Annotated in this window: 46 protein-coding genes (1 of these 46 only partly in view); 18 read left to right on the forward strand and 28 right to left on the reverse strand. The window is 66.3% G+C overall.

The window, feature by feature from the left end:
- The 11 genes from MKK58_RS20000 to MKK58_RS20050 form a co-directional block, all read right to left on the reverse strand.
- Positions 1–535, reverse strand: partial view of a TniQ family protein gene (locus MKK58_RS20000; protein WP_243914154.1) — the 5' end (the start) only. It extends 1,868 nt beyond the left edge of the window; only the first 535 of its 2,403 coding nucleotides appear in the window; its start codon is at positions 533–535; its stop codon lies beyond the left edge, outside the window.
- Positions 536–540: 5 nt separating this feature from the next.
- Entirely contained in the window at positions 541–1,509 is a 969-nt protein-coding gene (locus MKK58_RS20005) for a TniB family NTP-binding protein (protein WP_243914156.1), read from the reverse strand.
- Between the two features lie 85 nt (positions 1,510–1,594).
- Positions 1,595–3,889: a Mu transposase C-terminal domain-containing protein gene (locus MKK58_RS20010; RefSeq protein WP_243914158.1), complete on the reverse strand. Its 2,295-nt coding sequence runs from the start codon at positions 3,887–3,889 to the stop codon at positions 1,595–1,597.
- Complete coding sequence (locus MKK58_RS20015) at positions 3,886–4,563, reverse strand: hypothetical protein (protein WP_243914160.1); 678 nt, start codon at positions 4,561–4,563, stop codon at positions 3,886–3,888. The genes MKK58_RS20010 and MKK58_RS20015 overlap by 4 nt, the downstream gene beginning before the upstream one ends.
- A 683-nt stretch (positions 4,564–5,246) precedes the next feature.
- Positions 5,247–5,492 carry a hypothetical protein gene (locus MKK58_RS20020; RefSeq protein WP_243914162.1) on the reverse strand — a complete coding sequence of 82 codons (246 nt, stop codon included), beginning with the start codon at positions 5,490–5,492 and terminating at the stop codon, positions 5,247–5,249.
- A complete protein-coding gene (locus MKK58_RS20025; RefSeq protein WP_243914164.1) occupies positions 5,485–7,527 on the reverse strand; it encodes an AAA family ATPase in 2,043 nt (680 codons plus the stop codon). Before MKK58_RS20025 ends, MKK58_RS20020 begins: the two co-directional genes overlap by 8 nt.
- 179 nt (positions 7,528–7,706) lie before the next feature.
- Positions 7,707–8,045 carry a hypothetical protein gene (locus MKK58_RS20030; protein WP_243914166.1) on the reverse strand — a complete coding sequence of 113 codons (339 nt, stop codon included), beginning with the start codon at positions 8,043–8,045 and terminating at the stop codon, positions 7,707–7,709.
- 411 nt (positions 8,046–8,456) lie between these two features.
- Entirely contained in the window at positions 8,457–9,398 is a 942-nt protein-coding gene (locus MKK58_RS20035) for a hypothetical protein (RefSeq protein WP_243914168.1), read from the reverse strand.
- Between the two features lie 88 nt (positions 9,399–9,486).
- Positions 9,487–11,733 carry a ThiF family adenylyltransferase gene (locus tag MKK58_RS20040; protein WP_243914170.1) on the reverse strand — a complete coding sequence of 749 codons (2,247 nt, stop codon included), beginning with the start codon at positions 11,731–11,733 and terminating at the stop codon, positions 9,487–9,489.
- 5 nt (positions 11,734–11,738) lie between these two features.
- Positions 11,739–12,866, reverse strand: a complete 1,128-nt coding sequence (locus tag MKK58_RS20045; protein ID WP_043382553.1) for a hypothetical protein — start codon at positions 12,864–12,866, stop codon at positions 11,739–11,741.
- A 43-nt stretch (positions 12,867–12,909) separates the two neighbouring features.
- A complete protein-coding gene (locus MKK58_RS20050; protein WP_243914172.1) occupies positions 12,910–14,175 on the reverse strand; it encodes a patatin-like phospholipase family protein in 1,266 nt (421 codons plus the stop codon).
- Positions 14,176–14,323: 148 nt separating this feature from the next.
- Between MKK58_RS20050 and MKK58_RS20055 the strand changes: the two genes are divergently transcribed.
- From MKK58_RS20055 to MKK58_RS20075, 5 genes are all read left to right on the forward strand, one after another.
- Entirely contained in the window at positions 14,324–14,632 is a 309-nt protein-coding gene (locus tag MKK58_RS20055) for a helix-turn-helix domain-containing protein (protein WP_043382550.1), read from the forward strand.
- Positions 14,633–14,777: 145 nt separating this feature from the next.
- Positions 14,778–15,617 (forward strand): ImmA/IrrE family metallo-endopeptidase, encoded by an 840-nt coding sequence (locus tag MKK58_RS20060; RefSeq protein ID WP_243914179.1) that lies wholly within the window; start codon positions 14,778–14,780, stop codon positions 15,615–15,617.
- Between the two features lie 146 nt (positions 15,618–15,763).
- Positions 15,764–16,864: a DNA-binding protein gene (locus MKK58_RS20065; RefSeq protein ID WP_243914181.1), complete on the forward strand. Its 1,101-nt coding sequence runs from the start codon at positions 15,764–15,766 to the stop codon at positions 16,862–16,864.
- 327 nt (positions 16,865–17,191) lie between these two features.
- A complete protein-coding gene (locus MKK58_RS20070; RefSeq protein ID WP_243914182.1) occupies positions 17,192–17,416 on the forward strand; it encodes a hypothetical protein in 225 nt (74 codons plus the stop codon).
- Positions 17,417–17,552: 136 nt separating this feature from the next.
- Entirely contained in the window at positions 17,553–17,801 is a 249-nt protein-coding gene (locus tag MKK58_RS20075) for a hypothetical protein (protein WP_243914183.1), read from the forward strand.
- Positions 17,802–17,816: 15 nt separating this feature from the next.
- On the opposite strand, the gene MKK58_RS20080 is transcribed toward MKK58_RS20075, so the two are convergent.
- The 6 genes from MKK58_RS20080 to MKK58_RS20105 form a co-directional block, all read right to left on the reverse strand.
- Positions 17,817–18,512 carry a VIT family protein gene (locus MKK58_RS20080; protein ID WP_243914189.1) on the reverse strand — a complete coding sequence of 232 codons (696 nt, stop codon included), beginning with the start codon at positions 18,510–18,512 and terminating at the stop codon, positions 17,817–17,819.
- Positions 18,513–18,517: 5 nt separating this feature from the next.
- On the reverse strand, positions 18,518–19,072 hold the full coding sequence (locus tag MKK58_RS20085; RefSeq protein ID WP_243914190.1) for a cytochrome b: 555 nt from the start codon (positions 19,070–19,072) through the stop codon (positions 18,518–18,520).
- A gap of 64 nt (positions 19,073–19,136) precedes the next feature.
- Positions 19,137–19,469: a hypothetical protein gene (locus MKK58_RS20090; protein ID WP_243914191.1), complete on the reverse strand. Its 333-nt coding sequence runs from the start codon at positions 19,467–19,469 to the stop codon at positions 19,137–19,139.
- Positions 19,470–19,509: 40 nt separating this feature from the next.
- The gene (locus MKK58_RS20095) at positions 19,510–19,713 is read right to left on the reverse strand and encodes a DUF2934 domain-containing protein (RefSeq protein ID WP_243914192.1); all 204 of its coding nucleotides are present in this window, start codon (positions 19,711–19,713) and stop codon (positions 19,510–19,512) included.
- Positions 19,714–19,758: 45 nt separating this feature from the next.
- The gene (locus tag MKK58_RS20100) at positions 19,759–20,142 is read right to left on the reverse strand and encodes a hypothetical protein (protein WP_243914193.1); all 384 of its coding nucleotides are present in this window, start codon (positions 20,140–20,142) and stop codon (positions 19,759–19,761) included.
- 66 nt (positions 20,143–20,208) lie between these two features.
- Entirely contained in the window at positions 20,209–20,859 is a 651-nt protein-coding gene (locus MKK58_RS20105; RefSeq protein ID WP_243914194.1) for a BON domain-containing protein, read from the reverse strand.
- Positions 20,860–21,087: 228 nt separating this feature from the next.
- Between MKK58_RS20105 and MKK58_RS20110 the strand changes: the two genes are divergently transcribed.
- From MKK58_RS20110 to MKK58_RS20120, 3 genes are all read left to right on the forward strand, one after another.
- Positions 21,088–21,495 carry a hypothetical protein gene (locus MKK58_RS20110; RefSeq protein ID WP_243914196.1) on the forward strand — a complete coding sequence of 136 codons (408 nt, stop codon included), beginning with the start codon at positions 21,088–21,090 and terminating at the stop codon, positions 21,493–21,495.
- 201 nt (positions 21,496–21,696) lie between these two features.
- Positions 21,697–23,172 (forward strand): FAD-dependent oxidoreductase, encoded by a 1,476-nt coding sequence (locus MKK58_RS20115; protein ID WP_243914198.1) that lies wholly within the window; start codon positions 21,697–21,699, stop codon positions 23,170–23,172.
- Complete coding sequence (locus MKK58_RS20120; RefSeq protein WP_243914200.1) at positions 23,169–24,110, forward strand: NAD(P)/FAD-dependent oxidoreductase; 942 nt, start codon at positions 23,169–23,171, stop codon at positions 24,108–24,110. Before MKK58_RS20115 ends, MKK58_RS20120 begins: the two co-directional genes overlap by 4 nt.
- Before the next feature lie 213 nt (positions 24,111–24,323).
- On the opposite strand, the gene MKK58_RS20125 is transcribed toward MKK58_RS20120, so the two are convergent.
- Both MKK58_RS20125 and MKK58_RS20130 read right to left on the reverse strand, forming a co-directional pair.
- A complete protein-coding gene (locus MKK58_RS20125) occupies positions 24,324–25,313 on the reverse strand; it encodes a zinc-dependent alcohol dehydrogenase family protein (protein WP_243914201.1) in 990 nt (329 codons plus the stop codon).
- 33 nt (positions 25,314–25,346) lie between these two features.
- Positions 25,347–25,976: an NADPH-dependent F420 reductase gene (locus tag MKK58_RS20130; RefSeq protein ID WP_243914203.1), complete on the reverse strand. Its 630-nt coding sequence runs from the start codon at positions 25,974–25,976 to the stop codon at positions 25,347–25,349.
- 131 nt (positions 25,977–26,107) lie between these two features.
- Here MKK58_RS20130 and MKK58_RS20135 point away from each other — a divergent pair, with 131 nt between their 5' ends.
- Positions 26,108–27,004, forward strand: coding sequence for a LysR family transcriptional regulator (locus MKK58_RS20135; protein ID WP_313899296.1), 897 nt, complete (start codon positions 26,108–26,110; stop codon positions 27,002–27,004).
- Positions 27,005–27,125: 121 nt separating this feature from the next.
- On the opposite strand, the gene MKK58_RS20140 is transcribed toward MKK58_RS20135, so the two are convergent.
- Positions 27,126–28,730 (reverse strand): oleate hydratase, encoded by a 1,605-nt coding sequence (locus tag MKK58_RS20140; protein ID WP_243914207.1) that lies wholly within the window; start codon positions 28,728–28,730, stop codon positions 27,126–27,128.
- Between the two features lie 165 nt (positions 28,731–28,895).
- Here MKK58_RS20140 and MKK58_RS20145 point away from each other — a divergent pair, with 165 nt between their 5' ends.
- From MKK58_RS20145 to MKK58_RS20165, 5 genes are all read left to right on the forward strand, one after another.
- Positions 28,896–29,237: a hypothetical protein gene (locus MKK58_RS20145; protein WP_243914208.1), complete on the forward strand. Its 342-nt coding sequence runs from the start codon at positions 28,896–28,898 to the stop codon at positions 29,235–29,237.
- Between the two features lie 314 nt (positions 29,238–29,551).
- Positions 29,552–31,438: a molecular chaperone DnaK gene (dnaK, locus tag MKK58_RS20150; RefSeq protein WP_243914216.1), complete on the forward strand. Its 1,887-nt coding sequence runs from the start codon at positions 29,552–29,554 to the stop codon at positions 31,436–31,438.
- A gap of 29 nt (positions 31,439–31,467) precedes the next feature.
- The gene (locus MKK58_RS20155) at positions 31,468–32,001 is read left to right on the forward strand and encodes a nucleotide exchange factor GrpE (RefSeq protein WP_243914218.1); all 534 of its coding nucleotides are present in this window, start codon (positions 31,468–31,470) and stop codon (positions 31,999–32,001) included.
- Positions 32,002–32,049: 48 nt separating this feature from the next.
- Positions 32,050–32,955, forward strand: coding sequence for a DnaJ C-terminal domain-containing protein (locus tag MKK58_RS20160; protein ID WP_243914222.1), 906 nt, complete (start codon positions 32,050–32,052; stop codon positions 32,953–32,955).
- A 5-nt stretch (positions 32,956–32,960) separates the two neighbouring features.
- A complete protein-coding gene (locus MKK58_RS20165) occupies positions 32,961–33,296 on the forward strand; it encodes a chaperone modulator CbpM (protein WP_279578480.1) in 336 nt (111 codons plus the stop codon).
- Here the strand turns inward: MKK58_RS20165 and MKK58_RS20170 are convergent.
- Positions 33,277–33,801 (reverse strand): hypothetical protein, encoded by a 525-nt coding sequence (locus tag MKK58_RS20170; RefSeq protein ID WP_243914227.1) that lies wholly within the window; start codon positions 33,799–33,801, stop codon positions 33,277–33,279. The genes MKK58_RS20165 and MKK58_RS20170 overlap by 20 nt on opposite strands.
- A gap of 331 nt (positions 33,802–34,132) precedes the next feature.
- Between MKK58_RS20170 and MKK58_RS20175 the strand changes: the two genes are divergently transcribed.
- From MKK58_RS20175 to MKK58_RS20185, 3 genes are all read left to right on the forward strand, one after another.
- A complete protein-coding gene (locus MKK58_RS20175) occupies positions 34,133–35,503 on the forward strand; it encodes an MFS transporter (RefSeq protein WP_243914230.1) in 1,371 nt (456 codons plus the stop codon).
- A gap of 69 nt (positions 35,504–35,572) precedes the next feature.
- Positions 35,573–36,559, forward strand: a complete 987-nt coding sequence (locus tag MKK58_RS20180) for a 2-hydroxyacid dehydrogenase (RefSeq protein ID WP_243914231.1) — start codon at positions 35,573–35,575, stop codon at positions 36,557–36,559.
- Positions 36,560–36,597: 38 nt separating this feature from the next.
- Positions 36,598–36,972 carry a hypothetical protein gene (locus MKK58_RS20185; RefSeq protein WP_243914233.1) on the forward strand — a complete coding sequence of 125 codons (375 nt, stop codon included), beginning with the start codon at positions 36,598–36,600 and terminating at the stop codon, positions 36,970–36,972.
- A gap of 259 nt (positions 36,973–37,231) precedes the next feature.
- On the opposite strand, the gene MKK58_RS20190 is transcribed toward MKK58_RS20185, so the two are convergent.
- The 4 genes from MKK58_RS20190 to MKK58_RS20205 form a co-directional block, all read right to left on the reverse strand.
- Entirely contained in the window at positions 37,232–37,897 is a 666-nt protein-coding gene (locus tag MKK58_RS20190) for an HD domain-containing protein (RefSeq protein WP_243914234.1), read from the reverse strand.
- 42 nt (positions 37,898–37,939) lie between these two features.
- Positions 37,940–38,377 carry a DsrE family protein gene (locus MKK58_RS20195; RefSeq protein WP_243914238.1) on the reverse strand — a complete coding sequence of 146 codons (438 nt, stop codon included), beginning with the start codon at positions 38,375–38,377 and terminating at the stop codon, positions 37,940–37,942.
- A gap of 139 nt (positions 38,378–38,516) precedes the next feature.
- The gene (locus MKK58_RS20200; protein WP_243914240.1) at positions 38,517–39,464 is read right to left on the reverse strand and encodes an MBL fold metallo-hydrolase; all 948 of its coding nucleotides are present in this window, start codon (positions 39,462–39,464) and stop codon (positions 38,517–38,519) included.
- Between the two features lie 156 nt (positions 39,465–39,620).
- Entirely contained in the window at positions 39,621–40,448 is an 828-nt protein-coding gene (locus MKK58_RS20205; protein WP_243914242.1) for an alpha/beta fold hydrolase, read from the reverse strand.
- 320 nt (positions 40,449–40,768) lie between these two features.
- Here MKK58_RS20205 and MKK58_RS20210 point away from each other — a divergent pair, with 320 nt between their 5' ends.
- Complete coding sequence (locus MKK58_RS20210) at positions 40,769–41,710, forward strand: GlxA family transcriptional regulator (protein ID WP_243914243.1); 942 nt, start codon at positions 40,769–40,771, stop codon at positions 41,708–41,710.
- A 246-nt stretch (positions 41,711–41,956) separates the two neighbouring features.
- Here MKK58_RS20210 and MKK58_RS20215 read toward each other — a convergent pair whose 3' ends face one another.
- The 3 genes from MKK58_RS20215 to MKK58_RS20225 form a co-directional block, all read right to left on the reverse strand.
- The gene (locus MKK58_RS20215) at positions 41,957–42,403 is read right to left on the reverse strand and encodes a GlcG/HbpS family heme-binding protein (protein WP_243914244.1); all 447 of its coding nucleotides are present in this window, start codon (positions 42,401–42,403) and stop codon (positions 41,957–41,959) included.
- Entirely contained in the window at positions 42,403–43,113 is a 711-nt protein-coding gene (locus MKK58_RS20220) for a hypothetical protein (RefSeq protein ID WP_243914245.1), read from the reverse strand. Before MKK58_RS20220 ends, MKK58_RS20215 begins: the two co-directional genes overlap by 1 nt.
- 66 nt (positions 43,114–43,179) lie before the next feature.
- Positions 43,180–43,827, reverse strand: coding sequence for a BON domain-containing protein (locus MKK58_RS20225; RefSeq protein ID WP_243914252.1), 648 nt, complete (start codon positions 43,825–43,827; stop codon positions 43,180–43,182).
- Between the last annotated feature and the right edge of the window lie 61 nt (positions 43,828–43,888).

The raw sequence follows: 43,888 nt of genomic DNA on the forward strand, positions 1-43,888 counted from the left end.
TGCCGACCACGTAGGCGTCCAGGGCGAGGGCCTCGGCCTTCGCATCGACGCATTCGACCGCCGCGAGGACATGCCCCGCGGAACAGGACAGCAGCCGGCCGTGACGCCATTGCAGGGACCTGCGTGCGCAACCGCACGACGATGCGAGCTCGATGCCGTGGTCGGGGCAGGTGGTCACCGGCAGGACGTCCCACCAGACGCGATGATACGCGCTTTCGGTCAGGCAGGTCGGGCACCACCGTCGTCTCTGCGAGGTGACATGCTCCGCGGACAGGGTCTGGCCCATCAGCGTGACGACCGTCGAGCGCACGCGCGGGGTCGCCCGCTCCACCGCATCCGGATCGGCCTTGCAGATCCGGGCGACCTCGACGGGGTCCCACCGCGAGGCGGCCCTCTCCTTGGCTCCCATGACGCGGTCGATGGACTTGCCGATGCGGCGGCTGCCGTTGTGCTCCAGCGCTCGTACCAGGAGCGCGTACGCCGGCTCGTCGCCGTGGTGCCCGGCCTTGCCGGGAAGCGGTGGGACCGAAGGCATCGGGTTTACCGCTTCGAGAAGCTGTCGCGGTCCTGCCGATTACCCTTGCGCAGGCCGGTCATCTCGGTCTCCGCATCCGGGGGCATCTCGCTCAGGGTCGGCTTCCTGACGCGCCTGCGGGAGCGGCCGAACGGATTGACGAGTTTCCCGTCGCCGCGGCGCCTGAACTCGACCGCATCGGCGAACACGACGTCCGTAAGCTCCGTGTCCCCCTCGTCGTAGGCGATGGCGGTCGCACGGAAGAGAAGCTTCATCAGGTTGTTGATGTTGCCCTTGGTGGCCTTGTGCAGGTTGCGGGCCCTGACCTCGTCCGTGAGCGCCGGCGAAGCCGGGATGGTCAGCGCGTCCTCGATGGTTTCGAGCACGCCGATCCATTCCTCGCGGTCGTCCTCGTCGTCCCAGCCGAAGCACGTCAGGAGGAAATCGCCATCGGTGCGTCGGTTGATCTGCTTGTACACGCTATGCAGGCCGACTAGCTTATTGGTGCCTGCAAAGACGAACTGACAGGTGCCGCCGTTGATCAGGCCCTTGAGCTGACGTACCGCCTTCTTGGTGAAATACTCGGACCGATCCTCGATCACGTGGGTGAACTCGTCGAGGATGGCCAGGTGGACATGCTGCAACCGCAGCTGGGTCTCGACCGCCCGCTTCCTGTCCTCGGCATCCCCGACGCAGAGATGTTCGGCCCCCAGTGCGATCAGGAAGGCGTCGAACAGATGGGTCTCCTTCGGGTTCGCAGGAACCTCGACCAGCACGACCGGGCGCCTGCTGCCCTGGGACGTCTCGAAGGGACCCGCGCGCTTGGCTGCGAACATCCTCAGCACAGTGCTCTTGCCGACGCCGGGCTCGCCGTAGAGGAGCCCCACGCTCGACTCGCGGCCCGTGCCGTGTTCGCTATAGATATCGTTGAGCCAAGTCATCGCCTTGTCGTAGCGGTCGTGGTCGACGACCGCCTTGCCGATCTTGAGAAGCATCGACTTCTTCTCCGGGTCCGCGTTGGCCAGCGTCTCGGCGATGTCGTCCGGGTACAGGCCGTCCTTGCCGACGAGGGACTTGGCATCAATCATCGTAGATCACCTTCATCTTGCGACGGGCGCCGGGCGTCCGCGACGGGGCGGGCTTCGGCGGGACGGGGGTCGAGGCGGCTTCGGCCGGAGGGGCCGTTTCCGGCTGCTTGGACGACGCCGCAGGCTTCGCCTTCGGGCGGGGCGTGCGGGGCTTGGCCTTCGGCTTGGGCTTGCGGTCCGGCCCGTCCCTGAAGGTGTCGACGAGGCTCTCGTCGGTGCGTGCCTGACGGTCGTCCTCCGGGTCGTGGACGGCCTCGTCAGAAAGATCGAGAGGCCCGGCGCTCTGCTCGGCGTCCTCGAACCGGCGCGACATCAGGTCGAGGACCTCGCGTCCGATGCCAAGGAAATGGGCGACCTTGGTCAGCCTGCCGCCCCCCTTCCGGACCTTGAGCATGGACTCGCCGAGCTTGAACAACTCGGCCTTCGCCATCGTCAGCGCACCCATGCGGATGATGCCTTCGGGGCTCCGGTCCTTGGCCCGGCGCTGGATGACCTTGTGCTGGTGTAGGCTGAGGTCCCTGACGTAGTCGGGCCGGGTGCACGGCACGCGCAGGGTGAAACCCTTCGCGTGGTCGATCAGCAGGACATGCTCGATGTTCTGGGGGTCGTAGCGGATCTCGACCCTGGGGTCCTTCTCGAAGCCCGCCCGGTACCTAGCGAGGTCGCTGCTGTTGTAGCGCAACCCGAACAGCCGGATGCCACGGCGTTCCGCCTTGCGCTCCTCGTAGGCGCCGACGAGCTCGACCAGGTCATCGTGGGCACGGACCCGGCGCGGCGGATCCATCTCGGCGGACCTCGTCCAGAGGTCGATGCGCCGCTCGCCGCTCCACTCGTCCACCCCCTGATGGTGTACGTCGACGATGGCCTTCGTCACGAACAGGCGCAGTTGGCTGAGCGAGATCACCGCGTCGTCCTCGGGCTTGTAGTCGCGTGCCCGGTCGTCGCCGTACCGGAGCACCTTGCCGGGGAACATGTCGAGGAAGCATTCCTGGACCGTGCCCCAGAAGCGCTCGATCCGCCCCTTCTTCCAGGACTGCGACGGCGGGATGTAGTCGACGTGGCATCCCAGGGCCCTGGCCGAGTGGATGAACGACGACGAATGGAACGCCTGGTCGTTGTCGACGAAGAATCTGAAGGGGACGCCGTTCAGCGGGTAGGCGTTGCGGATCAGCGGCTCGCCGTCCTCGTCCTTCCCGAAGGCCGACATGTCCTTGAAGCCGATGACATGCTTGAGGGCCCGCGCCGTCGACACGTAGGACGGAGGGTCGAAGCCGATGTCGAAGCCGGCGATGCATCCGGAATAGCAGTCGATGACCGCCATCAGGTAAGGCGTCCCCAAAGGCATCTTGGTCTTCTCGTCGACCACGAACAGCCGCAGGTACTTGAAGTCCGCCTCCACCCGCTGGAAGGCGCGCTCGACGACGGGGCCGGCCCCGACGGGGAACATCTCCTGACGCGCCGCGTCCGGTCCCTTCCGCCTCGCGGTGCGGACGACCCGCGAGATCCGCCGGCACTCCGCCCGGAACGCCTTGATCGACGGGAACGGGGACCGCTTGGCCGGGTCCTCGTTCCGCGCCATCTCGGCGACCACGGCACGCGCCTTCTCCGTACCGCCCAGCGCCTTCACGATGAGGGCGTTGCACGCCTTGAGGGCGGTGGTCGCGTTCGGCCGATGCCGACGCAGGTAATCGCTCTCGATGGCCTCCCGCATCGCCCTGATCTGGTACGCCGCCAGCTTGCGGTCGCGGTTGCCGCGCTTGGCGGTGTTGGGGCACAGCGCCCTCGGGTCGCGACCGGCACGCGCCCAGATCCGCCACCAGCGATAGACGGAACTCCAATCGTGCGGGCCGGCGTCGCCGCGTTCCGACGCGATCCGGTCGCAGACCGGCTGCAGGGACACCTGCGAACGCGAGAAGTCCCGACCGAGGTCGTCGAGGGCACGGCAGTAGCGCAGGCGGCGCACGATCTCCCGCTTCTCCGGCATCGAGAAGGCCCGAAGCGACCGCCTCAGGTTCTCCCTGACGCCGATGGGCAGGCCGAACTCGTCATGCGAGACGAAGGTCAGCTTCCCGGCCGCATGCCACGCCTTGATGTCCTTCGAGGCGATGGGATGCTCGACCTGGGGCACGCCGGGTTCGCTGAACACGTAGCCCATCGGCTTGCGGCAGCGGCTCTCGACGACGAGGAACTTGCCGAGCAGCTCCACGGCGTCCCCGCGGCGCAGGTAGACGTCGTCGTTGTCGTCCGCGGCGGCGTCGCGGGGCGGGGCGAGCAGATCCATCGTCATGACCTTCCAAGAAGAGGGGTGTTGCCGTCGAAGCGACGGGAAGGCCGAAACGAGATCTCGCCCCGTGCCACGAGGTTGAGGACCGCAGCATAGGCGCGCGGATACTGAAGCACGCCCTTCGCGACCAGGCCGTTAAGGGTCAGGCTTAAGCCTTCGTCGACGGCTTGGCGTACCTGTTCGAGGTCGTGGTCCGACACCAGCCCCTCACCCGCCTGCGTCAGCACGAGCTCGGCGTTCGTCAGCCTCGACTCGGCGTGCACCTGCCGTTCCGTGAAGACGAGGAACCGACGTCCCTCCTTGCGGCACTCCCGGGCGATCCGCCGGTACTTCAGACGCTCCTGCCGAAGCTCGACGCTCGAAAGCACCTCCACGTCGACCCGACGGGTGACGCCCGGCAGGTCCGTCGCCAGGACGAGCTCGTAGCGGGGGCGGTATTCCTCCCAGTCACCGCCGTTCCAGAACCAGACCGGCTCGGCGTGCTGGCGGATGTCCCGAACGGAGGGATGCACGGCGGCCAGGGTGAGGAACTCGAAGGCCAGCGTGCCCCGATAGGCCAGCGAGGTCTCCGTCCGCCAATAGTTGAACCAGCCGTGGTGGGCGAGGCGGCTGTTGCGGTCGTTGGAACCGCGCTTGTTGGTACGCACGACAAGCGGCGCGCGGGTGACGGTGGCCATGGACGGCCTCCCACGGTCTTGCACCCGCCGGCACGCGGCTCGTCGGGTGGGGGACTCGGTTGGGCGGGCCGGCGTCGCACGGTTCGCGCGATTGCCCGGCAGGGCCGAACGGGGCCGTCAGGGCCACGGAAGGTGCGTGGCGTCCGGCGCGTTCGGCGCCGGATATCGCGAGGCGGTTGCTGGTCATGGCGGGGCTCTCCTGCGGAAGCGGGCATGGCTTCGCCGTACGGGGCCGACGGCTCCGGTGGCGCGATGATGGTGGTGTGGCCGGGGACGGCGATGCGGGCGCGCAGGGCGCGAACGCCCATCCGCCAACGCATCGGGGGATCGGACGCGACCAGCCAAGGAAGGCTCGGCCTGGGCGACCTAACGCCGGGGTATGTTCCGTAGGGTCATGGTAGCCTCCCGATCCGGCCGGTCGCCGGGTGCCTGGTCCGTGGTGGGCCGGCTCGTGGAAGGCTTAGGTCGGCCAGGGCACCCGGCCGAAGGTCGCGAAGACCTCAGGCTATCGAGCCAGGCTGACTGCGGGCCCGCACGATGGCGGCCGAGGTTTTCGCGAACATATCCATGCAGCGACATTGCCACGGATCGCCGGGACACGCACTTCGATTCCGTTGGGTGAGTCAGCGGAACATGACCGGCGCCCAACCCGAGGATCCTGTTTCGGGACGTGCGCATCCGGTTCAGTTCCCTCGGCCTTCCGGCTGGCGGAACCGCGCCGGAGGGAATGCAACGACGCTCCCCTCGGCCTGGCGCCGGTGACGGGCTTCCAGGGCGGCCTCCTCCGCGACCTGCATCCCCAGGTCGATCTCCACCATGATCGAGCCGACGAGGTCGTCGAAGGTCTGCGGATCGAGATCCAGGGCGCGCCTCGCGCGCATCAGGCCGAGCATGACCTGGGCGATGCGCTCGTCGGTATCCTCAGGCATGGGGGCCTCCCGTGCCGGCCTTGCAAGCCCCCTTGGCGGCGGCCGGCGGCGAGCCCTCGATCATTGCTCGGACCTCGTCGCCGCCGAGCACGCGGCATTCGACCAGGCGATGCGCAATCCGGTCGATGAGGCCGGTGTTGCGGCTGACCAAGTCGCGGCTGATTTCGTACAAACGCGAGAGGTCGTCCTCGCAGATACGCCTGAAAACAGGATCTGTCCTGATGAGCGAAACCGCCGTTGCTTGGTCTCCTCTGTAAAGTAGACTTGATCCAAGCCCCCAAGTCGCATGCTTTCCTGCGACGAGGGCTGTGGCATAGGCGAGGTCCGAGCCCGAGCCGCCAGCCGAACCGGAGGTGACTGTGTCCCAGAGATGATCGGCGGCCCGGCCGGCCAGAACGCTGACGATCAGGTCGTCGAGCTTGTCCGCCGACATCTTCGACGTATCCCCCAGGCGACTTGTCGTGCGGCCGGCGAAGCTGCCCTGCGCGATGATGGACACCATCGTCACGTCCGCCAAATTCTTGATCGTCAGTACGGCTGCGTGACTTGCCTCGTGCCTTGCAACCGCTAAAAGCTCGGCCGGAGAGCGGGTCTCGGGGGGCACGAGCCGCCCGATGAGGTCCGAGATCGCCATCGGACGCTTGGCCGCCATGGCGACCATGCGGGCGCCGGAAGCCCATCCGGCGATGTCGGCCCCCGTGGCTCCCGCACCGATGGCCGCGAGCGGTGCCAAGTCCTCGCCGGCCAGGTCCCCGCCGAGGTGCTGACGCAGGATGCCCTCGATTGCGGCCTCGTCCGGCAAGTCGATCCGCACGATGCGGTCGAGGCGACCAGGGCGGGTCAAGGCCGCATCGAGTCGGTCAGGGTAGTTAGTCGCGCCGATGATGATTAGCTTTGATGCAGGGCTCGAAACCGCGCCATCTAGTGTCATCAAAACGTGATTGACGACTGTAATCCAGTAATCACGATGTCGACTATCGCATTGATCTCGGCAAGGTAGACTATCAAGCTCGTCGATCAATAGTACGCCGCCATTTTGCGATGCCTCCAAGAATACCTCGTCGACCTTTCGGCAGATGTCGTTGAGATATCCATTGGTCTGCGCGAACCAAGAGGAGACACTGGTCACCGTTAGGTTGACGCCCAAGGACTTGGCAACACTTCGAGCATAGGTCGTCTTGCCTGTACCGGGCGGACCTGCCAGCACGATATTCTTGCCTTCGATTGATGCCCACGACCTTTCGCCACGCCGATAAGCCTCGACGGCGTCGATCAGCGCCAGGCCGTGCGTCTGGGCGGCGCCGTAGCCGACCGTGTCCCTCAACAGAGGAACAGCCTTGAGGTCGGGGGCGGATGCCCTCTTCGAGGCAGACGCCGCGCTGAGCCGTCGAACGCAATCGCGCGGCCTGCTGCCCCTGCGGATGCAGGCCGCGATCTCGTTGAAGCCCAAGCCCCGGATGAGGTCGGCGGGCAAAGGCCCCGGACGGCGCCCGGTGACGAGCCGGATGGTTGCCCGGAGAGCCTTCGGGGTCGGCGGCTTCAGTTCGATGCGGAGGTCGGCAGCCGCGACGAGGGCCGCAGGTAGGTAGCGGTCAGGGGCTGTCGTTACGCCGACAACGCTACGTCCTGCCCCCAAAGCCGATGCAACACTGTCTCCTCCAACAGAGGCGTTATCGCTAATCTTCTTCGATCCATCTCGCTTGATGACCTCCGTCCAGGCTCTCAAAGACGTCAGTGCGTGGGCGATGGGACCGATCCAGTCCGGCCCGGGAACGGTCACGACCAGCGCGAGGCTTGGGGGTGCCTGGATGCGGGCGATGACCTTCGTCGGCAACATTGCGTGCAACATGCTGATCGCGAGAACGGTGGAGACGCTCGCCGATCCCAACACCTCCTCCGGCGTGGGCGGCTTACCTTGATGATCGGTGGGCTCGCCGTACACGGGATAGCCGTCGTCGTACGCGTCCTTGAATTCCTGGCCCGTCATGCGGGTGAGGCGCTTCAGGGCCTGGGCGGGGGTCTTGTTCTTGCGCATGGTGGCAGCCTCCATCGAAGGGCCGCCGCGCGCATCCATGCGCGCCGGTCAGGCCCCGGGGGGTGTCTCGGATGGGGTGGGGGAAGTGCCGGCCACGGACAGGCGGCGGCCTGGCAGGAGGCGCGCTATGTATTTCGGGCGATGATGGAAGGGCATGGTCCGCTCCTGGGGATTCTAATTCAGTGGGCTTCGGGATCGCCCGGGTCCCACCCGTCGAAATCGACACGGCGGGCGCCCGCGGAGACCTTGATGCCGGGTCGGGACGGGGCCGTCCGCTCCTTCAGCCTCTCGGCCTGTCGCTCCGCCTCGACGAGCACGGCCTTGCCGAGGGCGACCAGGACGGCTGTGACGATCCGGGCATGCGCCTGGGGCGGGAAGGTCTCGGCGGCCTGGGCCAGCCGGCGGAAGATCTCGCCGATGTGGCGCGACGTATCCTGGGTGTCCGGCGGGGGCGCCGTGAAGGAGGATCGGCCGGACGCTCCGATGGCGTCGGCGTGGTCGGTGATGACGTCGGTCATGGCGGCCTCGCGGGCCGCCGGACGCAATCGCGTCGGTCAGGCCCCTGGGATGGTCCGGGAAACAGGCACGGTCCTGCCGGTGGGCAGGCGGCGGCGTTTCGCTATGGTGTTGCGGAAGGGCACGACTGATTGGGTCCTGGGCATCGCTGCCTGTGAACGGATGGCGAACAGGTGCAGCTGGAATGCGCGCCAGTCAACAGGCCTGCGTATTTCCTGGCCTCGGTCGCGTAACTGTTTTCGCGGTGCCGGTGGATCGCTGTGGAAGATACCCCCAAGTCCAGGGGATTGCATCGAGCGAAACCGGATCGTTTTTAGAGCCGGCAACGAACCTCCCGGCAGGCATCACCATATGCCTTCAGGGAACGGAAAGGCCCATGCCTCGCCTTCGATGACATGCCTGGCTCTTGAGCCTCAACGCGGGAACCGTCGAGGCGGGACGTAGAGCTGCCGAAGGCTGTCGTCGTTCATCGCGAGAAGGCGATTTTTCTTGGAGGCGAAATCGTAGACCGAGGATGCCTGCGTCGATGATGTGCGAAGGTTGATCGCACGGTAGATGCCCGGGCGGTCCGGCAGCGACTTCACGATGACATCGCCGGTCTTCGTCGTCATGAGGCGGACGTTCTCTTTGTAAAGAAGTTCTCGTATCGCCATCGGCGGATGGCTGTACATGTTGGCGAAATCCGACGAGCACACCGCGAGCGTCGGTTCGAGGTGCCGCAGCAGCTTCTTGGTGGTGAATCCGTTGTCCGCGCCATGATGCGCGAGGATCATGACGTCCGTTTCGCGGCGGAGCGTACGCAGCCTCCTGAGGCGCGCGCCGATGAACGTGGACTCGACGTCGCCGAGGCTTAGGACGTTGAAATCGCCGCGCCGGAAGTGCTTCACCGTGGAATTGTCGTTGTCGCATACCGCGCTGAGATGCACCGGGTTGTGGTATGTGTCCTGGAACGCGAGGTCGCGCGCATAATCGAGGTTGGCGATGAATGCCGGCGTGATCTGTCGAACGGATGCGCCGCGATTGGAGAACCGCATCTCGTGACGATAGGCCTCGATGATATCGAGGCACGTGTCGCCGTTGACGGTATGCGGAACGTATCCCGGGCAGTCGATCCGAGACGGTCTCACAAGGCCCAATAGTGACTCAAGCTCCGAGCCAGCGCAGTGGTCTGCGTCCCAGCTCGTCACATGAAGGTCGTCCGCGTGGGTGACCCCGCAGATCTCCATCTCGGCGAGCAAGGTCTTCCGGTTGATCGCGTTCAGGCGACCTTCGATGACGGTAAAGCGCCCGTTGGCGAAGTACGAGAAGGAGGACCCCTTCGTACCCAATTGATAAGCCCTGAAACGCGTCACCATTCGGAACCCCGTTAATCCGGTTTGCGCTGGATGGGCGAGGTTCGGTTCGACCCCTCGCTGGATCGGCGGCTGGCGCTGCTCCTGCCGCTCATCCGACCTTCTCGGCCAGCACCACGTTCAGCCCGTCGTCGCCGAGGATCAGCGACAGCCCGGGCAAGCTGTCCAAGGCGGTGTCGATGGCCGTGTGGCAGAGTTGGACGATATCGGTGGGACTCGGGTCCACGGGATGTCGGGAGGGGTGCGAATGCCACTCCCCGACGTACCGGACCATGTCCATGACCCTGGCCATCTTGCCGGTGACGTGGTCGGAGAGGCCCTCGATGCCCCTTTCGAACGCGGCCGGCGTCCCTCTGCTGTCGGGCGGAGGGGGCAAGGGTTCGACGATATGGATCTTCCGCGCCGAGCCATCGACCACGCCGATGACGGAGCCGCCGGTCTCGGCAGGTAGGGCGCCCTCCCGCATGGCGACCATCGCGGATCGCGCCTCGGCGTCGATGGTGATCTCCCATCCCGCTAGGCTGTGGCGCTCGATGGGGGCGACGACCGGCGCCGTGACGGACACGCCCCCATCCGCGGCGAGGGTCCAGATGCCGATTGAGGGGCCGGGGGCATCCAGGGCCCGCGCGAGGCCCATGGCGGCTAGCGACGACAGAAGGGCGACGCGGGCTTCCGGGACGCGGTTCGTCACCGCCCGACACGCCCCCGTGTAAGCGAACCTCTCGCCCGTGGCCGTCAGGTGGCGCTCCAGCGCGGGGATCAGCAGCACGGATCGATAATATTGGGCCTCAAGGTCGCGCAGCGTGGTCGAGCGATCCTCGGGCTCTACGAGGACCACCGCGGCTTCGGCGGAGGGGTTGAAGAAGATGCTTGCACGACGGCCGGGCACGTCGAGGTCGGAGAGATGTCGGCTCGCCGCGACCGAGGCCGAGGCGTCGATGACGACCGCAGCCTGCGCGAGCGCATCGCCGAGGTCGTCGGCGTGGGGCCCGGGACGGAGAACGTTGCAGCCGATGACCTTCGTGACCGGGCCGGCTGCCGTGGGCTGGAAGACGGCGTTCAGGTGATGCCCGAGCGCGGCCGCCTTCACTTGCCCGACCTGCATGGCCCCCAGCGTGTGACGTGCCAGGTTGTGGGGCAGCAGCCGGTCGTCGTCGACGATGCACCACTCGTATCGTCCCTCCCGGATGAGGCTTTCGGCGACGTGGGAGCCGATGGCGCCTGCCCCGACCATGACCACCTTCCGCGCGTCCGCCGTTTGCCGGCCTCCCAAGGTGGCGGCCAATCCCGCGTCGAACGCGCGATGGACCTGCGCCATCTCCACGACGCATCCGGTCAATTGCATGCCGTCTACGTCGCGTGACGGGATCGCACGGACGAATCCGGATGCCGCGTTCGCATCCTGGTCCGGGAGCAGGACGCCGAGGGCGACCCCGACCTCGCCGACCGTCTTCTGCGTGATGAAGACCCGGAGGTCGATCAGCCCCGGAAGGTCGCCGTTCGGAGCGACGACCGGCATTGCGACGATCAGGGCCAGCGCCCCGTTGAGGCGCGCCCGGTCCTTCGCCTCCGACCCGGCCCAACGCCTCACACGTTCCTGAAGGTCGGGGATGATCGCGACGCCGCGGTCCGAAAGCACCGCAGCGAGCGCTGCCAGATCGCGCGGGGCCCGCCGCATTCGGGTCATCCGCTCCGGGGGCACGGTGTAGGCCACCGGGATGATGCGGCTCGCGTCCGCGCTCCTCGGCATGGAATCGACAGGCAGGACCATGAGGACGTCGGGATCGTCATCGCTGGTTCTGAAACCGACGAGCTCCACGTCGTCCGTCCCGGACAGGACGGAGGTTGGCACGACGATCTTAAGGGGAGATAGCCCGAAGAAGGGGTCCACGGGCTGATGGGGGTCGTGCAATTCGCCTCGGGCGGCTCGCCGGAACCAGAGGTGGACGCGCTGAAGCAGTTCCGCCGGGGACCAAGTCAGGCGCGCCTCGTCCCAGGGACGGTCGTCGATGCACATGGCGGAGGGAAAGCCCTCCGGCACAAGCTGTTGATGCTCCGTGTCCGGAAAGTCCTCCCGAAGCATCACCACGAAGGGCATGGCCTCGTCGGCGCCAAGGGCGATGCCGATCCTCTCGATCCTTTCGATGGGTACGACGGGCCGCTGCGGCACCCCCGTCCTGATATCGACGAGAAGCATCTCCGGACCGGCGGGATGTCGGCGAGCCTCGACCACGGTGGCGATGTCCGGGGCCGTGCGCATGTAGGCGTCGATGGCCCTCGCCTGCCTCGTAACCAAGTCGTCGATGGGGATGACGGCCCACTCGTCGATCCAGGCCATGGCGCTCAACCCTGGCGGGCGGGCTTGGAGGTGGCGGCCGTCGCGACGGTCGGGGCCGCAAGCACCAAGCCGATGCCGTAGCGGTCGATCTCGAAGCGCAGGGGCTTCGGTGGGTTTGCGGTCTGGTCCATGGTCACCATGAACGTCCCGAGCTTGTCGCCGACGACGCGGCGATGGTGGTTGGCCGCCTGGCGGTGGGGCGGCTGCGTGGACTTGTCCTCAAGCGATCCGGGGAGCGGGATGGGCTTGCTCGGCGACACGATGGTGCAGCGGTTCTGCCCCTGGGTCTCGAAGAGCCATTTCACCTCGGGGACCGCCACGGTCTCGGTCAAACCGCGATCCGGCCCCAGGGACAGGTACGAGCAATGGTGGAACAGCTTCAGCAGGTCCCAACGCAGGCGGTCGTCGTTTCCGTAGCCGCGTGTGATGTTCACGATCTCGGCCAGCACCGTATGGTCGACGTCCGAGCCGAACAGCGCATACGATTCCTCCCCACCGTCCACGAAGACGGCTTGGAAGACGATGCTGTCGCCGTTGCGGTCGTGGACCACGGTCTCGTCCTGTCGCCACGCGAAGGGGCTGTGGACGAAGAATTCCACGGCCTCCGGCCCGTCCTTGGCGAAGCCGGGCACGAGCTTGCCCGCGTCGACGAACAGGTGCTTGCGGCTTTCGAAGTCCATGCCCTCCGCTTCCATCCACGACTTGAGGCGGTCGGCGCGGGAGAAGATGCGAATGCCCTTCTTCTCGCGGAGGCGATGGCGCGCCTCCTGTCGAATGAGGCGGGCATCGCCGTCGAGATTGGTTTCCGTCAGCGCGCAGGCCGGCACCCAGAGCTCGTCGATCTCGACGCGGTCCTCCCCCTGGTACGCGGTCGAGTGCCGGAGCCAGAAGAACTCGCCCATGCGCTGGCAGTGGTCGTCGTCGAGGTGCGTGAAGCAGACAACGTCGAAGTGGTTCCGCCCCGCCTTGCGGAGGACCGCCCTCAACTCCTTGGCGAGATCGCAGCGCTTCTCGTAGGGATCGTCGGGATTGTGCTGGTTGCCGAAGTCGATGAGGAGCAACTGCTTGTTCGCGAGCTCAAGCAGGGTGCTGTCGGCGTTTCCGAGCGGATAGAAGGTCGCGTAGGCGGTCATCTCGAAGTCTCCTCGTTCCCTTGGGTTCAGGCTTGCATTTCGTCTACGGGCGCCACTGAAGCGTCCTTGGGAACAGGGCGGCCGAATGCGTCGTGAGGACAGTGTCGGCCACCTCGAAGCCGTGCCGTGCGATGCGTTCGAACGCGGCCGGCGTCATGGCCTTGAGGTCCGTGGGATGGCCGAGAGCCGCGCGGACTTCGGCGTCGTTCAGGAAAGCGTCGTATTCCCGCTCGTCGCGCGAGCGTCCTTCCTTGATGTCGACGTCCCGGATCGACACGCCCATCTTGAAGAGGGCGCCGGTGACGACCTTGGCGTCGACGTCCCTCATGAACATCCTGGACCTTAGGGCCCGGATCTGGTCGCTCGCGATGTCGAAGAGGCGGGGTCCGGCAAGGCGTCCTCGAAAGATGGCGAGCGGGGAGGCCGATCCGTACGCCGGGACGGGACCGGAAGCGTCGCTGCAGATGACGAACGCCGCCGGGTCCGGCGCTATTCCGGGCTTGTAGATCGCTTCCAGTCCCAGGTTCTCGTAGACGCCCCCATCCCAAAGCCCGATCCTGTCCACGTCGGGTTGGGTCCGCTTGAGCGGCTTGCGCGTGGCGGGATCGGTCTGGAACCAACCCTCCTTGGGCAGGTCGACCCAGAGGGCGCCCAGGACGTAGGGAACGGCTGCCGATGCTGCGGCCGCATCCGCCAATCGGATGTCGGGGGCGTAATGGCGCCCGAACACCCAGTCCCCCATTTCCCTCGCGGAGAACCTCCAGCACTTGCCGCTGTGGAGGGACGTCGTGTTGATGAGCCAGGCGGGCTTCTCCGGCAGGTCCCGCACGCGGCCGGTGACGCCCCAGCGTTCGGCCAGGAGATCCGCGAGCACGCTGGCCCGGTGCGTCAGTATCCTTCGGTTGAAACGGAATAGACCGCGCCATCCGATTGCCCTGACCGTGAAGAGGTCGACGGTCGTCAGGAGGTTGCGGAGGGCCGGGTATGTGCGTTCGAGGTAGGCTGCGGAGCCGGGCCACGCATGGTCGTTGAACGACATGAGGGCCGAAACGAGCAGGCTTCCGCCGGATACGGTCGAAACGTGCGTGACCCTTTCCAGAAGGCCCTCCTCGGCCAGTCGTTTCAGCACCCCCGCATGGAAGGCCGCGGCGCGTATGCCTCCGCCGGAGAGCGCCAAGCGAATCGGCAGCCCGGAAGGTTCGCCAGCCGGCGTCGCGGCAGCGACGGTGGTGGTCGGGGGTTCCGTTCCGTGCTCCCGGGACGTCGGGTCGGCTTCGCAGCCAGGCTTTGGGGAGTTCTCCGGCTGCATCGCGTGCTCCGGCTACGCCACCGTGGTAGCGAACCATAAAGTATGTCTACACCGAACATGCGCGTCGTTGTAGCGCTTTGCAAGGCCCTGGTGTTAGTCTACGCCGAACTTTCTGGTTCGACCGGTGCGTGAGGGGAGACAGGCCGCGGTGGCGACGTTCGGCGAGAAGATCAAGGAGCTGAGGAAGAAGGCGGGTCTGACGCTCGACCAGCTCGCCGAGATGACCGGCTCCAGCAAGTCGTACGTCTGGGAGGTGGAGAACAAGAATCCCCCTAGGCCCTCGGCCGAGAAGATCGACCGGATCGCGAAGGCGCTCGGCGTGACCGCCGATTACCTGATGGACGCCCAGGCCGACTTGGCGACCGCGGAGGACGAGGCGTTCTTCCGGAAGTACAGGGGCCTCGATCCGGACGTGAAGGATCAGATCCGCCGGATTACCGAGACCTTCCGGAAATAGGCATCGTCTGACGTCGAAAGGCGTAGGCTGGCGTTGCCCTGGCCTCGCTTGGCTGCGAGCCTGGACCTGTGAGCGATTCAGGTTCCGGTCGATGCCAGACACATCCGAGATGACACCGATTAAGTGGGCCAACCGGCTCACCCGGATGCTCGACGCGGTGAAGGGGTCCGACCGTTACCCGGTCGACGTCGAGGAACTGATCCTCGAATATTCCCGGGTCATCTCGCCGGACGACCCGGTGCTTGAGATCGTCAGCCGGCCCCTGAGGGGGTTCGAGGGCGCGCTGGTTCCGGTGCGCGAGGCCCCTTGCGGATGGCTCGTCGTCAGCAACTCGTCGGCCTCGCCTGGCAGGCGCCGGTTCACGGTCGCGCACGAGGTCGCCCATTACATCCTTCACCGTGACCGCATTCCCCCGCAGGGCATCTACTGCAAGGAGGAAGACGTCAGCCGCCGGGCCGGCAAGGACATCGAGAAGGAGGCGGACACGTTCGCCGCGGCGCTCCTCATGCCCCTCCATGACCTGCGGCGGCAGATCGATCCGAAGGCAAAGCCGACCCTGGCGGACCTCAGCGCGCTGGCCGAGCGTTACGGCGTATCGCTTACGGCGGTGACGCTGAGGTGGCTCGAAATCACCGAACGCCGGTCGCTCATGGTCGTCTCCACGGAGGGATATGCCCTCTGGGCGAGGTCGAGCGAGCCGGCGTTCAAGTCCGGTCGCTTCATCAGGACGTCAGGCACCCCGCACGAGATCCCCGCGGGCGCCGGTGCGTCGCAGCCCGATCTGGCGGAAGCCTGCCGGGCTGGTATCGCCCACCCCTCGGGCATCTGGTTCGACGAGGAAGTCGAGGAATTCACGGTTCATGCGACGGCGTTCGACCAGGCCCTCACGATACTGCATCTCGGCGAGGGACGGGCGCGCTGGGAGGTGGTGGAGGAACGTGTACCGGACGTGGTCGACAGGTTCGAGAAGGGCGGTCGTTCCTGAACACCGCATCGGGCGCCGCCGCGTTGTGTCCCCTGGTGTCGCCTGAGCGGTAACGAGTTGATCCGCCCGCTACGACCGACGCGTTCGGTGAGAGCTTCTTCACGCCCTGGGGCCATGCTGTGCCGAACGGTTTCGGGGCGGCGGTCATGGTGGACAGGGCAGAGGTCTTTCGCGTCGCGGACAAGCTGCGGGCGCTGAGGGGCGACAAGAAGGTCCGGGTCTCGGTGCGGCGGGTGCGCGACGCGCTCGAACGGAAGGGGTCGTTCAGCGACGTCGGGCCGGAGCTCCTGCGGTGGAAGGCGGCCCGCAACTACCAGCCCGTCATCGAGCTGATGGAACTGCCGGACGCCCTGCAGCGGCGCCTGGGCGACTTCGGCAAGGCGTTGCTGGACGAGGTGCAGGCGCACGAGAGCCGCATCCGGGACGGCGAGCGCAGGAACTTCGAGGTCGAGCGGGAAGCCTACGGCTACATGCTCGACGAGGCCGGGATGACGGTCGACGTGCTGGAGGCGCGGGTGGCGGCGTTGACCGCCGAGGTCGAGCGCCTGCGGAGGGATGGCGCCACCGAGGCGGATGCCGGGCGGACCCCCGAGGAGGTCGCCGAGGAGCACCGCCGCCGGAACGTCTGGGAACGCGGCGCGTCCCTGCGGGCGCTGATGGCACGCAAGATGGACGAGAAGGTCGTCCCCGGCGCCCAGGAGGCGTTCTGGCAGGATGTCGAGCGCGAGGTGCTGGCGCTGTTGCGCAAGCGTGGCCCGATGCCCGCGGGCGACCTGCTGACGAACCTGTCGGGGAACCTGCTGAACCGCGGCGCGGACGTCGAGATGCCGCTGTCGGTGGGCTGGCTGCGGTTCCGCCTGCGGGCCCTGGCGGTCGAGGGCGGATCGCTGGTCGAGAAGGGCGGCCGCTTCGTTCCCGCGGAGAAGGGCATCGAGGTCATGCCGGAGGCGGTCGCCCCGTGGTTGGTTGACGAGGCCCCCCCGACGACGGACGGCGACGCGGTGATGCGTGACGTGCGCGATGTCCTCGCACGTCACGGGCCGATGAGACCCTCCGAGATCGTCCCGCTCCTGCCGGCGGGGACGACGGCGCTTGCCAGGCAATTCTGGTCGGATGGCTTGGATCGCTTCGCGAAGAAGATGTCCGAACGGGTGGGTCCCAAGACCTACTTCCACCCGCTCGGCGACGGTCGCTACGCGGCGGGTCCCGAGCCCGAGGGGGAGCAGGTCAAGCGACTCCGAAGGTAACGGATTGCGGGTAGCGGTACCCGCAATCCGGTACGAATTTTTCGATCTCGATCCTGCATCGGCCCGTCCCCTCGTATTTCCAGGGTGCGGACGCAGGACGTCGTACGCCTCGGAACGTCGGCGATGGCAGGCGTGCGAAATGCCGAGCGCCCCCTTCCGCCATGCGGCTGGGGGCGGGTCAGGGCACGGCTTCAGGGACGGCTGTCGGAGCCAGCCCCTGTGCATTCCCATACACAACGGCTAAGGTTGCGCATCACCGGCTGGCGACCCTTGGCGCCGGTGACTGAGAGAGTCGTGCGCTCCCGCCTCCATCCGGAGAGCGATGCGATGCCCGGCAGCCGTCAAGCGCGTGAAGCCCATCTCGGCGAGCCGCCTCCCACGGCCTACCGCGTGATCCTGTTGAGGAAGGATGGGGCCGTTATCGGTGCGGTCCCCCTTTCTGCACGGGACGACGACTTCGCCATCGCGCAGGCGAAGTCTTTGGTCGACGGCCACGCCGTGGAGCTATGGGATGGGCTGCGGTTCATCGAGCATTTCGATCCGGTCGATTGAGCCCCATATCTTCGGCATCGATGTCATGCGTCCGGTTCCGAAGGGATGTTTCGGGCGGACGGCCACCGACAACCGGAACGACCGCGTCGCGGGTCGCAGGGGTGAACCATCATGCCCCGCGGGAGGAGATGCCTGCATGAACCCGATCCGTCATCCGCCGGCCGAGGTTCGGGAACCGCCGATGCGGACCGGGCTGCCGATGCGCCATGGCGGCGCCTGCGTCGGACTTCCGGCAAATGACAATCGACCTTGCGCGACACGGCCAACGGCGGGCAGCCTCGACCTGGCCCTCATCGTCGCCGGGCGACTTGTCCTCGGTGCAAGCTGCATCGGCATCATCGCGGCAGGGGCCTGCCTGTTGGGCATCGACCAGCAGATGCCTTGATCCCTGAGCCGACGCTCAGACGGCCTTGCCGACGAGGTGGCCGATGCCTGCGGTCACCGCCATCGCCGCCGCCCCCCAGAATGCCACCCGCGCGGTCGCACGTGGAATGGCCGCACCGCCAACCTTTGCCCCGAGCGCCCCGAGGACGGCCAGGAACAGGAGCGAGGCGGCGGACACCGAATAGACGACGAGGCCTGTCGGCGAGACCGCGGCCACAAGGAGCGGCAGGGCCGCCCCGGCGGAGAAAGTCGCGGCCGACGTCAGGGCCGCCTGGATCGGACGCGCGGTGGTGAACTCCGAGATGCCGAGCTCGTCGCGGGCGTGGGCACCCAGCGCGTCCTTGGTCATGAGTTGGTCCGCGACCCTCAGCGCGAGGTCGCGGTCGAGGCCGCGCGCGACGTAGATCCCCGCAAGTTCCTCCCGCTCCGCGGCCGGGTCGTCTTCGAGTTCGCGCTTCTCACGCGCGAGGTCGGCCTGCTCGGTGTCGGACTGGGAACTGACCGAGACGTACTCGCCCGCCGCCATTGACATCGCCCCGGCCACCAGGCCTGCGGTGCCTGCGACCAGGATCTCCCCGGAGGCGGCGGAGGACGCAGCGACGCCCACGATGAGGCTCGCCGTGGAGACGAGCCCGTCATTGGCGCCGAGTACGGCGGCCCTCAGCCAGCCGATGCGGTCGATGAGGTGGTTTTCCCTATGGGCGGGGCGCATCGGCGTCAGGGTCTCTCGATGGGGGTGGCGCCGGCGCGTCCGGGAAGCATCCGGGGGAGGATCGCATCGTGCCAAAGGTAGTGATGGAACAGGGCCGCGGAGGCATGGAAGAGGGCGACCGCCATCAGGATGTTCGCCGCGATCCCGTGCCAATGCGTAAGCGGACGGCGCCATTCCGGGTCACCGACCTGCGGCAGGGCAATCGGTCCGACGAGGGTGACGCCTCGCACGAAGGCGTTGGCGATCCCGAGCCCGGCGATCACGAAGAGCAGCAGGTAGAGCGCGGCGTGGGTCGCCTTGGCGACGACGTGCCAGGGACCGGGGTCCTCGACGGGAAGCTTCCGGCCCCACGTGTTCCGCCAGATCAGCGCCGCGACGATGACCCCGAGGAAGACGAAGCCCAGGACGAAGTGGGCCGACCAGATTCCCGAACGCAGCGCCCCCTTCGGCACGACGTCCTCCAGAAAGGTGCCGACCAGCCACAGGCTCAGGACGAGCCCGGCCGTGAGCCAGTGCAGGGTGATGGTGGTGCGGTCGTAGACGTCCGGTCGTGACGGCATGTCGTCTCCTGTCGGATGGGGTCACGTCCGTTCCACCGAAGGCGACGGACATGACCGGGAAGGCCTAGAGGCGTCGCAGGTCGACGACCTCGTCCCGCGGATCGTGACCGCCGCGCAGGTCGACGTAGGCCATGCCTCCGGCGCACGGGCGCTCCAGCCTCACGCGCAGCAGGATGTCCCTCACCTGGGACCGGCCGAGCCATCCCGTGGGAGGGTCGAAGACATCCAGCCGGATCTCGTCCCGCACGCCCTGTTCCGGCGAGCGGACGGCATCGGCGTGCCGGACGAACCATGTCTCGACGGATCGCGCCATCGACCCGGTGAGGCGGACGTCGTGGCGGTCCCGCCCATGGGCATCGTCGGTGACGGACCCGTGGTAGGTGATGGTCGTCGTCATACGGGAATTCGCCTCTGGCTGATGGGGCCTGGTTCGTAGGTCAGCAGCAGCAATCGGACCCCGACCCGCTCCTGACGAAGTCCCCGTCGGGGAGCACCGGTCGACCGGTCATCTCGCCGTGGAGTTCACGTTCGGCCTGGAGCCAGAACTCGTCCGCGTGGCCATGCGGGCGGTCGCGCCGCTCCCAGAGGTGGAAGGCGCGGTCGCGGATCTCGCCGTTGGTCGGTCTCGTCTCGGGGGTCATGCGCTGCTTCCATGAATGTCGGGGTCCGTGGTCGGAACCCGGCGATTACTCGGCCGGTGCCGCGGTCGGGACCTTGTCCGGGACCGCACTTGCCGACGTGGGACGACGCTTCCGTAAGCTCCCCTGGATCAGGGTGGCGATGGCGTAGCCCATGGCACCGACCGCCAGGGCGGTGGCGAAGGGAGACGTCGCGCGGTGACGGCCTTCGTGCGAATGCCCGCCCCGCGTCGACCGCTCGGCTTTCCGGATACCGGCGCGTCCATATTCAAGGGTGTCGTCCGCCAGGTGCGTGGCCCGGTCGGCGACATCCCGGACGGCGTCCTGGGCCCGTGCAAGGATCTCGTCGGCTGCGCCCTCGATGCGATGACCGTCGGTATCGGATGCATCGCCATGCCTGGGATGGTCGTGGTCGTGGTGGGTCTTGGACATGTTCGGTTCCTCTGTCTTGGACGAGGGACCCTGCCGGTGCGCGTCGCCCGGCAGGGCGAGCGTCGTTCAGGCCACGCTGATGCGGTTATCGACGGCGGTGGTGCCCGGGGAGGCCCAGGCCGCACCCACCGCCTCGCGGCGCTCCTGCATGGTACGCACGGTCCCGCCGAGATGGACGGTCCCACCATCCGCGGTGACGGTGACGTTCGAGGGATCGAACAGCCACGACCGATCCAGCGCCTCGCTGATGTTCGCGCTTACGTCCGAGACGTCGACCTGGGGCAAAACGGTGATCAGGTTGTTGACCGCCACGACGCCGGAGAGGTGCCGCAGCTCGCGTTCGGCGGCCTCGGATTGGAAGTGGCGCTCGACCTCGCCGGTCAGGGTGATGACGCCCTTCGACACCTTCACGGAGACGCAGTCCGGCGGAACGGCGACGTTCCAGGCGAGGCGCGCGACGGCGGTCGTCGCGATGTCCACGTCCGACCGCTTGAAGGAGAACGGAACCTTCACCTCGATCTCCTGGACGATGGCCTTCACGCCCCGCACGCGACGGGCCGCGGACTCGGCGGCGAGCTTCTCGTCGTAGTTCCCGACCTGGCCGGACAGGGAAACGATCCCGTCCTTGGCCGTGACGCCGATCTCCGAGGAAGTCACCGCCGGGTCCCAGATGAGTTCGGCCGTGACGCGGTGCTGCAAGCTGGTGTCGTGGGACATGGTGGTCTCCGTGACGATGTGAGGAAACGCTCGGCGCCCATGCCCCCGGGGCGGCGATGGTCGCCGTCCATGTCGGAGGGGGATGTCCCGGCATCCGGCCAACCTAGGGAGCGGGACCGGTGCGGTCCTTGATCCACCGCAAGGACGAGGTCGGCCCGAAAGCTACGGTGACCTTCACGCCCGGACGGTCGACGCATCGCGTTCGGCCATGGCGAGAAGGAACCCAAGATGATCCGTCCCAGCCCCGTCGAGGCCCTGACCGAACAGCATGACCGCCTCGGCGCGTTGATCCGCCTGATCGACGACGGGCGCTGGTGGACCGGGGACGACGCCTGCCGGATCGAGGAGGGGGAGATCTGCCTTCAGGCGGGCAGGATCGGTGCCGCCCTGGACGTGGTCGAGCGGCTCGCCGACGCGATGGCCGCCGAGGACGGCACGGGCGTCGGATCGCAACCGGCATCCACGTCGAGGCATGCCGTGCCCATCCATTCCGCTTCGGAAGAACTCGTGATCCCGGACGACCTCGGCCCGTTCTCCCCCGGTCCGGTCGATCCCCATCCGCACGAGACCCACGAATCCGGCGGTTACGAGCAACGGGCCTGGGGCCTGTCCGGCGGCATTCCGAAGCTCGCCTGACGGGCACGACCTCCCGACCCCGACCGGGGGCGCGGACAGCTTCACCGGGACATCACGCGAGCCCGAAGCCTCCACGCGTTCGCGCGGCCCGGTTCATCGCCACTGGACGAACCGACACGGTCGGACCCGGAACGCGCTCCGAGGAAAGTCGCGCGCCTCCCTCGTCGAACCATCCAACCCATCAGATCGAAGGCGTTCGCCATGACCACATCACCACCGCATTGGGACGAGGAGGCGGACGTGATCGTCGTCGGCTACGGTTTTGCCGGCGCCACGGCGGCGATGACCGCACACGACCTGGGCGCCAAGGTGCTCCTGATCGAGAAGGCGCCCGAGGCCCACAAGGGCGGGAACAGCCGTGTCTCGGCCAACATCGTCTTCTGGCCGAACGACATCGACAAGGCCAAGGCCTACTTCCGGGCGATGGCCGGACCGTACATGGACGACATCACGGACGAGATGCTGGACGTCTGGGCCCGGGAGATGATGGCCAACAAGGCGTGGCTCGAAGGCCTGGGCATGGTCCCGGTCGAGCTTCCCTATGTCGAGTTCCCCGAGTTCGCCGGATCGGACTGCGTGCACGTCCTGCTGAACGGCGAGGGGCCGGTCGGCGGCGAGCGGCTTTGGCGCCTGATCGAGTCCTCGGTCGACGCGCGCCGCATCGACACCCTCTACGAGACGCCGGTCGTCGGTCTCGTCCGAGACGGTAGCGAGATCCTAGGCGTGACAGCGGACCGGCTGGGCAAGCGCATCGCGATCCGGGCCCGACGCGGCGTCGTGCTGACGTGCGGCGGGTTCGAGAACGCCCCCGTGATGGTCCGCAACTACGTGGCGGGCCTACCCACGGTCTACCCCGTGGGGACGCCCTACAACACGGGAGACGGCATCCGCATGGGGATCGAGGTCGGTGCCGACCTCTGGCACATGAACAACGTCTCAGGCCCGATCCTGTCCTTCAAGGCACCCGATATCCCGGTCGCCCAGTGGCTGAACCTGCCGCATGGGAAAAGCTACGTCTTCGTCGGCGCCGACGGGGGCCGCTTCACCATGGAGGGGGAGCCGTGCTCGGTCGGCGACGCCCACGGCAAGGTGAGGCGGCACGGGCAATGGCAGCAACAGATCCTGCCCTTGCCGATTCACATGATCTTCGACGAGGCCTACCGGAAGTCGGGTCACATCGGAAAGGCCGGGGCGGATTGGGACGTCAGCCACGGCAACCGTTACGACTGGAGCGACGACAACCTGCGCGAGGTGGCGAAGGGCTGGATCAAGACGGCGGATACGCTTCCGGGCCTGGCGGGCCTGATCGGCATACCGGCCGACGTGCTGGAGGAGACGGTCGCGCGCTTCAACGCTGACGCGAACGAAGGATACGACCCGGATTGGGGTCGGAAGGCGAATACGCTCGCCCCGATAGAGACGGGTCCGTTCTACGCGATGGAGCTGACCCCGGCCTTCGTGAACACCCAAGGCGGCCCGAGGCGGGATGCGCATGCACGGATCGTCGGCGTCGACGGCGAACCCATCGGGCGCCTGTTCTCGGCGGGCGAACTCGGGTCGATCTACTCCTTCCTCTACCAGGGTGGGGGCAACATCGCCGAATGCTTCGCCTTCGGGCGGGTCGCCGGGCGCAACGTCGCGCATAGCCCGGACACCGACGGCTCGGCGCCAGCATGACCCCCGTACTCGATTGCCTCGTCATCGGCGGCGGGCCCGCCGGATTGACCGCCGCGATCTACCTCGCAAGGTTCCGCCGCAGCGTGCTGTCCGTTGATAAGGGGTGGAGTCGCGCCAAGTGGATCACCCTCACCCATAACCTGCCGGGCTTTCCGGAGGGCGTCTCCGGGCCGGACCTGCTGGCCCGGATGCGCGAGCAGGCACGTCGGTATGGCGCCACGCTGGAGCATGGCACGGTCGAGGCGCTCCGGCGCGACGCGGATGGCCTGTTCCTGGCGAAGGTGGGCGACACCGAAGTGACCGCGCGAACCGTCCTGCTCGCCGCGGGCGTGGTCGAGAACAACCCACCCCTCCCTCACGTCGCGGAGGCGGTGATGGGCGGGCTCGTTCGGACCTGTCCGATCTGCGACGGCTACGAGGCCATCGGCAAGACCATTGCCGTGCTCGGGAACGGCGAGCACGCCGCCGCGGAGGCGTTATTCATCCGGACCTTTTCGGCGCAGGTCACCCTTTTGATGCCCGCATCCGGCGACGGGGGATTGTCTTCGGCGACGCGTTCCGCCCTATCGGCGGCCGGCATCGCGACCCTTCCGGTCGTGGTGAACTCCGTGGCCCTGGAAACGAGCGGCGTCACGGCCGTCGGCGTAGCCGACGGGGCCACGCACAGATTCGACAGGGTGTATTCGGCCTTCGGGATCGTTCCCCAGTCCATGCTGGCCGTCGCCGCAGACGCGAAGGTCGATGCCGCGAACCGGCTTTTCGTGGACGGACACCAGGAGACCTCGATCCGGGGACTTTTCGCGGCCGGCGACCTTGTCCGCGGCCTGAACCAGATCGCCGTCGCCGAGGGCGAGGCCGCGATAGCCGCAACCGCGATCCACAACCGGCTCGCCAGGGTCCTGGCTCGTGCAACGGCCACGGCGCCTGGGCCTGCTTAGCCACTGATCAATGTATCTGAGCGGCGACGGGCCGTAGACGACCAGAGGAGGACCTATTGGTCGAAATCCGACATATGCCACCGGCCGCGCGAACGTCCGTTCGGGGTGGTCAGCGATAGGACCGCTTCCCATCGACCTGCCAGCAATCGCGGACAAGCGAAAACGGCCCCGCCGATGTGGGGCCGCTTTCGATGGTTGGTCCGACGTAGACGCTCAGACCGTCACCACGATCTTCCCGACCTGCTCGTTGCTTTCCATGAAGCGGGTCGCCTCCACGATTGCGTCGAGAGTGAATGTCTTGGCGATAACGGGCTTCAGCGCGCCCGACGCCAGCCCTTCGACGATGAAGGCCTTGGCCTGCTCCAGCCGCTCCGGGTCCGTCGTGATCTCGAAGAGCTGGTAGCCCCGGATGGTGAGGTTCTTCCCGAGGAGTGACAGGACCGGCACCGGCACGTCGGCGACGTCGAGGGCGCCGTACTGGAAGAAGATGCCAAGGGGGGAGAGCGCATCGAGGATCTTCGGCACCTCGGGTCCGCCGACCGGGTCGAAGGCGATGCGGGCGCCCTTGCCCTCGGTGATCCTCCTGACCTCGGCGACGAGGTCCTGCTCGGACGTGGCGATGACATGCTGGGCCCCCGCCGCGAGAAGCGTCTCCCGCTTCGAGCTACCACGCGTGAGCGCGACCGAGACCCCACCGAGCATGTTGACGATCTGGATGGCGGCAAGCCCCACGCTCGACGAGGCGGCCCGGATCAGCACCACGTCGCCTTTCCGCATCCTGGCAATGTCGACCAGGGCGCCGTAGGCGGTGACGAACATCATCCAGGTCGCTGCGGCGTCCTCCCACGACAGGTTCTCAGGGTGCCTCACCACGCCGAAGGCCGGGGCGTTCACGAGTTCGCCGTGCAGGCCGTACTCGCCGAGCATGAAGCAGGGCACGACGCTGACCTTGTCGCCGACCGAGAAGCCCTCGACACCGGGACCGATCTTCTCGACCAGCCCCGCAGCCTCGTAGCCGGTGATGGCCGGGAACGTCGGCTGGGTGACGTACTGACCGGTGCGGAACATGACCTCGGCCCGGTTCAGGCCCATGGCCTTCACCCGGATCTGAACCTCGCCGGCCTTGGGGGCGGGCACCTCGACATCCTCGACCTTGAGGACCTCGGGGCCACCGATCTCGTGGAAGCGTACGATGCGTGACATGGCTCTCTCCTTGAGGGGAATGACGGGAGCGGCTCAGGCCGCCTTGATCCAGGCCGGGGCTGCCGAGGTGCCCCAGCCGAGGAAGAACCCGAAGTGGATGTTGATCTCGCCGACCGGCTCCAGGTAGCGGGAGTTGCTCAGCGGACCGGCATCGACGGGGGTGAACCCGACAGAGGATGCCAGGGCCGAGACGGCTTCCTTGGCGGCCTCGTCATCACCGGCGACGAAGACCTGCACCTCTCGGCCCTCGCGTGCCTCGGCGGGGAGCAGTTGGGCGAAGATCGTGTTGAACGCCTTTACGACCCTCGCGCCCGGAACCAGCTTCTGGATCTCCTCGGCGGCCGACGTCGTGTGTCCGACGGTGAGCGCCTTGTAGTCCGGCGTGATCGGGTTCGAGATGTCGACGACGATCTTGCCGGTGAGGTCGCCGACACCCTTCAGGGCCTCGCCGGCCGAGCCGTAGTTCACCGCCAGGACGACGATGTCGGCGAGCTTCGCGGCGGCCTGCGTACCCCCGCCCTGGGCGCGAGGCCCGATCTCGCTGGCGAGCGCGGCGGCCTTGGCCGGGTCCCGGTGACCGATGGCGATGTCGATGCCCTTGGAGGCGAGAAGCCGGGCCAAGCCGCCGCCCATGTTGCCGGTGCCGATGATCGCGATGGTCATGTGCTCAACTCCCGAAGCGCCGCCCCGTGGGGCGTTGGAGGGGTTGTGAGGCATGACGGATGATGGATAAATCGCCGTCCGACGTGCACACTTGAAACAATGGGTTTCAAATCATGGACCGGCTCGCGAGCATGGCCATCTTTGCTAAGGCCGTCGAGGTAGGGTCGTTCTCGGCCGCCGCGGACGCACTCTCGATGTCGTCCCAGATGGTGGGCAAGCATGTGCGGACCCTGGAGGATCACCTCGGGGCCAAGCTCATCAACCGCACGACCCGCCGTCAAAGCGTCACCGAGATGGGTCGCGCTTTCCACGAACGGGTGCGGACGATACTGGCGGAGGTCGAGGCGGCGGAGGCCTTGGCGGCGGAGAGCCTGGCCATCCCGCGCGGGCGTATCCGGGTGAACGCCCCGGTCACGTTCGGAGCCCACGAACTGGCCTTGGTGCTTCCGGATTATCTGGCCGCCAACCCCGGGGTCGACGTCGAGTTGACGCTCGCGGACCGGACGGTCGACCTGATCGACGAGGGGTACGATGCCGTCTTCCGCGTAGGGCCTCTCGGTGACAGCGGCCTCATCGCCCGGTCGCTGCAGCCCATGAGGATGGTCCTCTGCGCGGCCCCCGCCTACGTCGAGGCGCGAGGCATTCCTACGTCACCGGATGACCTGCGGGGACACGAATGCCTCGGCTTCGCCTACGGCTCGACGCGGAACCAGTGGTCCTTCGATGGACCAACCCGTGCTGTCACCATCGATGTCTCCTGCCGGCACATCGTCAACAACGGCCAGGCTCTGCTGACCCTGGCGGTGGCGGGAATGGGCATCCTGCTGCAACCCGCATCGCTGGTCCGGGAGGCCCTCGCATCGGGAAGGCTCGTCCACCTGCTGCCGGACTACGAGCCCCCGATGCATCACATGCACATCCTCTACGCCCCGGATCGGCGCATCACTCCCAAGCTGAGATCCTTCCTGGACTTCATCGTCACGCGCTTCGGTAGCTCGGACAAAGCGGTCGGGGCCACGACCCGTTAGACGACGAGCCATTGCGCTCTGAGCGTCTGCTATCGATCCAATCGTCGGTTGAGTTCTACGACATGATCGGGTCGGAGGCGGACGGCATCATACGTCGGGTCTTGATCACTAAGCCGCCGGCTCACGCATCCTGCAGGTCGTGCAGTGCCCGGTACGCCTTGAACAGGACGCGGGGATCGAACTTGCCCTGGTAGACCGCGGGCGGCTCGCGTTGGAGCCTGAGCAGGCCGTAGACGGCGGCCTGGGCGGAGCGGATCGAGTATTCGACGGTGAACACCACGTCGTCGGGCAACTCGCAGAACTGGCCCATGAGCCCGAGGTTGGTCGTGCCCCTCGGGATGACCTGCGGCCGGTCGCCTGGCTCGCGCGGCAGGAACTGGCTGGTGATGAACGGCATCATGCAGGGAATGCAGATGGCCTTGTCGAGGATGCCGGCCGCCTCCGCCTCGATGCGCAGGTGGCCAAGGATCTCGGTCATGATCTCGCGGCCGGTGCAGGCCGACATCGGCTTCCTGACGAAGTTGCCCGGCTGGTCGACCGCGAGGCCGTAACCCCAGAACACCCCGACGTCCTTCGGCTGGCCGATGAAGTGAGGCTGGAACGGGATGACGATGGAGGCGAGCCAGTTCGAGCGCGGGAAGGTGACGAGGCCGCCCTCGCCGGGCACGTTGCCGGTGAAGTCCTGTACCAGCCGCAGGAACGTCGGGTCGTGCAGGGTGGTGGTGAAGGACACCCATTTGGACTGGTCGATGTGGTCGGCGAATACGGCCGGGCGCCCGAATTCGGGAGCGTCCTCCGCCAGTCTTTCCCAAAGCATCCAGGCGCCGCCATCCGTCTTGCCCTTGAGCACGGGCGCGTGATCCATGCCGCCCAAGGATGAGCCTTCGGTCATCGAGCCCAACGTGACGAGGACGAGGTCGCCCTCCCTCACGCGGATCTCCCCGGTCTCGCCCCGACGGTCGTAGACGATGCCCGACACGGTGCGTCGATCCTCTTCCCGCCAGAGGCTCAGGTCGGTCACCCGCGTATCGAAGGTGAAGACGACGCCGCGCTCGTCGAGCCACTTGCGCAGCGGCAGCACCATCGAATCGTACTGGTTGTAGACCGTCCGCATGATGCCGTGGAGGCGGTTGAAGCCCGAGACCATGTGGGCGAAGCGGACGAGGTAGCGCTTGAACTCGACCGCCCCGTGCCAGGGCTGGAAGGCGAAGGTCGTGCACCACATGAACCAGAAGTTCGTCTCGAAGAACGACGGGTCGAACTGGTCGGCGATGGTGGTTTTCCCGAGCATCGATTCCGGGAGGAGGGCGAGGCGCTCGATGGTCAGGATGTGACCTTCGTCGAGGCCGAATTGGGGGGCCGTCAGACGCTGTCCGTCGCTGACCAGGCGCGCCTTCGACGAGGTCTTCATCGTCTCGTTCCAGGCGAAGGTCTCCTGGGTCACCGTCTGGGTCCCATTGAGCGTCGGGATCGAGGCGAACAGGTCGAAGGTGCAGAGATATTTGCTCTCCAGCATGCGTCCGCCGCGCAGGACGTAGCCGTCGTTCGGGCTGCCCGATCCGTCGAGGCTGCCTCCCAGGACGCCGCTCTCCTCGATCACGGTGATGTCGCAACCCGGCATGTCGCCGTCGCGGATCAGGAACGCCGCCGCGGCCAGGGAGGCGATGCCACCACCGACGAGGTAGGCTTTCCGGTCCGGGGGAGCGGTGGTTTCGGCATGGGCCATGCGGTGTCTTGCCTTTGAGCGTGTCTTCAGAAGTGTAAGCCGAGACTATTCGAAGGGCTCGAAGCGTCTTTGATCCAGGACAAAGCCGCCCGGCGGGATGGGGCTCATAGACGTTCGGCGATGGATCGGAGCCGGGTGCCCGACATCGGACGAAGGTGATCCCAGATGCGTCTTCCCGTCCTGCTCCTGTCAGCCGTGTTCGCACTGGCGATGACCGAGGTCGGGTTCGCCCAGGCCACCCTTCCGAACGACGACGTGAACAGCGCGAACAATCCCGGCACGGTGAGGGACGCCGCGCCGGCTCGGGTGGAGGCCCTGGACTGCACCTGCCGCACCACGGCAGCGGATGCGGCCGCCTCGCCCAAGCCGGAAAGCGACACCGCGCCGGGCGACCGGATCATCGACTGCAGCTGCCACAAGGGCGTTCCGGACACGACCGGAGCCCTGGTCGGCCCCGACGCTGCGGTGACCGGTTCGGCCGGCGACGTCGCGGTCCCGTCGCGCTGATCGGCACCACCCAGGGAAGGTCGGACATGAACCGCGGACCCGCTAGCGCGACGCCCACCGAGGAATTCCAGCGCGAGACCTGGGAGGACGATGGCGGCGCGGGCCTGACGGGACCTCGCACAACGAGCCGGGTCCCCATCAAAGCTCCGGCCTCCCCGAACGCCGGGCGCGTCTCGCCGGATCGGACGTCTCGACGGGCCGGCCCGGGCATTCAGCAGACCACCCCCCGAACCTGACCCGTCACGAATTTGGACGCCGCCGGAGAAGCATGCCGGCAGCCGCATCCCTCACCACAGACATCACGGAGACCAACCATGTCCAAGGCCATCGGCATCGACCTCGGCACCACCAACTCCTGCGTCGCCGTCCTCGACGGGGCGAAGGCGCAGGTCATCGAGAACGCGGAGGGTGCGCGGACCACGCCGTCCATCGTCGCCTTCACAGAGAGCGGCGAGGTCCTGGTCGGGCAGCCGGCCAAGCGCCAGAGCATCACGAATCCCGAGAACACCATCTCGGCGATCAAGCGCCTGATCGGCCGTCGCTACGACGACCCGCTGACCGAGAAGGACAAGGCCATGGTCGGGTACAAGATCGTGCCCGGCCCCAACGGCGACGCCTGGGTCGAGGTGAAGGGCAAGACCTACAGCCCGAGCCAGATCAGCGCCTACATCCTGACGAAGATGAAGGAGACCGCGGAGGCCTTCCTCGGCGAGAAGGTGACCAAGGCCGTCATCACCGTGCCGGCGTACTTCAACGACGCGCAGCGCCAGGCCACCAAGGACGCCGGCCGCATCGCCGGCCTGGAGGTGCTCCGGATGATCAACGAGCCCACGGCGGCCGCGCTGGCCTACGGTCTCGACAAGAAGGGCAACGGCAAGGTCGGGGTCTACGACCTCGGCGGCGGCACCTTCGACGTCTCGTTCCTTGAGATCGGCGACGGCGTGTTCGAGGTGAAGTCCACCAACGGCGACACCTTCCTCGGCGGAGAGGACTTCGACAACCGCATCGTCGACTACCTCGTGGACGAGTTCCGCAAGGAGAGCGGCATCGACCTGCGCAAGGACCGGCTCGCGCTTCAGCGCCTGAAGGACGCCGCCGAGAAGGCGAAGATCGAGCTGTCGTCGGCCACCCAGACCGAGGTCAACCTGCCCTTCGTCACGGCCGACCAGAACGGGCCGAAGCACCTCGCGATCAAGCTCAGCCGGGCCAAGCTCGAAGCCCTGGTCGCCGACCTCGTCGAGCGGACGGCGGGGCCGTGCAAGGCGGCGTTCAAGGACGCCAACCTCGACGTGTCGCAGATCGACGAGGTCGTCCTCGTCGGCGGCCAGACCCGGATGCCGAAGGTCCAGGAGACCGTGCAGGCCCTGTTCGGGCGCGAGCCGCACAAGGGTGTGAACCCGGACGAGGTCGTGGCCATCGGCGCGGCCATCCAGGCGGGCGTGCTCCAGGGCGACGTCAGCGACGTGCTGCTCCTCGACGTCACCCCGCTCTCGCTCGGCATCGAGACGCTCGGCGGCGTGCTGACCCGGCTGATCGAGCGCAACACCACGATCCCGACCAAGCGGAGCCAGACCTTCTCCACCGCCGCCGACGCCCAGCCGGCGGTGACCATCCGGGTGTTCCAGGGCGAGCGCGAGATGGCGGCCGACAACAAGATGCTCGGCCAGTTCGACCTCGTCGGCATCCCGCCGGCGCCGCGGGGCCAGCCGCAGATCGAGGTCACCTTCGACATCGACGCCAACGGCATCGTCAACGTCTCGGCCAAGGACAAGGCGAGCGGGAAGGAGCAGACCATCCGCATCGAGGCCTCGGGCGGCCTCGACGAGGCGGCGATCCAGCGCCTCGTGCGCGAGGCCGAGACCCATGCCGGGGCAGACAAGGTCCGCAAGGAACTGGTCGAGGCCGGCAACCACGCCGACGTCGCGATCTACACCACCGAAAAGAGCCTCAAGGAGGCGGGGGGCAACGTTCCCGCCGACGTGAAGGCCGAGGTCGAGAAGGCGGTCACGGCGGCGAGGGAGGCGATCCAGGCCGGAGACCTTTCACGCATCAAGGCGGCCACCGAACGCCTGACCCAGGCGGCGGCACGCCTGGGCGAGGGCGGGCCGGCCGCCAAGGGTCCGTCGGCCGATCCGGAGATCGTCGACGCGGAGTTCGAGGAGGCCCCCGGCGACGCCCCGCGGCACCGGCCGGCGGCATGACCGGTCCGGCATTCGAGGGGGAGCGACCGATGCCCGAGACCATGAACGGTGCCGCGTCACCCAACGGGGAGGCCGCGGATCTCGCGGCCCTCCAGGCCGAGAACGCATCCCTGCAGGATCGCCTGATGCGGGCGCTCGCCGAGACCGAGAACGTTCGGAGGCGCGGCGAGCGCGGCGTCGATGATGCCAGGAAGTTTGCGGTGCAGGGTCTCGCGACCGCGCTTCTACCCGTTGCCGACAACCTCGGTCGCGCCGTTGCGGCCGGCACGGCCAGCCCCGGCGCAGGCCCGGAAGCCAACGCGTCCCTGCTCGAAGGCGTCGGGGCGACCGAACGGATGCTGACCTCCGCCCTCGAACGGTTCGGCATCCATCGGATGCCGGCCCTCGGGACGCCGTTCGATCCGAAGGCGCACGAGGCGATGCGGGAGATCGAGGACGCGACCCACCCTCCCGGGACCGTCGTCGAGGTCATGGAGGATGGCTTCACCCTCCATGACCGCCTCCTGCGACCGGCCCGGGTCAGCGTCTCGAAGGGCCAGGCCGGGAACGGCACCGGAGGCTGATACGGCCATCATCAGCCACGACGACATCCCGGACCGGAGGAATCCGTATTGAGCGACGATCCGTACAAGGTCCTGGGCGTGAAGCGGGACGTCTCCGAGGCTGACCTGCGCACGGCCTATCGGAAGCTTGCCAAGAAGCTGCATCCCGACCTCAACCCCGGCAACAAAAAAGCCGAGGAGAGCTTCAAGGCGGTGGCGACCGCCTACGACCTGCTGAACGACCCGGCCAAGCGCGCCCAGTTCGACCGCGGCGAGATCGACGCGTCCGGCAGCGAGCGGCCGCGCCAGCCATATTACCGCGAGCAGGCAGAGCGCGACGCCGGCCATCCCTACGGCGGCGATCAGGGGTTCGGTGATTTCGGCGGCGAGGACATCTTTGCGCAGATGTTCGGTCGCGCCGGCCGCGGCGATCCCAACCGGCCCGGTACGGACGCCCGCTACCGGCTGGAGCTCGACTTCCTGGAGGCGTTCAACGGCGGGAAGCGCACGCTGACGCTTCCCGACAGCCACGCCCTGGACGTCACGATCCCACCCGGCACGCGGACGGGGCAGACGCTGCGCCTGCGCGGCAAGGGTGGACCTGGCATCGGCAAGGGGCCGCCGGGTGATGCCCTGATCGAGGTCGAGGTCCGTCCCCACGCCCTGTTCAAGCTGAAGGGGGACGACATCCACGTCGATCTGCCGCTGTCGCTCCGCGATGCGGTCCTCGGCGGCAGGGTCAGCGTGCCGACGCCGTCCGGCCCTGTTTCCATGACCGTTCCGAGGTGGAGCAACACCGGCGCCGTGCTCCGCCTGAAGGGTAAGGGCATGGTCCGGGGCGCCGCTGCCGGTGACGAGTACGTCACGCTGCGGCTGACCCTGCCGGCCGAGCCGGATGCGGAGTTGCAGGACTTCGTATCCCGGTGGGGGACCGCGAAGCCTCATGGGACCCGGCAAGCCGAGGAGACGCTATGATGGAAATGAGAGAGTTCATGGTCCGCGCAAGCGTCGAGACCGCGGTCCTGCATGCGTGGATCGATACCGGCTGGCTCATCCCCGACGGGACCGAGGGGCGATGGACGTTCCGCGAGATCGACCTCGGCCGCGCTCAGCTCATCCAGGACCTGGAGCGCGACTTCGGCGTGAACGACGAGGGCATCGTCCTCATCCTCGATCTCGTCGACCGGATGAGCGGCATGCGTCGCACCCTCGGCCATCTCGCCGTGGCGATCCGCCGGGAACCGGAACACGTCCAGGACCGGATCGCCGATGGGGTCCGCGAGGCCAGTCGGAACGTCACCGAGCTTGCCTCCTGAGACGGACAGGGTGTCCAGCGGCCGTACCACGTCCGCCGACTGGCGATGATCGGTCTTGGTTGAGCAATCCTCGCTCCGCCGCTCCGCGGAATGGCGACACCGAGGCGGTTTCCGAAGTGATGTGATCGCGTTGATCCTGAGTGGCCGAGCGCTGGGATTCCACGACCGTTCGCGTGATGTCGAGCCCGGCGGTCACCACGATGGCAAGACCGAGGACGACCGGCATCGAGACGGCGGGCTCTGCCATCGGCGAGGCGAGGACCGCGTCCGGCGGCACGAAGGCCCGTTGCAGGAACCAGGGTGAGACCGCCACCCATGCGCCCAGCACCCCCGAGCCCCACCGCGTCCAGGGCTCCGGCTCGGGCCCGTCGAGGAAGGCCAGGCCCATGACGGCGAGACCGCATCCGGTCGCGCTCAGCATGGCGGGGAAGTTGCCCGTCTCGATGAAGAGGAAGGGCGTCAGGACGACGAGCGCCCCCAGTACGGCCGAGATGCCGTCGAGCATGCCTCCGACGTCGTTCCCGGCCCCGGGGGACCTTCGTTGTTTCCCGCCCATGTCACCCGCTCCACGTGGGCCGATCACGGTCGCGAGCGAGGTCCGCCCATCGAGGTGCCGGCAAGGAACGAGCTTAGGGCCGGCAGGCGGGCGGTATCCTTGATCCAGCGCAAGGCTTCGTCCCGAGCCCCGACCTAGGGTCTTCGTGTCCCCTCGGTCGCTCGCAGGACGCGTCCCCTCATCAGGGGCTCTCGGTGCTGCGAACGAACACGGAAGAGCATGCCTCCCGTGGGGACATCACGAAACCGCGGCCTGCCGCGAATGCCGGAGAGATCTCGAAATGGTGGACGCGGCAATCGCCACGGGCGATCCAAAAGGCCTCTCGGTGGCCCCACCCGCAGGTGGACGATCCGATCCCTCGCCGCCGGTCGAGCTCAAGCTCCTGTTCCTCCTTTCCTGGCTGCTGTGCGCGGTCTTCTACTTCTTCCAGTATGCGGTGCGTTCGGCGCCCGGGGTGATGCAGGCGGAACTGACCTCGGCCTGGGGTGCCAACCACATCGGGACGATGATCTCGGCCTATTACGTCGCCTACGCGGTGATGGCCCTGGTCGCAGGCGTCCTGCTGGACCGGTACGGTGCCCACCGGACCATCCCGTACGGCATCGCCGTCGTCGGCCTCGGATGTCTCGTGTTCGCGCAGGGCAGCGAGGCGGCCGGCATGATCGGCTTCGTCCTCCAGGCGACCGGGGCGATCTTCGCCTTCGTCGGTTCGTCCTACGTGGCGGCCCGCTACCTGCCGACGCGCATGCTGGCGCTGTTCATCGGCCTCACGCAATGCCTGGGCATGGCCGGCGCGGCGTTCGGATCGAAGCCGGTCCACATGGCTATCGACCCCGCTGGCGGATTTAATGTCCCCTGGCAGCACGTCTGGATCGCGTTCGCGGCGATGGGGTTCGCCCTGGCCCTCGCGACCTGGTTCGTGATGCCGCGCGAGACCGGCGACAGCCCGAGCCACCATGCCGAGTTCTCGGTCCCCGCCCTGCTCCATCCGTTCAAGGTCATCTTCGGTAATCCGCAGAGCTGGCTCGCCGGCATCGTCGGGGGCCTTCTGTTCCTGCCCACCACCATCGGCGCCCTGGTCTGGGCTACCTCGTTCCTCCATGCCGGCGAGAACCTGACGATGGCGGAGGCCGCGTCCGACGCCGCCATGGTGCCCATCGGCTGGGTCATCGGCTGCCCGCTGCTCGGATACGTGTCCGACAGGCTTGGCCGTCGAAAGCCGGTGCTGCTGGGCGGCGCCCTGCTGATGCTCGCGGCCGGCCTGACGGCCATCTACGTCCCGGTCGGTACGCTGCCGCGCTATTCCGTGGCCCTGGTGCTCGGCATCGCGTCCGGGGCGGCGATGATCCCCTTCTCGATGATGAAGGAGACCAACCCGGCCCAGGTGAAGGGGACGGCGGCCGGGGTGATGAACTTCCTCGTCTTCGTGACGACGGGGATCGTGTCGCCCTTCATCTCGCACCTGATGCTGCCGAGGCAGGGCGTCCCGCTGACGCTGTCCGACTTCCAGACCGCCTTCCTGCCCTTGGTGGGCGGCGTCGTCCTGGCCCTGATCCTCGCCCTGTTCCTCCGGGAGACCGGAACGGCCGAGCAAGGTCCCCTGGTGCGCGGCGCGGACGGCCCTTCCGTCCGAACCCTCGCCCCGGCCTGAACCTCGCTCCCGGGCTGAACGGCCATGACGCCTTCGCCCCGCCAAACCGCTAGCCCAAGGATTGATCACATGGACGTCGCGGTCTTCAGCACCAAGCCGTACGACCGGCGCTTCCTCGACGCCGCGGTCGCGGGCCGTCACACCCTGAACTACATCGATGCGCGGCTCGACCGGACCACGGCGGTCCTCGCCGGCAAGGCCGAGGCCGTCTGCGCGTTCGTCAACGACGCAGTCGACGCGGCCGCCCTAGACACCTTTGCGAGTCTCGGGGTGCGCCTGGTCGTCCTGCGGTCGGCGGGTTTCAACAACGTCGACCTCGCCGCCGCCAAGCGACATGGCATCCTCGTCGCCCGGGTCCCAGCCTACTCCCCCGAGGCCGTTTCCGAACACGCCGTAGCGCTGATGCTGTCGCTCGACCGGCACATCCACCGCGCCTACGCCCGTGTCAGGGACGGCAACTTCGCCCTCGACGGCCTGCTCGGCTTCAACCTGCATGGCCGGACCGTGGGAATCGTCGGGACCGGCCGGATCGGGCAAGGCGTCGCCAGGATCATGCTCGGCTTCGGCTGCAAGGTCATCGGATACGACGTCGAGCCGAGCCCGGCCTGCGAGGCCATGGGCGTCGTCTACCGCCCGCTGCAGGACCTGCTCGCCACCTCGGACATCATCTCCCTGCATTGTCCCCTGACGCCCGAGACGCGCCATCTCATCGATGCGGCCGCCATCGGGGTGATGAAGCGCGGCGTGATGCTGATCAACACGAGCCGCGGCGCCATCGTCGATACCAAGGCGGTGGTCGCAGGGCTGAACGAGGGTCGGATCGGCCATCTCGGCCTCGACGTCTACGAGGAGGAGGAAGAGCTTTTCTTCGAGGACAAGTCCGACGCGGTGATCCGCGACGACATCTTCGAGCGCCTGCTGATGTTCTCGAACGTGCTCGTCACCGGGCATCAGGGCTTCTTCACGGTCGAGGCGATGACGGCCATCGCCGAGACAACCGTCGCCAACATCGACGCATTCGAACGGACGGGACGACCGGTCCACGAAGTCCTCTGATCCCACGGAGGTGCGTACCTTCACCGCTGGAGAACACCATGCTGCCCCACGTCACCCTGACCCTCGCCCGCGGCCCGGATTTTCCCGACGGAAGCGTCGACCGCGGCTACGAGATCGATGCGCCGCTCGGCGCCGGCGGAGAGCTCGATCCGGCGCTCTGGCGCGAGATGCGGGACCTTTGCCGCGTCCGCCGGTTCTGGCTCGGCGAGCCGAACCGCGACGGGCGCCTGGTCCACCGGCAGGGGGGCTTCGGCGGTGGCACCTGGCTGATCGACTACGACGACAGAACGACGGATGACGACGAGCCGGGCTACAAGTTGGGTAGCCACCGCTTCGTCGAGGGCGAGTACGTCTCGATCCGCGACGACGGCATAATGCGGACCTTCAGGGTCTCACACGTTCGCTTATCGTGAAAATTCTCCGAAACCAATGTTAATCTTGTAGGATCGAATTTGATATACTGATAAACGCCCGCGCTATTGCAAAATAGGCGCATATTTTTGAAGAAAAACTGATGTTATATTATTATAGTCAGATTAAGTCATAGAGAATAAATTCGCCGCTAAGGCAGATTTCAGTGTATTAATCCCAGATTGATCAGGGTAATATTTTTGAGAACGACGGTATATTTAATGCCGGCCCGTCTACAGGGCGAGCGTCTCAGGCGTGCAGTCAGCGGCCGCATCCGGGCGCGTGATCACCGCCCGGCCAGCGCGAGTTGCGGATGAGGTTGCAGAAATTTCCTCTGCGGAAGCTCGGCTCTTTGTCTGCGATTACGTCGGCCTTGACGTTGCCGAAGGTGGTGTCCGGCTTATGCCGGATGCCGTCGTAGAACGCCTGGATGATACCTTCCTTGAAGTCCGGTGCGCGCGGGAAGGCTGACACGATAGCCTCGCGCTCGACCTCGGAATAATCCGCGTAGGACAAACCAAGCACGTCCATCTCGACGCCAGCCGTGAGGAGCGCGACAACCGCATGCATGTGGACTGGAATGCCAGGGGTCGTGTGCAGGGCGATGGCGGTCCAAACTGTATAGACATCCGCCTCCGGCACCCCGTGGGCCTTCAGGAAGTCGCGGGCCGCGTTGGCACCGTCAACCTCAAAGCGTTCGTTCGCGCTACTGTAGTTTGCCATCAGTCCGACGTCGTGGAACATCGCACCGGCATAAAGGAGCTCCCGGTCGAAGCTGAGACCGCGATGGACACCGGCTATGGCACCGAACTGGTAGACCCGACTTGAATGGTTGAAGAGCAGTTCGGTTTCGGTGTCCCGAACAAATGCCGTGACGGCACGGGCAAGCTTGCTGTCGGGAACGAATGCCTCGATGGACGCGCTCATGATCGGGTCTCCTTTGCGTTAGGGGAAACTTCAGAAAGCTGCTCACTCAGAGATTTTGACGAACCCCTGCTGCACAAGTTGGGCGGTCCGCGCCATCGCGTCCGTATTGACGGCGATGTCCGGGAGCAAATCCTTGTTTGTCCAGCCATGTGCCTTTGCGGTAGCGCCGCAGAGCTCTACCCGTACGCCGCGTACTACAAGGTCAGTCACAAGCGATTTGTACGGATTGCCAGTCGATATGTGTCGTTCGCCATTATAGGCGTCATCGTGAAGCATCACGTGCCCGGCATTGGTATGGAAGACAGCGATAACATCCGATCTTGCGCCCCAGTCGGCGATGTCCCCGGTGATAAGCTGGAGATGAAAAATGGACGCCGGCAGGTCGCCCTCGAATGCCAGTGCGCTTATGCTGAATACGATTCTGAGCTCGTCCAATTTCACGGGAATGTCGATGCGAAGCGCTTCTGCTATATGTGTCATGGTCATTGATCCTATAAATGGCTGAGGTGGCTGTGATGCCAAAACCGCTTTCGGGTTTCGCGCGGCTCACGTCATAAATCGGGGGCGATGACTGTCCTGCCTTGCCTGGACCTTGGTGCAAGGAAGCTCGGCCGCGATTTCAGACGCCCCGATAGACAAGCGCCGTGAAGAGCTTGCCGCTGATGATTGAGCGACCCCAAGCCGCGTCATGGTCCTTCGTCGGCTCGGCTGCCTGAACTTGCTCCAGCGTCATGCCTTTCTGCTTGAGTGCCGCAACCCGATTACGAATTGTCACAAGCATGTCGCGGAACGCCGTCTGAGAGCCTAGGTCACCTACAGGTCCATGGCCGGGAACGATGATCGTGTGAGCGGTCGACATGGCAATGTTAGCATCGGCTGCGGTGATGGCACCGTCGATACTTCCACCGCCCACATAGTCGATGAATGGATATTGTCCGTTCCAAAAAGTATCGCCGGTGGCAAGAACATCGGCGTTGACGAAATAAACGGAGATATCCCCGTCCGTATGCCCGCTCGTATAATGGCGAATACGGATTGTTTCGCCATTTTCGTAGAGCGTTTTGTCCCCTGCGACGGAGAGGTTGGGCAGTTCGGCGACTGGCTTGGGTCGAAAGGTGTTGCCCCATTCGACGACACGGATCGTTTCTTCTTGGCGACTGATGGCAACCGGGTCGGCCATGATGCTGGCGCCTTGGGCGCGGACCCATCCGGCACCGTCGGCATGATCCCAGTGCCAATGCGTGACGATGGCCAGTCGAATCCCGCCGGGTCCGATTGACCGCAAAGCATCGAGGATCATGGCTTTGGAGACGGCGATGCCGACGTCCACCAGAAAGAAGCCCTCGGGCCCGGGTAGTGCGGTGATGTTGCCCCCGGAACCGTCGAGCATGCTGACTCCGCCTCGCAGCGGGTGGACGTTGATCGGGCCGGCCTTTGCCGCGGCGTTGATCGCTTCGAATGGCGTGGAGTTCTGAGCCTGGGCAGGGGCTGGCCCGAGCAGGGGGAAGGTAAGAGACAGCGCCAACATGAGGCTTCGGCTGCTTCGACGGTCGATACGGGTGTTCATGTTCGCTCCTCGGTGCGAAGGCAGGCGGCGATGGCAGGCCGTGGATAGCTCGCTCGATGGATCGCGAGGGTGCCTTGGCTGCTTGCGGCCCAATGAGGCCTGGTACCCGGGTCACTTCGCCTCGACGGTCGCAGGCAGCGACCGTCGAGGGCGCATTCAAGACCGGATGAAGGACAGGATGTCTGCGTTGATCACGTCGGCATGCGTCGTCGCCATGCCGTGCGGGAAACCGGGATAGGTCTTCAACGTGCCATTCTTAAGCAGATCCGAAGCCACTCGCGAGGTTGTCGCAAGTGGTGCGACTTGGTCATCCTCTCCGTGCATCAAGAACACGGGTTGCTGGATGTTCGTCAGATCAACCGTGAAATCGGTGTCAGCGAAGGCACCAATGCAATCGAATTGCGCCTTTATGTCACCAATCATGGCCTGCTTGAACCAATTATCAGTGACTGCGGATGATACCCCCGCACCAGTTCTATTGTATCCGTAGAAAGGACCTGTCGAAAAATCCCTGTAGAATTGTGCGCGATTGCCGAGAATGCCGGCACGAATGCCGTCGATTACCTCCGGCGGTACGCCGTTCGGGTTGCTTGGGGACCTGCCGAGCTTCGGGGGAATTGCCCCGATCAGCACTGCCTTGGCGACCTGCCCCCCGCTGCCGTATCTTGCGACATAGCGGATCACCTCACCGCCGCCGGTCGAATGCCCGATATGCACCGCGTTTCGCAGGCCCAAGTGGAGCGCCACCGCAGAAACATCGGCAGCATAGGTGTCCATGTCATTGCCCTGGGACGACGGGCTTGAGCGACCATGGCCACGGCGATCATGTGCGATCACGCGATAGCCCTTGTCGGCAAAGAACATCATCTGGGTGTCCCAGTCATCGCCGCTTAGCGGCCAGCCGTGGTGGAAGAAGATTGGCTGGCCGGCTCCCCACTCCTTGTAGAAGATCTCGGTTCCGTCCTTGACCTTGATCGCGCTCATTGGCTTATCTCCAGATCTCTTTGTCCGGTCATTCCCGATGTGGAGAGGGCGTTGCCGACAAGTGCAAGGCTTGAGAAGGCCGCCCTCCCAAAAATGAGTTCCCACTTCGCAATATTGACCAGTGGCTTCATTCCAGGATTTATTTGCGAAGTTATAATCGGGCTCCACGAGAATTAAGCGGCGACTTCGCCGAGCTCTCTCTGATAAGGTACGGCGGCGCGGACAGTGATCGGCCGAACCGACAAAACAGGAGGAAGAAGCGACAAATGGCATCCGCACCTCCGCCGCTTGGGATCGCCATTGTAGTCAGGGAACGGACGATGCTCGGCATCGTGCACGGTCTGACGGATCTGTTCCGGATGACCGACGATCTCAGCCGCGCGCGCCTTGGCTCAAACGATCCAGTGCTGCGGATCAGTCACTTCGCCGATACTGGCGCTGGCGGGATCGTCAGGACGTTCGATTCACTTCCCGGGATGGCTCAACCCGGGGAGAGCATCGCGCGCGTCATCATCATCCCGCCTCGCGAGACCGCAATCCTCGGCACGGAAATCGCGCCGAAGTGGTCGGACTGGCTCATCGGGCAGCATGCCGGAGGAGCTGTCCTGACGTCGATTTGCGGAGGCACGTTCCTTCTCGCACAGACAGGGCTTCTTGATGGGCGTCGCGCCACGACGCATGCCTGCAGCGTGCCCAATCTAACGGCTCTGTTTCCGGCGATAGAATTCGATGTCGATGCGGTTCGAACCGAAGATGACGACATCATTACCGTGGGCGGTATTATGGCTTGGACCGATCTCGCTCTCGTCATCGTCAGGAGGTTGCTAGGTACCGCAGCGATGATGGAAATCGCGGATTTTATGATGATCGAACCGCCTAATCGCGAGCAGCGGTTCCACAAGACATTCCTACCGGACATGAACCATGGCGATACCGCCATTCTCAAATCCCAGTATGAACTCCATGCCCGTGCGCCAGCCGGAATCACTGTGAACGATATGGCTCAATGGTCGGGCCTGGAGATGCGAACCTTCGCTCGCCGCTTTCATGGTGCCACCGGTCTGCGGCCAAATGAATATCGCCTCAAACTGAGGATGGAAAAAGCGCGTGAGCTCCTCGAAGCCAACACAGTCCCTATTAGTCAGGTGGCCTCTGATATCGGCTATGGCGATATCGCGTCGTTCCGTCAGGCTTTTGCCAAAGAGATGGGGTTTCGCCCAAGCGACTATCGTAAAAAGTTTGGTCATAGTTTGACGGGATAAAACCTTGGCAAATGGGCGGCTTTTCTCAAAAAGATGGCACTCAATAAATTGCTGGTCCGCGTATGGGGCGAATGCTCGGGTTTCGGGTCTGCACCAACTCTGCCTCATCACCGCAGGCCGATGCTTCTGGTCCGATGAATGAATGACTGTTTTCGGAAGATACCTGCAGCTGACTACGCGGCTGTCATGAGTTGCAAGCGGGCCCATAGCGTAGCCCGGATATCCAGGTTGCCATCACTTCAACGTTCATGCCGTCCCCGTTTTTACCGGCATGCGCCATGCCGCAGCGGTCGCGCAGGCGACGTCCTGTTCCAGGGATGCCTCACCGTAGACTCCGATGGCGCCTATCAGGGTTCCATGCCGTCTCAGGGGAATGCCGCCGCGCTCGTGAAAGGCCGCGGTCCCTTCGCCCTCGACGACCGAACAATAGAGGTCATCCCCGGGCGGAGGCATGAACTCGCTGGGTTCGCCCGAAACCGCGGAGGCCACGGCCTTGCCGATGGCGCCGCGCGCGGTCATGCAGCCGGCACCGTCCATCTTCGAGAAGGCGACGAGGCGACCCTGGGGGCCGCAGACCGCGACGCTTACGGTGATCCCGAGCCGGCGGGCCTCGGTGACGGCGCGCCCGACGATTGCGGTCGCCTCCTCAAGCGTCAGTTCACCGGCATCGACCATGGAAACGCGGGCGTTCATCACTTGGCGTCCCGGGTCAGCATCTCGCGGCCGAGCGCCAGCAGCTGTCCGTCGGTGGCGGCCGACAGGTCGATGGTCGCGGTCGCCACGACGCGTCCCTGCGTCTCGTAGTGATGCTCGCGCAGGCGATCCGCAAGAACGGCCATCGCGCTGGCCTTGCCGGTGCCATGCCCGACGATGGCGATGCGCGGCGCGTTCACGACGGCGGCAGCGATGCGGTCGTAGTAGCCGAGGTCCTCCGGCGCGCGTTGCCCGCGATAGTTGCCGTCCTCCTTGTGGGAGAGATGGTGGATGGACCCGTTCGGATCGTAGGGGCGCAGCGTGGTCTCGGTCTCGCCGCCCACAATCTCGGGGTCGAGGCGATAGATCCGGGCGTCGTGGTGGTCGACGACGATGAGGGCGTCGCTCTCCGCCGGGGTCGGCGAGGCCTCAAGGATCTCGGTGGAGTAGGGCGACAGCCCGGCATCCTGCATCAGGTGGCGCAGGCGCTCCACCTCGCGCGGGTCCATGTCCTTGTCCCGCGGGCGGAGGAAGGTCGCCGTCCGGCCGGCGAGGGTGAAGCCCCACTTGTCGTCGCGCTTCTCCTCGGCGCTGCCGATCCGCCCGACGAAGGCCACGACCTCGCGCCATTCGAGGTTGTTGCTGGTCGGGTGATGGAATATCCGGCCGAGGAGGGTCCGGTCGTGACCGTGGATCTGGGCATTGATCATCGGAAGTGGTTCCTGACGGACTCCGCACCGGGCGGCCTGCCCGGTGCGGTGGCGTGGTCGGTTCGCTCAGACGACGCGGATGTCGTTGTCGACCGTCGTGGCACCGGGGGCGCCCCAGGCCGTCCAGCCGGCCATCTGGCGGTCGTACCAGTTGTGGACGGTGCCGCTGAGGTGGACGACGCCGCCGTTGGCGCTGACGTTGATGGTCTTCGGGTCGTACCAGCTGCGATGCAGGGCATGCGTGATGTCGGCGCTGATGTCGGTCGCGTTCGGGCGCGGCTTGATCGTCACGTTGTTGGCGATCCCGACGACGCCGAGCATCCCGCGGATGTCGTGCTCGGCCGCGGCCTTCTGGAACTGCCACTCGACCTGTCCGGTGAGCGTGACCCAGCCGTTCTCGACCGTGACCTTCACGGTCTCGTCCGGAACCGAGACGTTCCAGTCCAGGCGCTGGACCACGGCCGCCGCGATCTCGTCGTCGTTCCGCTTGGCGTGGTGGGGAAGGCGGACCTCGATCTCCTCGGCGACGGCGCGGACGCCCTTCACCCGGCCGGCGGCCTTCTCGGCGGCATGCTTCTCCATGTAGTTCTGGACGTGACCGGTCAGGGTCACGACGCCGTCCTTGGCGGTCACGCCGATATGGGCGGCGGTCACGCTCGGCTCCCAGCCGAGCTCGGCGATGACGTTGGCCTGCAAGGTCTTGTCGACGGTCATGATGTTCTCCGTGGTTGGGGACTGAAGGGGGCGCCGCACGCGCCTAGCGATGGCGGCGGTC

This window comes from Methylobacterium sp. J-078, assembly GCF_022829285.1.
In the GTDB taxonomy this organism is placed as follows: Bacteria; Pseudomonadota; Alphaproteobacteria; order Rhizobiales; family Beijerinckiaceae; genus Methylobacterium.

Bases quoted from the DNA above. Each gene is read 5' to 3' on its own strand.
- MKK58_RS20050 (WP_243914172.1), bottom strand. From the start codon at position 14,175: ATGCAGCCGGAGAACTCCCCAAAGCCTGGCTGCGAAGCCGACCCGACG.
- MKK58_RS20115 (WP_243914198.1), top strand. From the start codon at position 21,697: ATGACCACATCACCACCGCATTGGGACGAGGAGGCGGACGTGATCGTC.
- MKK58_RS20065 (WP_243914181.1), top strand. From the start codon at position 15,764: ATGGTGGACAGGGCAGAGGTCTTTCGCGTCGCGGACAAGCTGCGGGCG.
- MKK58_RS20135 (WP_313899296.1), top strand. From the start codon at position 26,108: ATGGCCATCTTTGCTAAGGCCGTCGAGGTAGGGTCGTTCTCGGCCGCC.
- MKK58_RS20175 (WP_243914230.1), top strand. From the start codon at position 34,133: ATGGTGGACGCGGCAATCGCCACGGGCGATCCAAAAGGCCTCTCGGTG.
- MKK58_RS20165 (WP_279578480.1), top strand. From the start codon at position 32,961: ATGAGAGAGTTCATGGTCCGCGCAAGCGTCGAGACCGCGGTCCTGCAT.
- MKK58_RS20080 (WP_243914189.1), bottom strand. From the start codon at position 18,512: ATGCGCCCCGCCCATAGGGAAAACCACCTCATCGACCGCATCGGCTGG.
- dnaK (WP_243914216.1), top strand. From the start codon at position 29,552: ATGTCCAAGGCCATCGGCATCGACCTCGGCACCACCAACTCCTGCGTC.
- MKK58_RS20090 (WP_243914191.1), bottom strand. From the start codon at position 19,469: ATGACGACGACCATCACCTACCACGGGTCCGTCACCGACGATGCCCAT.
- MKK58_RS20025 (WP_243914164.1), bottom strand. From the start codon at position 7,527: ATGCGCAAGAACAAGACCCCCGCCCAGGCCCTGAAGCGCCTCACCCGC.
- MKK58_RS20085 (WP_243914190.1), bottom strand. From the start codon at position 19,072: ATGCCGTCACGACCGGACGTCTACGACCGCACCACCATCACCCTGCAC.
- MKK58_RS20130 (WP_243914203.1), bottom strand. From the start codon at position 25,976: ATGACCATCGCGATCATCGGCACCGGCAACATGGGCGGCGGCTTGGCC.
- MKK58_RS20030 (WP_243914166.1), bottom strand. From the start codon at position 8,045: ATGACCGACGTCATCACCGACCACGCCGACGCCATCGGAGCGTCCGGC.
- MKK58_RS20145 (WP_243914208.1), top strand. From the start codon at position 28,896: ATGCGTCTTCCCGTCCTGCTCCTGTCAGCCGTGTTCGCACTGGCGATG.
- MKK58_RS20070 (WP_243914182.1), top strand. From the start codon at position 17,192: ATGCCCGGCAGCCGTCAAGCGCGTGAAGCCCATCTCGGCGAGCCGCCT.
- MKK58_RS20195 (WP_243914238.1), bottom strand. From the start codon at position 38,377: ATGACACATATAGCAGAAGCGCTTCGCATCGACATTCCCGTGAAATTG.
- MKK58_RS20225 (WP_243914252.1), bottom strand. From the start codon at position 43,827: ATGACCGTCGACAAGACCTTGCAGGCCAACGTCATCGCCGAGCTCGGC.
- MKK58_RS20155 (WP_243914218.1), top strand. From the start codon at position 31,468: ATGCCCGAGACCATGAACGGTGCCGCGTCACCCAACGGGGAGGCCGCG.
- MKK58_RS20040 (WP_243914170.1), bottom strand. From the start codon at position 11,733: ATGGCCTGGATCGACGAGTGGGCCGTCATCCCCATCGACGACTTGGTT.
- MKK58_RS20060 (WP_243914179.1), top strand. From the start codon at position 14,778: ATGCTCGACGCGGTGAAGGGGTCCGACCGTTACCCGGTCGACGTCGAG.
- MKK58_RS20100 (WP_243914193.1), bottom strand. From the start codon at position 20,142: ATGTCCAAGACCCACCACGACCACGACCATCCCAGGCATGGCGATGCA.
- MKK58_RS20180 (WP_243914231.1), top strand. From the start codon at position 35,573: ATGGACGTCGCGGTCTTCAGCACCAAGCCGTACGACCGGCGCTTCCTC.
- MKK58_RS20200 (WP_243914240.1), bottom strand. From the start codon at position 39,464: ATGAACACCCGTATCGACCGTCGAAGCAGCCGAAGCCTCATGTTGGCG.
- MKK58_RS20120 (WP_243914200.1), top strand. From the start codon at position 23,169: ATGACCCCCGTACTCGATTGCCTCGTCATCGGCGGCGGGCCCGCCGGA.
- MKK58_RS20045 (WP_043382553.1), bottom strand. From the start codon at position 12,866: ATGACCGCCTACGCGACCTTCTATCCGCTCGGAAACGCCGACAGCACC.
- MKK58_RS20205 (WP_243914242.1), bottom strand. From the start codon at position 40,448: ATGAGCGCGATCAAGGTCAAGGACGGAACCGAGATCTTCTACAAGGAG.
- MKK58_RS20010 (WP_243914158.1), bottom strand. From the start codon at position 3,889: ATGACGATGGATCTGCTCGCCCCGCCCCGCGACGCCGCCGCGGACGAC.
- MKK58_RS20185 (WP_243914233.1), top strand. From the start codon at position 36,598: ATGCTGCCCCACGTCACCCTGACCCTCGCCCGCGGCCCGGATTTTCCC.
- MKK58_RS20140 (WP_243914207.1), bottom strand. From the start codon at position 28,730: ATGGCCCATGCCGAAACCACCGCTCCCCCGGACCGGAAAGCCTACCTC.
- MKK58_RS20110 (WP_243914196.1), top strand. From the start codon at position 21,088: ATGATCCGTCCCAGCCCCGTCGAGGCCCTGACCGAACAGCATGACCGC.
- MKK58_RS20015 (WP_243914160.1), bottom strand. From the start codon at position 4,563: ATGGCCACCGTCACCCGCGCGCCGCTTGTCGTGCGTACCAACAAGCGC.
- MKK58_RS20215 (WP_243914244.1), bottom strand. From the start codon at position 42,403: ATGAACGCCCGCGTTTCCATGGTCGATGCCGGTGAACTGACGCTTGAG.
- MKK58_RS20190 (WP_243914234.1), bottom strand. From the start codon at position 37,897: ATGAGCGCGTCCATCGAGGCATTCGTTCCCGACAGCAAGCTTGCCCGT.
- MKK58_RS20125 (WP_243914201.1), bottom strand. From the start codon at position 25,313: ATGTCACGCATCGTACGCTTCCACGAGATCGGTGGCCCCGAGGTCCTC.
- MKK58_RS20105 (WP_243914194.1), bottom strand. From the start codon at position 20,859: ATGTCCCACGACACCAGCTTGCAGCACCGCGTCACGGCCGAACTCATC.
- MKK58_RS20220 (WP_243914245.1), bottom strand. From the start codon at position 43,113: ATGATCAATGCCCAGATCCACGGTCACGACCGGACCCTCCTCGGCCGG.
- MKK58_RS20170 (WP_243914227.1), bottom strand. From the start codon at position 33,801: ATGCTCGACGGCATCTCGGCCGTACTGGGGGCGCTCGTCGTCCTGACG.
- MKK58_RS20095 (WP_243914192.1), bottom strand. From the start codon at position 19,713: ATGACCCCCGAGACGAGACCGACCAACGGCGAGATCCGCGACCGCGCC.
- MKK58_RS20020 (WP_243914162.1), bottom strand. From the start codon at position 5,492: ATGCCTGAGGATACCGACGAGCGCATCGCCCAGGTCATGCTCGGCCTG.
- MKK58_RS20210 (WP_243914243.1), top strand. From the start codon at position 40,769: ATGCTCGGCATCGTGCACGGTCTGACGGATCTGTTCCGGATGACCGAC.
- MKK58_RS20035 (WP_243914168.1), bottom strand. From the start codon at position 9,398: ATGGTGACGCGTTTCAGGGCTTATCAATTGGGTACGAAGGGGTCCTCC.
- MKK58_RS20075 (WP_243914183.1), top strand. From the start codon at position 17,553: ATGAACCCGATCCGTCATCCGCCGGCCGAGGTTCGGGAACCGCCGATG.
- MKK58_RS20005 (WP_243914156.1), bottom strand. From the start codon at position 1,509: ATGCTTCTCAAGATCGGCAAGGCGGTCGTCGACCACGACCGCTACGAC.